General features: G+C 62.5%; 35 protein-coding genes (1 of these 35 running past the window's edge). 13 read left to right on the forward strand and 22 right to left on the reverse strand.

Going from position 1 to position 44,806, the window contains the following annotated elements; translation table 11 throughout:
- The 3 genes in view from DNK59_RS14680 to DNK59_RS14690 are tightly spaced (at most 41 nt apart) and all read left to right on the forward strand, a layout consistent with a single transcriptional unit that may run on beyond the window.
- Window positions 1-256: the end of an FAD-binding oxidoreductase gene (locus DNK59_RS14680; protein ID WP_110723636.1), read on the forward strand. Its footprint begins 920 nt before the window's first position; only the last 256 of its 1,176 coding nucleotides appear in the window; the start codon falls outside the window, past its left edge; its stop codon occupies window positions 254-256.
- On the forward strand, window positions 253-1,065 hold the full coding sequence (locus DNK59_RS14685; RefSeq protein WP_110723637.1) for an aldo/keto reductase: 813 nt from the start codon (window positions 253-255) through the stop codon (window positions 1,063-1,065). Before DNK59_RS14680 ends, DNK59_RS14685 begins: the two co-directional genes overlap by 4 nt.
- A 41-nt stretch (window positions 1,066-1,106) precedes the next feature.
- Window positions 1,107-2,078, forward strand: coding sequence for a metal ABC transporter ATPase (locus tag DNK59_RS14690; RefSeq protein WP_110723638.1), 972 nt, complete (start codon window positions 1,107-1,109; stop codon window positions 2,076-2,078).
- A 47-nt stretch (window positions 2,079-2,125) separates the two neighbouring features.
- Here DNK59_RS14690 and hldE read toward each other — a convergent pair whose 3' ends face one another.
- The 5 genes from hldE to DNK59_RS14715 form a co-directional block, all read right to left on the reverse strand.
- Window positions 2,126-3,559: a bifunctional D-glycero-beta-D-manno-heptose-7-phosphate kinase/D-glycero-beta-D-manno-heptose 1-phosphate adenylyltransferase HldE gene (hldE, locus tag DNK59_RS14695; protein ID WP_110723639.1), complete on the reverse strand. Its 1,434-nt coding sequence runs from the start codon at window positions 3,557-3,559 to the stop codon at window positions 2,126-2,128.
- Window positions 3,560-3,662: 103 nt separating this feature from the next.
- Window positions 3,663-4,283 (reverse strand): adenylyl-sulfate kinase, encoded by a 621-nt coding sequence (cysC, locus tag DNK59_RS14700; RefSeq protein WP_110723640.1) that lies wholly within the window; start codon window positions 4,281-4,283, stop codon window positions 3,663-3,665.
- Complete coding sequence (locus DNK59_RS14705; protein WP_110723641.1) at window positions 4,276-4,980, reverse strand: sulfotransferase family 2 domain-containing protein; 705 nt, start codon at window positions 4,978-4,980, stop codon at window positions 4,276-4,278. Before DNK59_RS14705 ends, cysC begins: the two co-directional genes overlap by 8 nt.
- A 152-nt stretch (window positions 4,981-5,132) precedes the next feature.
- Window positions 5,133-6,941, reverse strand: coding sequence for a lipid A export permease/ATP-binding protein MsbA (gene msbA / locus DNK59_RS14710; protein WP_110723642.1), 1,809 nt, complete (start codon window positions 6,939-6,941; stop codon window positions 5,133-5,135).
- A gap of 15 nt (window positions 6,942-6,956) precedes the next feature.
- Complete coding sequence (locus DNK59_RS14715) at window positions 6,957-8,129, reverse strand: O-antigen ligase (protein WP_110723643.1); 1,173 nt, start codon at window positions 8,127-8,129, stop codon at window positions 6,957-6,959.
- Window positions 8,130-8,275: 146 nt separating this feature from the next.
- Between DNK59_RS14715 and DNK59_RS14720 the strand changes: the two genes are divergently transcribed.
- The gene (locus DNK59_RS14720) at window positions 8,276-8,842 is read left to right on the forward strand and encodes a lipopolysaccharide kinase InaA family protein (protein ID WP_177431249.1); all 567 of its coding nucleotides are present in this window, start codon (window positions 8,276-8,278) and stop codon (window positions 8,840-8,842) included.
- Here the strand turns inward: DNK59_RS14720 and DNK59_RS14725 are convergent.
- The 14 genes from DNK59_RS14725 to glnE form a co-directional block, all read right to left on the reverse strand.
- Window positions 8,831-9,925 carry a glycosyltransferase gene (locus tag DNK59_RS14725; protein WP_110723644.1) on the reverse strand — a complete coding sequence of 365 codons (1,095 nt, stop codon included), beginning with the start codon at window positions 9,923-9,925 and terminating at the stop codon, window positions 8,831-8,833. The two genes, DNK59_RS14720 and DNK59_RS14725, sit on opposite strands and share 12 nt — an antisense overlap.
- A 138-nt stretch (window positions 9,926-10,063) precedes the next feature.
- Window positions 10,064-11,020 (reverse strand): glycosyltransferase, encoded by a 957-nt coding sequence (locus DNK59_RS14730; protein ID WP_110723645.1) that lies wholly within the window; start codon window positions 11,018-11,020, stop codon window positions 10,064-10,066.
- 84 nt (window positions 11,021-11,104) lie between these two features.
- Window positions 11,105-12,508 (reverse strand): PIG-L deacetylase family protein, encoded by a 1,404-nt coding sequence (locus DNK59_RS14735; RefSeq protein WP_110723646.1) that lies wholly within the window; start codon window positions 12,506-12,508, stop codon window positions 11,105-11,107.
- 8 nt (window positions 12,509-12,516) lie between these two features.
- Entirely contained in the window at window positions 12,517-13,413 is an 897-nt protein-coding gene (locus tag DNK59_RS14740) for an antimicrobial resistance protein Mig-14 (RefSeq protein ID WP_092319009.1), read from the reverse strand.
- On the reverse strand, window positions 13,413-14,543 hold the full coding sequence (locus DNK59_RS14745; protein ID WP_110723647.1) for a glycosyltransferase: 1,131 nt from the start codon (window positions 14,541-14,543) through the stop codon (window positions 13,413-13,415). The genes DNK59_RS14740 and DNK59_RS14745 overlap by 1 nt, the downstream gene beginning before the upstream one ends.
- Complete coding sequence (locus DNK59_RS14750) at window positions 14,527-16,284, reverse strand: carbamoyltransferase (RefSeq protein ID WP_016968301.1); 1,758 nt, start codon at window positions 16,282-16,284, stop codon at window positions 14,527-14,529. Before DNK59_RS14750 ends, DNK59_RS14745 begins: the two co-directional genes overlap by 17 nt.
- Before the next feature lie 201 nt (window positions 16,285-16,485).
- Entirely contained in the window at window positions 16,486-17,940 is a 1,455-nt protein-coding gene (locus tag DNK59_RS14755; protein ID WP_110723648.1) for a lipopolysaccharide kinase InaA family protein, read from the reverse strand.
- Window positions 17,940-18,692 carry a lipopolysaccharide kinase InaA family protein gene (locus tag DNK59_RS14760; protein ID WP_110723649.1) on the reverse strand — a complete coding sequence of 251 codons (753 nt, stop codon included), beginning with the start codon at window positions 18,690-18,692 and terminating at the stop codon, window positions 17,940-17,942. Before DNK59_RS14760 ends, DNK59_RS14755 begins: the two co-directional genes overlap by 1 nt.
- Window positions 18,689-19,423, reverse strand: coding sequence for a lipopolysaccharide kinase InaA family protein (locus DNK59_RS14765; protein ID WP_092319001.1), 735 nt, complete (start codon window positions 19,421-19,423; stop codon window positions 18,689-18,691). The genes DNK59_RS14760 and DNK59_RS14765 overlap by 4 nt, the downstream gene beginning before the upstream one ends.
- Entirely contained in the window at window positions 19,423-20,229 is an 807-nt protein-coding gene (gene rfaP, locus DNK59_RS14770) for a lipopolysaccharide core heptose(I) kinase RfaP (protein ID WP_092318999.1), read from the reverse strand. Before rfaP ends, DNK59_RS14765 begins: the two co-directional genes overlap by 1 nt.
- On the reverse strand, window positions 20,226-21,350 hold the full coding sequence (locus DNK59_RS14775) for a glycosyltransferase family 4 protein (RefSeq protein WP_110723650.1): 1,125 nt from the start codon (window positions 21,348-21,350) through the stop codon (window positions 20,226-20,228). Before DNK59_RS14775 ends, rfaP begins: the two co-directional genes overlap by 4 nt.
- Window positions 21,350-22,411 (reverse strand): lipopolysaccharide heptosyltransferase I, encoded by a 1,062-nt coding sequence (gene waaC / locus DNK59_RS14780; RefSeq protein ID WP_110723651.1) that lies wholly within the window; start codon window positions 22,409-22,411, stop codon window positions 21,350-21,352. Before waaC ends, DNK59_RS14775 begins: the two co-directional genes overlap by 1 nt.
- A gap of 1 nt (window position 22,412) precedes the next feature.
- On the reverse strand, window positions 22,413-23,447 hold the full coding sequence (gene waaF, locus DNK59_RS14785) for a lipopolysaccharide heptosyltransferase II (RefSeq protein WP_110723652.1): 1,035 nt from the start codon (window positions 23,445-23,447) through the stop codon (window positions 22,413-22,415).
- A 133-nt stretch (window positions 23,448-23,580) separates the two neighbouring features.
- Window positions 23,581-26,520: a bifunctional [glutamate--ammonia ligase]-adenylyl-L-tyrosine phosphorylase/[glutamate--ammonia-ligase] adenylyltransferase gene (gene glnE, locus DNK59_RS14790; protein ID WP_110723653.1), complete on the reverse strand. Its 2,940-nt coding sequence runs from the start codon at window positions 26,518-26,520 to the stop codon at window positions 23,581-23,583.
- Window positions 26,521-26,903: 383 nt separating this feature from the next.
- Here glnE and aceE point away from each other — a divergent pair, with 383 nt between their 5' ends.
- The 4 genes from aceE (at window position 26,904) to msrA (ending at window position 35,226) form a co-directional block, all read left to right on the forward strand.
- The gene (gene aceE, locus DNK59_RS14795; protein ID WP_092318989.1) at window positions 26,904-29,549 is read left to right on the forward strand and encodes a pyruvate dehydrogenase (acetyl-transferring), homodimeric type; all 2,646 of its coding nucleotides are present in this window, start codon (window positions 26,904-26,906) and stop codon (window positions 29,547-29,549) included.
- Window positions 29,550-29,560: 11 nt separating this feature from the next.
- Window positions 29,561-31,498 carry a dihydrolipoyllysine-residue acetyltransferase gene (aceF, locus tag DNK59_RS14800; protein ID WP_110723654.1) on the forward strand — a complete coding sequence of 646 codons (1,938 nt, stop codon included), beginning with the start codon at window positions 29,561-29,563 and terminating at the stop codon, window positions 31,496-31,498.
- 312 nt (window positions 31,499-31,810) lie between these two features.
- A complete protein-coding gene (locus DNK59_RS14805) occupies window positions 31,811-34,504 on the forward strand; it encodes a GGDEF and EAL domain-containing protein (protein WP_110723655.1) in 2,694 nt (897 codons plus the stop codon).
- A 74-nt stretch (window positions 34,505-34,578) separates the two neighbouring features.
- Window positions 34,579-35,226 (forward strand): peptide-methionine (S)-S-oxide reductase MsrA, encoded by a 648-nt coding sequence (msrA, locus tag DNK59_RS14810; RefSeq protein ID WP_110723656.1) that lies wholly within the window; start codon window positions 34,579-34,581, stop codon window positions 35,224-35,226.
- 69 nt (window positions 35,227-35,295) lie between these two features.
- On the opposite strand, the gene DNK59_RS14815 is transcribed toward msrA, so the two are convergent.
- From DNK59_RS14815 to eutH, 3 genes are all read right to left on the reverse strand, one after another.
- The gene (locus DNK59_RS14815; protein WP_110723657.1) at window positions 35,296-36,141 is read right to left on the reverse strand and encodes a 23S rRNA (adenine(2030)-N(6))-methyltransferase RlmJ; all 846 of its coding nucleotides are present in this window, start codon (window positions 36,139-36,141) and stop codon (window positions 35,296-35,298) included.
- Between the two features lie 103 nt (window positions 36,142-36,244).
- Window positions 36,245-36,601 carry a DUF1937 family protein gene (locus tag DNK59_RS14820; protein WP_110723658.1) on the reverse strand — a complete coding sequence of 119 codons (357 nt, stop codon included), beginning with the start codon at window positions 36,599-36,601 and terminating at the stop codon, window positions 36,245-36,247.
- A 37-nt stretch (window positions 36,602-36,638) separates the two neighbouring features.
- Window positions 36,639-37,874, reverse strand: a complete 1,236-nt coding sequence (gene eutH, locus DNK59_RS14825) for an ethanolamine utilization protein EutH (protein WP_110723659.1) — start codon at window positions 37,872-37,874, stop codon at window positions 36,639-36,641.
- A gap of 381 nt (window positions 37,875-38,255) precedes the next feature.
- On the opposite strand from eutH, the gene DNK59_RS14830 reads away from it, so the two are divergent.
- The 5 genes from DNK59_RS14830 (at window position 38,256) to DNK59_RS14850 (ending at window position 44,715) form a co-directional block, all read left to right on the forward strand.
- Window positions 38,256-39,020: a DeoR/GlpR family DNA-binding transcription regulator gene (locus tag DNK59_RS14830; RefSeq protein ID WP_110723660.1), complete on the forward strand. Its 765-nt coding sequence runs from the start codon at window positions 38,256-38,258 to the stop codon at window positions 39,018-39,020.
- A 151-nt stretch (window positions 39,021-39,171) separates the two neighbouring features.
- Complete coding sequence (locus DNK59_RS14835; RefSeq protein ID WP_110723661.1) at window positions 39,172-40,578, forward strand: NAD(P)/FAD-dependent oxidoreductase; 1,407 nt, start codon at window positions 39,172-39,174, stop codon at window positions 40,576-40,578.
- Window positions 40,565-41,797 carry an NAD(P)/FAD-dependent oxidoreductase gene (locus tag DNK59_RS14840; protein WP_110723662.1) on the forward strand — a complete coding sequence of 411 codons (1,233 nt, stop codon included), beginning with the start codon at window positions 40,565-40,567 and terminating at the stop codon, window positions 41,795-41,797. Before DNK59_RS14835 ends, DNK59_RS14840 begins: the two co-directional genes overlap by 14 nt.
- A gap of 28 nt (window positions 41,798-41,825) precedes the next feature.
- Window positions 41,826-43,250 (forward strand): glycerol kinase, encoded by a 1,425-nt coding sequence (locus DNK59_RS14845; protein WP_110723663.1) that lies wholly within the window; start codon window positions 41,826-41,828, stop codon window positions 43,248-43,250.
- Between the two features lie 193 nt (window positions 43,251-43,443).
- Window positions 43,444-44,715, forward strand: a complete 1,272-nt coding sequence (locus tag DNK59_RS14850) for an O-acetylhomoserine aminocarboxypropyltransferase/cysteine synthase family protein (protein ID WP_110723664.1) — start codon at window positions 43,444-43,446, stop codon at window positions 44,713-44,715.
- Window positions 44,716-44,806 lie beyond the last annotated feature (91 nt).

The following is a 44,806-nucleotide window of genomic DNA, read 5'->3' on the forward strand; positions in this document are numbered from 1 at the left end:
GCAATGGGCCACCTTGCGAGTGGAGCGGGCGGAACCGGCACAATCAGGCCTGACCCGCCCGGACAACGCCTTCCTCGCCGGACAAGACCGCCTGCTGGTGGGCTGGCCGACCAAACTGGCCCTGGCGCCGGACTTCGCCGACCGGGTCCTGAAGGCCTTGGAGCGCGATGGCATTCGCCCCGGCCCCAGCCAGGCGCTCCCCGACCTGCCCAAGCCGCCCCTGGCGCAAACCTCCTGGGAGCAACTGCTGCCATGAGCCAGCCAACCCTGCACGACCTGCATCGCCCCTTCGGCAGCACCGGGCTGATGGTTTCGCCCCTGGGCCTGGGCACGGTCAAGCTGGGCCGTGACCAGGGCGTGAAATACCCCAACGGCTTCCAGATCCCCGACGACCAGGAAGCGCGCATGCTGCTCAAGCTGACCCGCGACCTGGGCATCAACCTGATCGACACCGCTCCAGCCTACGGCCGCAGCGAAGAACGCCTGGGCCCGCTGCTACGGGGCCAGCGCCAGGAATGGGTGATCGTCAGCAAGGTCGGCGAGGAGTTTGCCGACGGTGTGTCCCGCCACGACTTCAGCGCCGCCCACACGCGTCTGTCCGTGGAACGCAGCCTGCAACGCCTGGAAACCGACTTCATCGACCTGGTGCTGGTGCATTCCGACGGCAACGACCTGGCGATCCTCGAGCAGTGCGAGGTGTACCAGACCCTGGCCCAGCTCAAGCAGGAGGGCAAGATCCGCGGCTTCGGCTTCTCCGGCAAGACCGTCGACGGCGGCTTGAAGGCATTGGAGCAAGGCGATTGCGCCATGGTTACCTACAATCTGAACGAACAGGCGGAGCGGGCGGTCATTGACTATGCTGCCGCCCAGCACAAGGGCATCCTGGTGAAAAAGGCCCTGGCCAGCGGCCACGTGTGCCTGAGCCCGGGCACCGATCCGGTGCGGGCCAGCTTCGAGTTGCTGTTTGACCGGCCCGGTGTCGCCAGTGCTATTGTCGGGACCATCAATCCGCTGCACCTGGCCCATAACGTGGCGACCGTGGCACAGGTTCTGGGCCAGAACTGATGCCGCCGACGCGGCCGACCCCGACGCAAGAAGGAGCCGAGATGTCGCGACCGCTGATTAGAAAGAACCCCAGCAATTTCAAGACCCTGCCCCTGTTCGTCGAGGCGACTCCCGAAGGCCTGTGCTACCAGAGCGTCGGCATGCCGCTGAACTTCGCCCAGACCCTGCAGCGCCGACGCCCGGTGACCGTGGCCGATACCCAGCGTTTCGCTCTGGAACTGGCCAACCTCGGGGTCTCGGTGCGCCTGACCCTGCATTGGCAGAACCGCGATTACTGGGTACTGGTGCGCCAACGCCGCCAGGATCGCGGCGACGTGGTGCTCAAGCTGATCTCCGGCTACGTGCCGGCCCATGAGCTGAACCTGCCGCTGCTGACCGCCATCCAGGAAATCGCCGAGGAGTGCCTGCTGGAAACCCCCGAAGGCTGGCTCGGCGGACGCTTCAACGACACCTGGCTACCCGCCCCCTATGCTGGCGCCCTGCACTACCGCGAAGCCCTGCCGTTTCGCCTGACGCCGCTGTCCGGCGCGGCGCGCCCGGTGCGTTGCGCCAACCTGCAATTGCTCGAGCGTCCCCAGGCCTATGTACACCTGCCCACGGCATCGCTGCAGTTGATCTACGACCTGCGCCTGGAGGTGCCCAGGGAAGCCAAGTCCCTGAGCCTGTTCCACGTCGACGAACGCCTGGAGGGCGATCAACTGGTGGCCCGCCTGGACCGCAAGCGCCCGGACCTGTACCTGATGCCCCTGGAGAATGGCGAACCTTGCGCCGAGCTCTACACCCTGAAAAAGGACCAGTTGCACCCGGCGAGCACCCGTGGCCTGTACCTGGCAGAAAGCTTCGCCCAGCAGGAAGGCTGGGTGGTGCGCGACGAGCGGATTCGCTGGAAGGACTGGCTCGGGCAACGAGGCCTGAGTGAACCTGCGAAGGACTCGAAACTCTCACGCCTGACCGGCAAGGCCCGGCAGATCCTGCGCAAGATGGTTCCGGCCAAAGCCAGACGCCAGGGCTGAGGCAAAAAAAAGGCGCCTGGAGCAGGCGCCTTTTTTCACTGCGGCCGTTACTCGGCCTTGTCGGTCTTGCGGATCTTCTCGACGATGGCGGTGGTCGAGCTGTTCTCGACCAGCCCCAGCACCTTCACCGTGCCGCCATAAGCGGTGACGATATCAGCGCCCACCACCTGATCGATGCCATAGTCCCCGCCCTTGACCAGCACATCCGGCCGTACCTGGGTCAACAGGTTTTCCGGAGTGCCTTCAGGGAAACTGATCACCCAGTCCACGGCGCCCAATCCCGCCAGCACCGCCATACGCCGGTCGACACTGTTGATCGGACGTCCAGGCCCCTTGAGGCGGCTGACCGAGGCATCGTCGTTGATCGCCACGATCAGCCGGTCACCCTGGGCCCGAGCCTGTTCCAGGTAGGTCACGTGGCCGGCGTGGAGAATGTCGAAGCAGCCGTTGGTGAACACAATCTTCTCGTTGTGCGCCCGGGCGTCATCAATCGCCAGCAGCAGTTGGTCGAGGCTCAGGACCCCACGCTCGGAACCTTCCTCGCGCTGGATCGCCCGACGCAATTCCGGTGCGCTGATCGCAGCAGTCCCCAGCTTGCCGACCACTATGCCCGCCGCCAGATTGGCCAGGCCCACGGCATGGGGCAGCTCTTCACCGGCAGCAATGGCAGCGGCCAGGGTAGAGATCACCGTATCCCCGGCACCGGTGACATCGAACACTTCACGGGCACGGGCCGGCAGATGCAGGGGCGGATGCGCCGGGCGCAACAGGGTCATGCCGTGCTCGCCACGGGTCACCAGCAGCGCTCCCAGCTCCAGGTCGTGCATCAGCTTGGCGCCCTTGCTCACCAGTTCGTGCTCATCGGCGCAGCCGCCGACGATGGTTTCGAACTCGCTGAGATTCGGCGTGATCAGGCTGGCGCCACGGTAGATGGAAAAATCCTTGCCCTTGGGATCGGCCAGCACCGGAATGCCCCGCGCCCGCGCCGCCGCGATCAGCACCTGATGGTTGCGCAGAGCGCCCTTGCCGTAGTCGGACAGCACCAGCACCTTGATCCCGTCGAGCAGGGCGTCGACCTCGGCCGCCAGGGCCAGGGCATCAGTGGCGAAGGGCTCTTCGAAATCGATACGCAGCAACTGCTGGTGACGGCTCATGACCCGCAGCTTGACGATGGTCGGCTGATGGGCAATGCGCTGAAACAGCGCCCGTACACCCGCACCCTTCAAGCTGTTGGCCAGACTGTCGGCAGCCTCATCGTCACCGGTCACCCCCACCAGGGATGCCGGAGCGCCGAGAGCGGCGATGTTCAGGGCAACGTTAGCGGCACCACCCGGGCGGTCCTCGATTTGCTCGACCTTGACCACCGGCACCGGTGCCTCAGGGGAAATCCGTGAGGTACCACCATGCCAGTAACGGTCGAGCATGACATCGCCGACCACCAAGACAGGGGCTTGATCGAATCGCGGCATGGACAACTTCATGGAGCATCCCACATACAAAATGAACAGGGGCGCGATATTAACACAGGGTTGGCGCCGTCTCGTTTGAGAGCTTTACGCGGGATGTATCACGCACATTATCTGATCATTTTTTGAACACTCGACTCAAAACAAACTGCACCGCCTCGGACAATTCGATTTCATCGGTATTGATCTCGCAATCTGCGCGCTCTGGCGCTTCGTAAGGACTGTCCAGACCGGTGAAATCCTTGATTGCTCCTTGCAGCGCAGCTTGATACAAGCCCTTGGGGTCACGTCGGGCGCACACATCAAACGGCGTGCTGACATAGACCTCGAAAAACTGCCCCGGAGCAAACAACGCCCTGGCAATCGCCCGACAAGCACTGAAGGGCGAAATAGCCGAGACGATCACAATCAATCCGGCGTCGACCATCAGGCGCGCCACCTCGCCAATACGCCGAACATTCTCTTTGCGCGCCTCGATTCCCATCCCCAGATCGCTGCATAACCCGGTGCGCAGGTTGTCACCGTCCAGCACAAATGTATGGCGGCCCTGCTCATTGAGTTTGATCTCCAACGCATTGGCCAGAGTGGACTTTCCGGCACCCGACAGCCCCGTCAGCCACAGACAACAAGGCTGCTGGTGCTTTAACGCAGAGCGGGCATCCACTGACAACGATAGGGAAAAGGGACGGATAGCGGGAGCAACCCCAGTAGAGTTCGGAAAAACTGAAGAGTCACTCATAACCCAGGACCTCATAATCACGCTGATAAGCACGCCTGACCAAGCGCCGCGTACGCAAGGAGCAGAACTCCCTGACCGGCTCGTTTCGACGCTCAAGGGAAACATTCAGATGCGGCAATAATGTGTCCACTCCAAGTCGCTCACAAAGATAGCGAAAATCTCGCTCAAAATGCTCGTGCCGGCCTAGAAAATCCATGGACAACCGCCCCATCTGATCAACAAGAAAGTCCGTCTGAGGCGCAAAGTGGAGCTGACGACGCAGGTTGTCCGGATGCAACCACTGCGCAACGAAATCGTCGAAATCTCGGTAACTGGCCACCAAGGCCTGAGCCTCCTGGTCACGTCGACTCATGTTATTGCCCCGCAAGTAAGCGTATGCCGAGTAAGCCCGCTCCAAGGGATCGCGGACGAAAGCGAACTTGAAACTGCGCGCGCAGTGTTCAGGGAACTGCTGCTGATACCAGTAATACGGTAAGTGCCCTGGCCACCGACCCTCTAGAAGCGCGGAGCACAGGCTACTGCCCCCGCATTTGGGCACGTGAATGAACACACACTTATGCGTCACAAAACTTGTTGGAAGCGTAATGATCGCAGACAGTGACTTGTTCACAGCCTGCCGATCAACCACTGACAAACGTCCCAGTAAGAAAGCCCTTTGATTCTTGGGAAGCAATTTCCACAACAGACGTTGCAACATCCGATTATCCACGCAAGAAGGTTGACCCTCTCGTTCATCATTCGAATCGAGAGGGCCAACATAACAAACGCCGGATAAGGAATTATTTAGCTTTGGTCAACCCTGTAAGGGCATTGATACAAATGCCCGGGCGCATTGCGCGCCCGGGAATATCAGACGATATCGGCCTCAGTCGGCGCGTCCAGCCCCATGGCGTGCAGCCGCGAGTAGTACCCACCCATGGCCAGTAACTCGACGTGGGTACCACGCTCGACAATTTCGCCGTGGTCCATCACCAGGATCTGGTCAGCCTTCTCGATAGTGGACAACCGATGAGCGATAACCAGGGTGGTACGCCCTTTCATGACCTTGTCCAACGCTGCCTGAATATGCCGCTCCGACTCGGTGTCCAGTGCTGACGTTGCCTCATCAAGAATCAGCAACGGCGCATTCTTCAGCAACGCCCGGGCGATAGCCAAGCGCTGACGCTGGCCACCCGAAAGAAGCACGCCGTTCTCTCCGACTTCGGTATCCAGGCCCCGGGGCAGCTCAGCGATGAAGTCCATCGCATAGGCGTCTTGGGCAGCCTTCTCGATATCCGCACGCGGCGCACCGGCCAGGTCCCCGTATGCAATGTTGTTGGCAACGGTATCGTTGAACAAGGTCACATGCTGCGTGACCTGAGCTACGTGTCGGCGCAAGTTACGCAGCCGGTAGTCTTCGACTTCCACGTCGTCGAGCAGTATTTCCCCAGTTTCATGATGGTAAAAACGCGGAATCAGGCTGGCCAATGTCGACTTACCACTACCAGAGCGCCCAACCAAGGCAATCATCTGCCCTGGCTCGGCACTGAAGCTAATGTTCTTGAGAACCTCACGCCCCGTCTCCGGATACGTGAAGCTCAAGTTGCGAACTTCAAGACGACCACTGATACGATCCCGTTCGACCGTTCCGCTATCGACTTCAGGCTCAACATCCAGCTGCTCGAAGATACTTTCGGCACCCGCAACGCCCTTTTGAATCGTTGAGCTGACTTCCGACAACTGCCGAATCGGTTTAGGCAGCAAACCCGCGGCAGTGATATAGGCCACCAGATCACCTGCCGTTGCATCGCCCCGCAAGAACAACACCAAAAACATCAGTGCGGCCATGGCGGAGTAAATCACCAGTTGCAACATGGGGGTGTATACAGCGCCAGTCTTGGTCATGCGCAGTTGCTTTTCGGTGTTGCTCTGGCTAGCCGCAGCAAAGCGCCGCTGCTCATAGCCTTCACCACCGAAACTGCGCACCACTCGGTATCCCTGGATCGCTTCCGAAGCAACATGGGTCACATCTCCCATGGCGACCTGAATCTTTTTGCTCTGCTTGCGAAATTTCTTGCTGGTACTGCCGACCATCAGTGCAATCACTGGCAGGATTGCCAACATCACCAGCGTCAGCTTCCAGTTCATCCACAACAGATAACCAAATAGAAAGACCACTGTCAGGCCTTCGCGAATGACCACTTTGATCGCGTCGGTGGCCGCCCCCGTCACCATAGTCACATTGAAAGTGATACGGGAAATCAGGTGCCCAGAACTATGAGTATCAAAATAGCGATTGGGCAGAACTAACAGCTTGTTGAACAGTTCGACACGCAGGTCGTGGACCAATCCCAAGGAAACCTTGGCCAGGTAGTAGTTGCCCAGAAAAGATCCCAAACCTTGCCACGCGGCGATCAGGACGATCAGCAGCGGAACAGCCATCAGCAACTTCAGGTCTCTCAAATACGGCACGTTGGGGAAGAACACCACATCGGGATTGCTCAAGCCATCAACGAAGTATTTGAGTATTCCCGCGAGCATCGGCTGGGTAGACGCAAAGATCACGAAGCCCACGATACTCAACAGAAACATGCCAAGGTACGGCCGTACATAGCCCAGCAGCCGGAAATAGATTTTCAGGCTGGAATCCTGTTCCGCTTTGGGCGGTGCGTCACTCATCATCGGGCTCACTGGTTAGGTAGAACGGCGAATTTTATCACAAGCCTCGGGCTTGGCCCGTGCCCAGACCAAAACGCTGGCCAATGCAATTGGAAACCAGGAGATGAACCACTCGGCACGAGGCGTACCGGTCAGGCTTGCAGCATCGAACTGCATCGCCAGAAATGAGAACACCCATATCCCGATGATGCCCTTGCCATATTGGGTATCACGCACCTTCCACGCTTGCCATAACACTCCGAACCACAGCCCACACCAAAGCAGCAGGCCCGGCAGACCGAGTTCGATGGTCACATGGGTGAACAGATTATGAGAGTGATCGAAATAGAGGTTATCGGCAAAGACCTTGTAATCGCCGCCCAATCCCAAGCCGCCCCAGGGCCGCTCGGCAATCATGTGCAAAGCCGCCATGAAAATCTGAGGACGATAGGAAACGCCACGCGACAAGACCAGAGATTCCATTGCCCAGAACACCGCCAACGCGGTGACAACCGCCGCTGCAGCAATCAACGTACTGCGCCGGTCACGACACCAGATAGGCATAGCCACGATGCTCAGAAGCAGTGCCAGAGCGGCGCCTCTACTTTGGCTCAGTACCACAAAGAGCGCGAGCAGCCCCATCGCCAACAGCCAAGCCACCTGCATCCAACGGCCGCGAGGCACCCAGTGCAGCATCCACACCGCAGCCAAACCAATGACGTAAGCACCGAGAATGGGATGAGAAAGCTGGCCTAACCCCTCAAGACGGGCGTACCAGGCATTTCCTTCAATGCCATAGAATTTGATCACTGCAATCAGCGACGACAATGCCAGTCCGAAACCTCCCCATTGCATGATTCGAATGACTCGCTCGGGTCGAGCATTGGCAAACACCGGGAAGAACAGCAGGAAGACGCCAATGTAAAGCAGACGCTTGGCCTCACGGGAAGGATCTTCTACGTTGGTCCAGAGCAAACTGACCCCGCTCCATACCGCCAATAGCAGGATCATCAGGCAGACCCAAGGTTGCGAACGCCAGACTTCCTTGAGCCGATCACGGGCAGGCCAGGCAAAAACCAGGGCCGGCAACCAGAGAAAAAGCACCAGCCCCTGCTGATAAATCTTGTTGGTCGGCGCAAATGCAATAGCCAGTAAGAACCATAACAGTCCACCGACCATCCATCCCTGCGCCCAACGACTTGCTTGCATTCCTAACTCCTCATCACGGCCTACCACCCTGCCCGGCATGGTTAAAACTCAAAACTTTCGGCATCATTACCGACCACTGTGCCCGCGACTCCGAGAAGGCTCCGACGATGCAATGTTCAAGGCTTTCCCAAGCCGCTCTAACTTCAATGACTGAAGGCGCCAGAATATTGGAAGCCGACAGCTACGGTCCTAAAGTCTACCTGCTGGCAGACGGTGACATCCTCAAACTGTTTCGCCGCAAACGCCTTTTTTCGTCAGCGTTGTTTCACCCCTACTCCAAACGCTTCATCGACAACGCAGCAGAGTTGCGCAAGCGTGGCATCCCCACCTTGACGGTACTCAAGTTCTTCGAACTAAGCGCCCCCGGCATGACCGCGGTGCTTTATCGACCATTACCCGGGCAGACACTGCGTCAAATGGCCAGCCAGAAAGACTTTGACTGGCAACAAAACCTTGAGCCGCTGGTGGCACTGATTCGTCGATTGCACGCGGCCGGCATCTACTTCCGCTCATTACACTTGGGCAATATCGTGATCACGCCCGAGAATGAAATGGGGCTGATCGATGTAGCCGATATGCGTTTCTTGCGGGCGCCGCTGCCTCCCAGGCTGATCAAGCGCAACTTGCAGCACTTTGCACGCTATATTGCGCGCGAAGAGCTGAACGAACGCTTTCCCATGCAAGCGCTGGAACAAGCGCTGTTACCGGGATGAAAACAGCCGCCGCGAGGTTTCAGTGAAATCTGTCCAGGCCCGCTCCGGCGCCAGTGCTCGAGACTGACCGTCAAGGATCACCTCGGCAGACGCTGAAAATGCGCGCTCCATGAGCTTGCTCCAGGCACCGGCATCGTCCGGCGGCGCGTACCAGCCGGCCTCAGCCAACTGCTCCCGGAATACCGCAAGCTCACTGGTGAGCACCGGAACTCCCGAGATCACCGCCTCTTGCAAGATCAGGCCCAGCCCCTCGTCCAGCGAAGGAATGGCTACCCAGTCAAACGCTCGATAAAGCGTCGCTGCCTCCGGCAAATGACCGGGGAGAGAAACTTTGCCACGCAAGCCCAAACGCTCGATGCCGGCCTCAAGGGCAAGCCGCTCGGGACCCTCGCCGACAATGACCAAGCGCGCATCGGGTCGATGTACCGACGCTGCAGCAAAGGCCTCCAGCAAACAGGCGAAGCCCTTGCCACTCACCAGGCGGCCTACCGCACCCAGCACTGGTGAGGCTTCCAACGGCACTCCCAAGCGAGCTCGAGCCTGCTCACGAGGCAGTGACGCGGCACGAAAAGCGACCGGATCGTAGGCGCTGCGCAAGACCGCTACAGGCCGGTGCGTATCAGATTCAAGGGATTGGGCGAGGGTGTTCGACACCGCAACCAGCGTCAACTCAGAGTCCGAGAAACGCTCAAACAGTTTTAGATCGCTCCCGCGCAGGCGAGTGGTGCCATGAAAAATGACCACTGCACGCACCCCTGGCACAGTCCTGAGTACTGGCAGTAACGCTCGCGCAACACCGATGCCATCCAGAAGCACCACTTCCAGGTCTTTCGGCAGGGCCTTTTTAAAACGCGCGCGCATCCAGGGAGCCAGCAACTTCCAGATGCGCCGCTCCTTGAGCTGGTCAGAAGAAAGATTCCACTCGACGACTTGGTTGCCCAGATCGCCAATACCCGCACTTCCTTGAAGCAGCCAGGTATTGATCGATGCACAGTCCTCAACGCGAGAAAGTATCTGTTGATGCACCTTCTGCACCGAAGCAAAAGCGGAGCCGCCGGCCCACATGATGTTAAGAATGCTCATTGAAAAAATGACCTTGATACGTGGTTTCGCAAGCCCGCCATGTGCAATTCAGTGATGCCAGGTTGGCCATTGATCAAAGAACTGAATCCCGACCCAAACAGTATCAAAAAGCCACTAAGCATTCCCGACAAGTTGATATCAAACACCCAGTCGCAACCGCAATCTCTCCACCAGACTCAAGGGAGCACGCGCTCTCAGGGGCGGTTGGAGCGCATCAACGATACGCCGGCCAATTTGCGCGAAACTGAACTGTTTGACTGCAAGTTTCTGTCCATTACGAGCAATATCCGCCGCCAGTAACGGATTCATGCGCAATTGGAGCAACTTCTCCTGCAACTGAGGGATGTCCTTGTAAAACACAACGTTGACCATGTCTTTGAACCCCAGGGCCTCATTCTCGGCAGCCCCTTGATCGAAGGCCAACAAAACACAGCCACAAGCCATTGCTTCAAAGTTCTTGATCATGTATTCGCCCATGCCCACATCGGCACTGACGAAAAAACGAATCCGATTAAGGGTCGCGCAGTACTCCTCACCTGACTTGGTTCGCGTGACCACCAACGGTTCAACCCGCGCCAGTTCATCCAGCAGTGCCTTGCGGCCGCTATAGGCAACGCTGTTGGTACTGCCGACAAAAGCCAGCTCGATATCACGCTCCCGCCCTTGCTCCTGTAAAAGCGCCTGATCGTAACCCTTGGGTACGAACACCGCGTCGAAACCTTCCTCGCGCAAGCGCTCGGTCACCATATGCCCTGAACTGATCACCCGCGCCCAAGGCAAGCGGCGGTAATGGGCACTGAACTTGCCCGTGTACTTGCAGGGAATGTAATTCTGATAAGCATCGTGCTCGAGAATCACCAAGTTGGGCACAGTACGAATGAACCCGACCTGGCGTATCTCCTGCTTGAAACGCAGGAAGAAGATGATGCGGTCATAACGGGAGACATCGACCTCCCGCCGGAAGTAACGACGCAAGTTGCGTTGCTCGTCGCTGCTCAGCCAGCGCACATCGCATTCACAATTCTCGGCGACGCCTTCGTACAAACGATCCAGGATGGCTCGCTGTTCTTTCTGCACCAGAAATAAAACCTTCATCATCTTCCTTTCGAAGCTGAGCAGTCCGAGAAAAAATCGACATTGCCCTGTTGTCTTGGCACAAGGCAGTTTTAAAGCAACGACTCACAAACGCCAGAACAACTCATGCCTGCGAACCGCCTTGCGGAAAAACTCATTTTCACCGTAGGTCGATCCTGAACGGCCGGCCAACCAACGCTGCAGGTATCGTCGTACACGTCGCTTGAAGGGCGCTGGTGGCTGCAAGTCATGCATCATCCCCAGCGCCATGGCCTTGTCAAACTGCTCGGCCCGGGACAGCGACAAGCACCACGGACGCAAGGCGGCCGTCGCATCGAAGAGTGGTGGCAAGGCAACGCCTGCCCCAGAATCGCCCATCGGCCAACGATCATTGTCATGCAGGTGATTGGCGTAGCCGAGCACGGTGGTCGGCTGCCAGTCCAACCCATCAAGCGCCTGCATCACCGCCGCCTGGGCGCAGATATGGTCGGGATGCGGGTCCAGTGACGGGTGCGGCAGCACTATCACTTCAGGCCGGGCCTTGAGCAACAAGGCTCGCAGATCCGCCAGCAGGTTGTCCCAGGTCGGCAGGCCGTCCCGGTCGGCAGGCAAGGGGAATGGATTGAACTGGCGGAACAGGCGGATATCGCTCAACTGCGCCTCGCGCGAGGCCACCGGCTGCTGCGGATCGGCCTGCATGGCTGGCAGTTGCAGGCAGAAATACCCCAGTTGCACGCAGTGAGTCTCGGGCACACCCGCCCAGCGAGGCACGGCAATACTGTCCCAGGCCCGCAGGCGGCCCTTGATGCGCGCCGCCTCGACTGGGCTCATGCCCATGGCCTGATAATGTTCGGCCTCGATTTCACCCGCCGTCAGGGTCACGATCCAGGCTTCGTCAGCCTGGCTGTACAAGCCGAAGGCTGCCAGTTCGGCATCATCGGCATGGGGTGCGATCACCATCACCCGCTGACGCCGGTAGTCGGGGTCGCGCCAAGCCAGCAACCGAGGCTGGGCCTGAATCCGGCAGAAGCGCCCACGCAGTTGCAGCTCGCCGCGAACCAGGGGACCGGCCAGGCCACTGAGGTTGAGATAGCGCAGGCCATTGACCCCACGCTCGAACGCCTGGCGATCGGCGCTCGGGCCACCCAGCACTTCAATGGCCGGGTCGAGAAAACGTCCGATCCAGGAGCTCTTGACCTGTACTCCGAGAATCAGGGTTTCATTCGTGCCCAACTCAGGCGCCGAATCGAGCAACAGGCGTCCCGCCTCCAGGCGCACCGCGACCTGCCGAGCTTCATGGCCGAAGTCGTAGCAGTAGTCATCCTTGGGCGAGTAGAACAGGTGATCGGCAAACCAGGCCTCATGAGCCAGCCAGCCAAGCACTGCCAACAACAGCGGCAACCACCAGGCCACCAGTACACCCACCAGCAGCAACAGGACCAGCCCCACCAACAGGACGATTCTTTTGTTGCGCCGGTGGCGCTTGAGCAATTGCTGCTTGCGACTCATGGACGGACTCACACCTGGAAAACCGGCACAGGATTGCACCAACGATCCTTGTATTCACGATCGGCGCGACCGAAGGAAAAGCGCAGCGGCTTGTCCAGGGCCCGGGCCTGCTCCCAGGCGCTCTGGGTATTGAGGAAACTCAGCACACTGCCGGGGCTGAACTCCCGGGTCTCGGGATCGACACCGCCATTGACGTACTCGACGCTGATCCACTGCGGGGCTTCGACCCGGTAGATCAACTGCACGGCAATCGGCGCATCGTTGAGAAAGATCACCGAGCCGATCAGCAGCTCGCGCAGGCGCTCCAATACCTCGGCCATGCGCTCGGCGCCAGTGGCCGGAAAGCCCCAGCGGCGCTGGAACAGATCACAGTAGATCGCCGCCAGCTCGGCACTGGTGAAGTCAGCGACTGCACGCACCACGCCGCCAGCCTCCTCCAGCAGGCGCAGTTCACGGCGCTGGTTGTAGCGAAACTTCTTCGACAGCTCTTCCGGGGTGCGGGCCATGGCCAATTGTTCGGCTTGCGGCCTGAGGGCGGTGAAGCGCCCTTCGTTGAGCGCGGAAAGGTAACGCCCGCGATGGCGCAGAACGGCCTGGGCATCCGCGGCGGCCGGCAGGATCAGCTCGGCATTGCCGATATCGAACAACCCCTTCTTGCCGGCACGCTTGAGCACGTCCTTGGACAGCGCCAGATCCCGCCCCCAAGTGGCGATGGCCGCCTGCAGCTGGCCGCCCTGTTCCCAGGCCAGATAACGCACGGGAATCTGCGCCAGGTCCGCCAGTTGCTCGACCACCAGCGGGTGAGTCGCCACGCTGCCACCAAAGCGCTGCCAGGCATCGGCATAGGTCGATGCGTCAATGACTGACCAGCCGCGTTCGCGCCAGCCTTGAAATCGATTGAGCATCAGCCCCTCGCGGCCAGATCGGCGACTTGCGGCAAACGCCAGAATACGTCGCGTACGGCACGGTCGGAGAAACGCTCACGCAGGCGATCAAGCATCAATTCGGCGCAGACCCGACGCTGATGATCATCCATCGCGGCCAGGTGCTGCAGGCCTTGCGCCATGTGCTCGACGTCACCCAGTGGAAACAGGATGCCCACGCCCTCGACCACCTCCTTCGCACCACCGCAGGCGGTGGCCAGCAGGGGCACGCCGGCGGCCATGGCTTCCAGCAGGACCATGCCAAAGGGCTCGTGATCGGAACTCAGGGCAAACACATCGAATGCGCGAAAGTAGCGCCGGGCCTGCGGCACCTGCCCGAGGAACAGCACGCGATCGGCGACACCCAGCTCCCGAGCCAGGGATTTCAGCTCCTTCTCCAGGCGGCCGGTGCCCAGGATCGCCAACTGGCTGTGCGGCGGCAGTTGCGGCACGGCGGCGGCAAACCCCCGCAGCAGAGTGGCCTGGTCCTTGTCCGGATGCAGGCGCCCGACATTACCGACAATCCAGGCTTCAGCGGACAGGCCCAGCTCGCTGCGGGCCTGGGCTGCGCTCAGTTGTTCGGCCTGCAGTGCCTCAAGGTCGATTCGGTTGTACAGGGTCTGAATACGCTGTGCCGGCCATTTCGGCAGGCAGGCACGCATATCGTCACGCACCGCATCCGACACCCCGAGCAGGCTCAGGCGTTTGCGGAACAGCTGGGCGAACAGCTTGCGGCTGCCACGCTTGTAATCGGAAAACGCATGATGGACGCCAATCACCGGCAAGCCCGTGCCCAGCAGGGCAATGTAGATCGGCTTGAAGCGATGGGCGATGCACAAGCTGAAATCGCGCGAGGCGGCAATCTTGCGCAAGTCACGGATCGCGCCCAGCTTCAGGCCACGAATGGCCTTGGAGCTGTACTCCATGAACAGCACTTCATCTGACGCACAGCCCGCAGCAACATCGGCATCGGCGGCCCCGGTCAGAAACACCGTGGTCACCCGATAGCCGCTGCCGGCGAACAGATTGGCGTATTGCCGGGCGCAGTCCAGGAACGGCCCGTCATAGCCGTGACAGAACTGCAGCACATGGCGTTCAGCCGAGCGTGTCATAAGGGTCCACGCCGTCTTTGACCACCAGAATATCTTCCATGATCAGGTACTGCAGATCGGACCCATAGAACATGTTCAAGGCGTCGGTAGGCGAGCAGATCATCGGCTCGCCGCGGCGGTTCAGCGAGGTGTTCAGCGACACGCCGTTGCCGGTCAGGACTTCCAGGGCCTTCATCATGTCGTAGTAGCGCGGGTTGTATTCGCGCTTGAGCACCTGGGCCCGGGACGTGCCGTCCTCGTGGACCACTTCCGGCACCCGGGTCTTCCACTCTTCAGCCACTTCGAAGGTGAAGGTCATGAACGGCGCCGGGTGGTCGACCTTGATCATTTGCGGACCAACGGTATCCAGCATCGACGGGCAGAAAGGCCTCCAGCGCTCGCGGAACTTGATCTGCTCGTTGATCCGATCGGCCACACCGGTGGCACTCGGGCAACCGATGATCGAGCGGCCGCCCAGGGCCCGCGGACCGAACTCCATGCGGCCCTGGAACCAGGCCACCGGGTTGCCGTCCACCATGATCTTGGCGATGCGTTCCGGGGTGTTGTCGATCTGCCGCCAGGCCGGTTTGTTGGGGTGGCGGGCACAAGCGGCAATCACGTCTTCGTTGCTGTAGGACGGGCCGAGATAGACGTGTTCCATCTTCTCCACCGGCACCCCACGGGCGTGGGAAACGTAGGCCGCGGCACCCACGGCGGTACCGGCGTCGCCGGACGCCGGCTGTACGAACAGCTCCTTGACCTCGGGACGGGCAATGATCTTCTGGTTGAGCTTGACGTTCAGCGCGCAGCCACCGGCAAAAGCCAGCTTGCCGGTTTCCTTGAGGATGTCGCCCAGGTAGTGGTCGATCATCTGCAGGGCCAGCTTCTCGAACAGCGCCTGCATGCTCGCCGCGTAGTGGATGTAAGGCTCGTCGGCGATGTCGCCTTCGCGCTTGGGACCCAGCCACTCGATGAGTTTTGGCGAGAAGTAGAAGCCCTTGCCCTTCTCTTTGTAGCGGCGCAGGCCGATGACGTTGGCGTAGTCGGTGTTGATCACCAACTCGCCGTTTTCAAAGCTGGCCAGACGCGAGAAGTCGTACTTGCTGGCATCGCCATAAGGCGCCATGCCCATGACCTTGAACTCGCCATCGAGCATCTCGAAACCGAGGAACTCGGTGATGGCGCCATAGAGGCCGCCCAGGGAGTCCGGATCGAAGAACTCCTTGATCTTGTGGATCTTGCCGTTCTCGCCGTAGCCGAAGAAGGTGGTGGCGTATTCGCCCTTGCCGTCGATCCCGAGGATCGCGGTCTTCTCCTTGAAGCCCGAGCAGTGGTAGGCACTGGAGGCGTGGGCCAGGTGATGCTCCACCGGCTCGATCTTGACCTTTTTCGGGTCAAAGCCCAGTTGCTCCAGGCACCAGACGATCTTCTTGCGGTAGCGCTTGTAACGACGGTTGCCCATCAAGATCGCGTCCAGGGCGCGGTCCGGGGCGTACCAGTAACGCTTGGCGTAGTGCCAACGGGCCTTGCCGAACAGGCTGATAGGAGCGAAGGGGATCGCTACCACGTCAACGTCGGAAGGCTTGATCCCGGCCTGTTCCAGGCAGAACTTCGCCGACTCGTAGGGCATGCGGTTCTTTGCATGCTTGTCGCGCACGAAACGCTCTTCTTCAGCAGCCGCGATCAGCTTGCCGTCGATATACAGGGCTGCTGAAGGATCATGGCTAAGGGCGCCGGACAGGCCAAGAATCGTCAATGCCACAGGGGTCTAGCCTCGTTTAGTCTGCATGCGGGCGCGATGCGCCTTGAAAATAAAGTGTGCTCGCAAGGGGCGAGAAACAACGAAAGGGCGCGATTATAACTGAAAAGCAGGGGCAAGCCTCTAGCGGCAAGCGGCAAGCCTGGGCGCCACGGCCAGCAGGGCCCGCAGCCGCTGCCGGCAACAGCGGCCATGGGTCGCAGGTCAGGCTTGGGTGGAATCGGCGGTCTTGGGCAAGCGCTGATCAATCACTTGATACAAATGGCTGCTTTCGGGCCAGTTGCGCATGAAGCGCGCGCGATCCCGGGCATAAGCCGGGGCGAAGCTGCTCAGGCTGGCGTGCTGGCACATGGAGTCAAGATCGATCAACGCCCAGCGGTCCTCGTGCCAGAACAGATTGTGGCCCTTGAAGTCGCCATGGCTGATGCGTTCCCTGATCAGCTCGGCAAACAGCCGATCCAATGCCAGCAACTCCGACTCCGGCGCTTCGCCGCTGTCCACGAACGGTGCAAAACGCTCGATGATGTCCGGCCCCGGCAGATACTCGGTGACCAGGTAGGCGCTCCGGCGCAACCAGAAAAAGCGCTGTTCCAGCAGTGCCAGGGGCTTGGGCGTGGCGATGCCGAGAAACGCCAGGCGATTGCCTTCGCGCCAGGAGTGCCAGGCCCGGCTCGGGCGCCAGAAACGCTTGAGCCAATGAGCCAAGCCCTTGATGTTGTAGCGCTTGACCACCAGGGTCCGACCCGCCACCGCGACCCGGCCGACGCTGGCCGCTCCGCCGGTCTTGTACAGATGCCCCTGGTCCAGCAAGGCATCGGCCTGCTCCAGCACCGGCAGCATCGTCGCCTCTTCTTCGCGACGGATCGCCCGCAGGGCGAACGGCCCGCGCTGCACACTGAACAGGCTGCAGTCGCGGCCGACCTTGTTGAGAAAATCCCGCAGCCGCCAGCCACGCACCTTGTTCACCTGTTTTTCCAGGGCTTCCAGGGGCAAGGCATGCTCGGCATTGCCGAGCAGGTAGTGCACCAGCAACTCTTCGGTGAAGGGCTCCAGGCTCTTGGGCAACTGGGCGAAGAACACCCCGAGGTTCTCCAGCACCCTGGACCGGGACAGAGGCTTGCCGGCCTCTTCGACGCAAATTCCTGCGCCATCGATCAAATACAACTGGCCGCCATGGCGCAGCAGATTGTCCAGATGCAGGTCCTCTTGCCACAGGCCCTTGGCGTGCAACTGGGCAATCGCCCCAAGCGCCTCGGCCAGCACAGCCGTCTGCTCATCGGCCAGCACCGGCAGGTTCTCTACCCGCTGCCAGGCCTCGCCCAGGCTCTGCGACTCTTGCAGAAACTCAAAGAGCAGCCAGCCGCCCTCGCCTTCCTGCAAGCCGTCGGCCAGCAGCAGAGGCGTGGTCAGGCCCTGTTGCGCCAACAGGCGCACGCCGTTCAACTCTCGCTGAAAATGCCGCGCGGCCTTGGGCCCCACCAGCAACTTGGCCAGCACCGGGCGGCCTCGCCAGACCCCGGCGCCCACATAGCGCTGCCCCGGTAGCACCCGCAGCAAGCTCAGCAACTGCAGTTGCGCCGGGCCGGCGGCATCCGCCAGCTCCAGGCTCAGGGGCAGGGCCGGGCTGCGCCCGCTGTTCTTCAGCTCGGACAAACGCATCAGCGAGATTCCTTATGACTGCTGCGAGCACTGAGACGAGCCAGCCAGGCCTGTACCAGGGAACTGTCTGGAGACTGATCCAGGTACGCCGCCAGCAGCGCACGCACGTCGTCGACGCTCCACACCGAGGCCCGGCGCAGCAAAGGCTCAAGATCCTTGACCCGATCACGCTGCCCGAACAATAGAGGCCGGGTTTTCTCCAGGTCGATCAACTGCGCCTGATAGCCGTCGCCGTGGCTGCGCAGAAAAATATGCTTGGGATAGAAACAGCCATGCACCTGACGCAGGCTGTGCAGCTGCCGGGCCAGCTGCCCGCAAGCCTTGAGCACCGCCTGACGCTGCAGTTCGCCGAGCTCGGCCCAACGCAGCAGCAGCCCATCCAGGTCGTCCCAGCCATCCAGGGCCCGGGTCAGGAGAATTGCCCGGGACTCGCCCGCCACTTTGCGCATGCCAAAGAACACCGCCTGCAGGGCCGGAATGCCCATCAGCTGATAGCGTCGGATATTGCGAAACTCCCGAGCGAAACTCGGCTCGCCGAAAGGCCGGTGCAGGGTGCGGGTCAGGTAGTTGGTCTGACGCTTGAGATAGAACCCCTGCCCTTCCACATCCAGGCGAAAGACACTGCTGCTGCCGCCGCGGCTGGTATTGGGCTCATCCACCGCAGCCAATTGCACGGCCCACAACTGGTCAAAAGTGCCGAGGCCGTTACGCTCCAACAGCGCACGCTCCTCGGGCGCCAGGAAATCAGTCATTCACGCCCCTCAAAAAATCTCACCACGTGGCGAATGCGCTCCTTGTCGGAGGCACTCAGCCGGTTGCGCTCGCGGTACTGCAGATAGAAACGCAGGCGCTGAGTGGCCGACAGATGATATTTGGCCACCTTGTCCAGGCAGGCCAGATCCTTGGTGATCCGGTACTTGAGCCAGAATCCACGCCAGAAATCGCCGTTCGGACAGTCGATCAGGTACAGGCGACCCTGATCGTCGACCAGCAAGTTGCGCCATTTCAAATCGTTGTGGGTAAAGCGATGGTCGTGCATGACCCGGGTATGAGTTGCCAGCTGCTGGCTGACGCCATCGACCCAACGCCGGTCCTTGAGCCGTGGATCATTGCGCTCGGCCAGCACCGAAAGATCCTCGGTACGCGGCAACTCGCGGGTGATCATCGCGCCTCGGGAATAGGCCAGGCAGCGCCGCTCCAGGCCCCAGGCCACCACATCCGCCGTGGGAATGCCCCACTTGGCGAAGCGCTTGAGGTTCTGCCACTCGAACTTGACCCGGGGCTTGCCCAGGTAGCGCCGCAGGTTCTTGCCGGCGCCGGTGTAGCGCTTGACGTAATAGTGAATGCCACCCCGTTCGACGCGAATCACTTCGGACAGCGGATCACGGGTCAGGTGCTCGCCCTGCAGGGCGAATACCGCTTCCAGACTGCCGAAATCCTGCGTCAACTCCTGATAGGCGGGGTCCAGATTCCAACTCGCCATCAGAGTGCGTCTCCGTAACGTTGCTTGCGGGCGTAGAGTTTTTCCGCCTTGCCTTCGAGCCAGGACAGCAGCGCCGCTTCCTCGGCCAGAATCTGCCGCAGCGGCTGCTGGAAATAACCCTTGAGGAAGCGCAGCTTGTCGCGGCGCGTCAGACCGATGTCCAGGGCCGAGAAATACAGGGCCGCCAGGTCCTTGTTGCGCCAGCGCAAGGTGATCTTCGGCCGGGTCTGGGCCCGATGCAGATCGATCACCGAGAGCTTGAGGGTTTCTGGGGTGATGGGCCGATCAGTGTGCAGCAGGAAATGACAGATGTAGCAGTCACGATGGTTGACCCCGGCGCGGTGCATCATGCCGGTCATGCGCGCCACCTCGGCGATCAGCGCCCGCTTGAGGGCCGGCGCCGGAGGCTGCTTGACCCAGTCGATGCTGAAATCTTCCAGGCTGACGGTCGGCGCCAGCTCTTCGGTGACGATGAACGAGTGCTGCTCCGCCGGATTGCTGCCGCGCTCGCCGTAGGCCACCGCGGTCATGGTTGGCACGCCAACCTGATGCAGACGCTCCAGGGCCCGCCACTCCTGACCGGCGCCCAGCACCGGCAACTTGGCGGTGACCAGGTTCTTGACGATCTCGCCCCAACCGATACCACGATGGATCTTCACAAAATAACCGCGGCCAGCGACCTCCGTACGCAAGGTACGGCGCGCTTCCAGCTCACGGTAGACCTGGCCCTCCAGGCCCTCGACAGCATCGAACGCATCGCGTCCGGCCCACAGGCTCTTGAAGGGTTCGGCAAGCATCAACTTCATCGGTGTTGCTCCGCCAGAATCACATCCGCAGCATGCTGCGGCATGCTGTAAAGGTCGGCCGTCTCGGCGAACGCCAGGCCATTACGGCTCCAGGTCGCGCGTGCTGCGTCGTCGGTCAACAGGGTATTGAGGTATTGATTGAGCTGGCTCTGCTCGAACGGCTCATCCAGCACCAGGCCGCTTTCAGCCTCGGCGATGTAATGGGCGTAGCCGCAGACCGCGCTCACCAGCACCGGCAGGCCAGCCACCAGGGCCTCAAGCAGTACGGTGCCGGTGTTTTCGTTGTAGGCCGGATGAATCAGCACATCGGCGCCCAGCAGGAACCGCGGGATATCGCTGCGCCCCTTCATGAACTGCACCTGATCGCTCAAACCCAGCGCCGCACTTTGCACCTGGAATACCTTGGGGTCGTCCTGGCCGATTACAAACAGTCGGGTGCGTTTTTTCAGCGCCGACGGCAATGCCGCCAGCGCCTTGAGACTGCGGTCCACCCCCTTGGTCTTGAACCCGGAGCCGATCTGCACCAGCAGCAACTCGTCATCCCGCAAGGCGAACTCGCGACGGAACTCGGCGCGGATCTCGGCGGCGTTGGGCGGGGCCCGGCGGTCCTGGGCAATGCCCGGCGGCAGCAGGTGGAAGCGCTCCAGCGGGGTGTCGTAGTGCTTGATGAACAGCGGCTGCTGGACCTCGGAGATCATCAGGATCTCGGTCTTGGCATCCCGGGCAAATACCGCCCGCTCGTACTCGGCGAAATGCCGATAGCGACCCCAGCGACGGTACAGGGAATGGCGCAGGTTCTGCGCCTTGTCCTCGAAACAGCCGTCGGCGGCGTAGTACACGTCCAACCCCGGCATCTTGTTGAAACCGATCAGTCGATCCACCGGACGCTTGGCCAGGTCGGCGGCCATCCAGGCACTGAGCTTTTCGTTGCGACGATGGTTGAACAAAGCCTTGACCGGCACCACCAGCACTTCGAAGCCGGGGGGCACATCGCCCTCCCAGATCAGGGTGTAGACGCGAATCTGGTGCCCGCGCCGCTGACACTCCAGGGCAATGCGCATGAAGTCGCGCTGCAGGCCGCCAAAGGGAAAATACTTATAAAGGACAAAAGCCAATTGCATCAGAGCGGCTCCTCAGCCAGTAACAAGGCGCTCAGTCGGCTGGCGACACGCTCGGGGTTCAGGCGAGTGAAGCACAGTGGCCACTCGCGCTTGATGTCATAGCGCTGCTGGTCCACAGCGGAGGGCTGGTAGGTGCATTTTTTCTGCAGGCACGGCGCGCAGGGAAAGTTGCTGCCCAAGTGGATCTGGACCTTGCCGTAAGCGCCGGTCAGGCCCGGATTGGTCGGGCCGAACAACGAGATGGTCGGCACATCCAGGGCCGCGGCAAGGTGGCCCAACCCGGTGTCCACGGCCACACAGGCCTGGGCATCGGCCAGCACCTTGGCGACTCCGGCCAGGTTCAGCTTGGGCAGCACCGTGGCATTTTTCAGGCCGTTGGCGATGCGCTCGGCCCGGGCTTTCTCGGCGGCGTTGCCCCAGGGCAGCTTGACCTCGACGCCAAGCATGCCCATGCGCTCGGTCAACTCGCGCCAATAGGCTTCGGGCCAATGCTTGGTGTCCCAGGTGGTGCCGTGCAGGAACAGCACGAAGGGATTCTTGCGCGGCAGCTCCACCAGCTTTTCGACATTCAGACCGTAGTCGCCCAGGCCCTGCGGCAGGTCGTAGCCCAAGGCCACGGCGAACAGCTGGCGCACCCGTTCCACCGCGTGCTGCCCACGAGCCACGGCCAGGCGCCGCGAATAGAAACGCGACGCCAGGGGCTCACGGGCCGAGTTCTTGTCCAGCCCGGCCACCGGGGCACGCACGTAGCGAGTCAGCCAGGCGCTTTTCAGCAGACCCTGGGCATCGATCACCAGGTCGTACTTGGTCGAGCGCACGCTCTGCTTGAAGCGGCGCCACTCGCCGCTCTTGATGGTCTGCCAGATGTTCTTGCGCCAGCGACGGATCGCCACCGGAATCACTTTGCCGACCGCCGGATGCCAGGTGGGAATCTCGGCAAAGCCTTCTTCCACCACCCAGTCGAACTTGATCCCGGGGATGACTCGCGCGGCATCGGTCAGCGCCGGCAATGCGTGAATCACATCCCCCAGGGACGAGGTCTTGATCAACAGTACCCGCAACTTATTGAACCTCGACCGGGGAGCCCTGCAAGCGCTGCAAGGCTTCATTCACCGGCTGCGGCAACAACTGACGCAGGCAGTTGTAATGGCCGAAGCGACAAGTGCGGTCGAAACACGGGCTGCACTCGATGCCCAGGCGCACCACTTCGACCTGATCCGCCAGGGGCGGAGTGAAGCCCGGCGAGGTGGAACCATACACCGCCACCAGCGGGCGATTCAGCGCCGCCGCGACGTGCATCAACCCGGAGTCGTTGGACACCACCGAGTCGGCACAGGACAACAGGTCGATGGCCTCGGCCAGGGAGGTTTCGCCGCTGAGATTGGTCGACTCTTCGCGCAGCCCGGGAATCAGTCGCCCGCGAATCTCTTCACCCACGGCATGATCGTTCTTCGAACCGAACAGCCAGACCTGCCAACCCTCGCGGATCTTCGCCTCGGCCACCTGGGCGTAATGCTCGGATGGCCAGCGCTTGGCCTCGCCGAACTCCGCTCCTGGGCACAGCGCCAGCACCGGACGATCGAGCACCAGACCGAACTTGGCCAGGGCCGCCTCGCGGCTTTGCGGGTCGATCTGCAGGCTCGGACGCGGATAAGGCCGGGGCAGTTCGGCGCCCGGCTCATGGGCCAAGGCCATGAAGCGCTCGATCATCAGCGGGTAGCGTTCTTTGTCGAGCTTGCGCACATCGTTGAGCAGGCCGTAGCGGAACTCGCCGCGCCAGCCGGTGCGCTTGGGGATACCGGCAAAGAACGGCACCAGGGCCGACTTCAGCGAATTGGGCAGCAGGATCGCCTGGTCGTACTGGCCGGCCAGGGACTTGCCGATCCGCCGGCGGGTAGCCAGTTCCAGGGCGCCGTGGCCCAGGGGAAAGCTCAAGGCCCGACGCACCTGGGGCATACGCTCCAGGATCGGCCGGCTCCACTCGGGGGCCAGCACGTCGATCTCGCATTGTGGATGACGCTGTTTCAGGCACTCGAAGAGTGTCTGCGCCATCACCATGTCACCGACCCAACTGGGCCCAACGATCAGAATATTCATGTGGTTTCCATAAACGAGCCGGGGAGGCATACGCCTCCCCGCCTCGAGAATCCAGCACCGCGGCCTTCACCGCCGGTTCAGTTTGGGCGAGCCCACAAGGCTCGCCGAAATAGGAGTGACCCTGTCAGGCCGCTTAGCTTAGCCCCAGCTCGCGCCAAATCCGTAACACTTCCCGTCGTTCGGTCACGAATTGATCACCGGCAATGATTCCGGCCTCATTCTGCAATGCCTGTCGGTGAGCCGCGGAACGATAGGCCTTGTAGACCTCGCGCAGCAGACTGGCATCGCTCGCCGGCATCAGGCCGACCTGCTCCAGACCTTCCAGAATGCGGATGTTATCGGTGTAGCGCAGCAATGACGGGTGCTCTTCGGACCACGCCAGGGCCGCGTATTGCACCATAAATTCGATATCGACGATACCTCCGGCGTCCTGCTTGAGGTCGAACGGCGCCGTGGCTTCGAAGGCGTTGGCCGCCGTTCCGGCGGCGGTCAGGCGACTGCCCAGGTTGTCGCGCATCTTGGCCCGCATCTCGCTGACTTCCTGGCGCAAGGTCGGCAGGTCGCGCTTTTTGCCCAGCACCACGGCCCGGACCTGTTCAAAGGCCTGCCCCACATCCTGGCTGCCCACCAGCACCCGGGCCCGGACCAGCGCCTGATGTTCCCAAGTCCAGGCTTCGTTTTCCTGATAGCGGGCAAAGGCTCCCAGGGAGCTGACCAGCAGCCCCGACGCGCCGGACGGCCGCAGGCGCATATCCACTTCGTACAGCTGGCCGGAGTTGGTCTGGGTGGTCAGCAGATGGATGATGCGCTGCCCCAGCCGGGTGAAGAACTGTGCGCCATCGATGGGTTTGGGTCCGTCGGTTTCCGCCTGGGGGTCGCCATCATGGATGAACACCAGGTCCAGGTCGGAGCCATGGCCCAGCTCGATGCCGCCGACCTTGCCGTAGCCGACGATGATGAAACCCGGGTCACACAAGGTGCCATCGCTGCGCTGTGGCGCACCGTACTTGGCCACGGTCTGGCGCCAGGCCAGGGCCAGCACCTGCTCCAGAATCGCCTCGGCGAGCCAGGTCAGGTAATCGCTGACCTTCATTAAAGGCAGGCTGCCGGCGATCTCCGAGGCGGCCACCCGCAGTCGGTGGGCCAGCTTGAAGTGGCGCAGAGCCTCCATCTGCTGTTCCAGGTCGTCCTCGGGAATCCGCGTCAGGCGCTCGCGCAGCTCGGCCGCCAGTTCCGGCGCCAGGGGCGGCTTGAACAGGCGCCCTTCATTGAGCAATTCATCCAGCAGCAGCGGAAAGCGGGTGATCTGCTCGGCAATCCAGGGGCTCGCCGCACACAAGGTCAGCAGGCGACGCAGAGCGCCCGGGTTTTCGGTGAGCAGCACCAGATAGGCCGAACGCCGGGCTACCGCCTCGACCAATGGCAGCACCCGCTCCAGCACCAGATCCGGATTAGCGTGCTCCACGGCCTGGGCCAGCAAGCGTGGAATAAAGGCATCCAGGCGTTCGCGCCCAAGGCGCTGCATGGCGCGCAATTGCGGGCTGCCGCGCAAACTGGCCAGGGCCCGCAGGGCCTTGGGCGCATCGACAAAGCCGCCCTCCTGCAACTGCCGGCAGGCGGCCTCTTCGTCCTGGGCCTCCTCCCACAGCGGCAGCCACTCGCCGCCCACCACCACTTCGCTTTCCGCGCCGTCATCTTCATCGGGGTCGGCAATCACCTGGCGGAAGTGCCATTCCACCCGCCCGCGCCAGTACATCAACTGCTCATGGAAGGCGCTCCAGTCGGCAAAGCCGAGCATGAAGGCGATTCGCGCCTGGTCCTGGGGATTGTCCGGAAGCATCTGCGTCTGGCGATCGGCAATGGCCTGGATCGCGTGCTCGGTGTAACGCAGGAACTCGTAGCCCTCGCGCAGCTCGCTGATCACCGCCGCCGGCAAATAGCCCTGCCCCTCCAGCGTGCCCAGCACCTTTAATAAAGGACGCTGCTGCAGGCTCAGGTCGCGACCGCCATGAATAAGCTGGAAGGCCTGGGCAATGAACTCGACTTCACGAATGCCTCCCGAACCCAGCTTGATGTTGTCGGCCATGCCCTTGCGCCGCACCTCCTGCTGGATCAGCTGCTTCATGGTGCGCAGCGCCTCGATGGCGGAGAAGTCCAGGTAACGGCGATAGACGAAGGGCCGCAGCATCTCCAGCAATTGCGCCCCGGCCACCTGATCCCCCGCGACCACCCGGGCCTTGATCATGGCGTAGCGCTCCCAGTCGCGCCCCTGATCCTGGTAGTACTGCTCCAGGGCATTGAAGCTCAGCACCAGGGCCCCGGCGGAACCGTAGGGCCGCAGGCGCATGTCGACGCGGAACACGAAACCGTCGACGGTCATCGGGTCCAGGGCCTTGATCAGGCGCTGGCCCAGGCGAATGAAGAACTCCTGGTTATCCAGGGCACGCTTGACCCCCACCGTCTCGCCGCCTTCGGGGTAGGCGAAGATCAGGTCGATGTCCGACGACAGGTTGAGTTCCACCGCCCCCAGCTTGCCCATGCCAAGAATGACCATCTGCTGCGGCTCGCCGCTGCGCCCGCCGGTGGGCACGCCGAATTGCTGGGTATGACGCAGGTACAACCATTGATAAGCCTGGTCGATGCAGGCGTCGGCCAGGTCGGAAAGGTCGCGGCAGGTCTGCACCAGATCCGCCCGGCGGGTCAGATCGCGCCAGATGATCCGCACCTGCTGCCGGGTACGCTGGCGCCGCAGCACACGCCCAAGCTGATCGTCGTTCTCGGCGGTGTGCACGGCTGCGGCAATCTGCGCGCACAGTTCTCCGGGCGCGAAACCTCGATCGAGTTCGCCGCTGCGCACCAGCTCCAGCAACATCAAAGGGTCACGCAGACTCTGTTCAATGACGAAGTCGCTGGCGGCACCGACCCGGGCAAACTCGGCCCAGCGCTCGGCAGTCCAATCCGCGACTCCGGGACTGTCTTCCAGGGCCGCCACCGCAGCGCGGAACGACTGCTCTGCACGGCTGACCAATGGCAGAAGAATCGCGGGAACGGGGGCAAGCTCGGGCAGACTCATGGGCTATCCTTGATCGGCGTGGAAACGGCAGGCGGAGAGGGATATCGAGGGCAAGCAGCCTGATGGACTGTCGAACAAAAGTTAGAAATAGCTGAAAATAGGTTTTTTTTGGCAGCCGGCATTAATTTTTTACCTATTCCCGTTAGTCACCGACCAACAGTAACGATTATTCTCACAACGCAGCAGGAGGCCATAAGCCGCTCTTCTGTAGTTTTACTACTCGTATATACATTCGAAAGGCTGAAATGGCCGACGATTTGTAGTAAAACTACACGCCGCCGGATCAACCTCCGGCAATCCAAGAATTTATAATCGTCTGCCCACAAGGCCAGTCGCAAACTCAGGCAACCGATTCTGGAAGCCTTTCCGCCCTGGAGCAAGCCATGCAAGACCTCGATCCCGTCGAAACCCAGGAATGGCTGGACGCCCTGGAATCGGTTCTCGACAAAGAAGGCGAAGACCGTGCTCACTATCTGATGACCCGTATGGGCGAACTCGCGACCCGCAGCGGCTCGCAACTGCCCTACGCCATCACCACGCCGTACCGCAACACGATTCCCGTCACCCACGAAGCACGCATGCCTGGCGACCTGTTCATGGAACGCCGCATTCGCTCGCTGGTACGTTGGAACGCGTTGGCCATGGTCATGCGTACGAACCTGAAAGATTCTGACCTGGGCGGTCACATCTCCAGCTTCGCCTCCAGCGCCACCCTGTATGACATCGGCTTCAACTACTTCTTCCAGGCCCCGACCGACGAACACGGCGGCGACCTGATCTACTTCCAGGGTCACGCATCGCCAGGCGTCTACGCCCGTGCGTTCATGGAAGGCCGCATCACCGAAGAGCAAATGAACAACTTCCGCCAGGAAGTGGATGGCAACGGCCTGTCGTCCTATCCACACCCTTGGCTGATGCCTGATTTCTGGCAGTTCCCCACCGTTTCCATGGGTCTGGGTCCGATCCAGGCGATCTACCAGGCGCGCTTCATGAAGTACCTGGAAGCCCGCGGCTTCATCCCGGCCGGCAAGCAGAAAGTCTGGTGCTTCATGGGCGACGGCGAGTGCGACGAGCCGGAATCCCTGGGCGCGATCTCCCTGGCCGGCCGCGAGAAGCTGGACAACCTGATCTTCGTCATCAACTGCAACCTGCAGCGCCTCGACGGCCCGGTTCGCGGCAACGGCAAGATCATCCAGGAACTCGAAGGCGTGTTCCGTGGTGCCCAGTGGAACGTCAACAAGGTGGTCTGGGGCCGTTTCTGGGACCCACTGCTGGCCAAGGACGTCGACGGCATCCTGCAACGCCGCATGGACGAAGTCATCGACGGCGAGTACCAGAACTACAAGGCCAAGGACGGCGCGTTCGTCCGCGAGCACTTCTTCAACACCCCTGAACTCAAGGCGATGGTTGCCGATCTGTCCGACGACGAGATCTGGAAACTCAACCGTGGCGGTCACGACCCGTACAAGGTCTATGCGGCCTACCACGAGGCGGTCAACCACAAAGAGCAGCCGACCGTCATCCTGGCCAAGACCATCAAGGGTTATGGCACCGGCGCCGGCGAAGCGAAGAACACCGCGCACAACACCAAGAAAGTCGACGTTGAAAGCCTGCGGCTGTTCCGCGACCGCTTCGACATTCCGGTGAAAGACGACGACATCGAAAACCTGCCGTTCTTCAAGCCTGAAGAAGGCAGCGCCGAAGCCCGCTACCTGAGCGAGCGTCGTGCTGCGCTGGGCGGTTTCGTGCCTCAGCGTCGCGCCAAGAGCTTCAGCATCCCGACGCCGCCACTGGATACCCTCAAGGCCATCCTCGACGGTTCCGGCGATCGCGAAATCTCCACCACCATGGCCTTCGTGCGGATCCTCGCGCAGTTGGTCAAGGACAAGGAAATCGGCCAGCGCATCGTGCCGATCATCCCGGACGAAGCCCGTACCTTCGGCATGGAAGGCATGTTCCGTCAGTTGGGCATCTACTCCTCCGTCGGCCAGCTCTACGAGCCAGTCGATAAAGACCAGGTGATGTTCTACCGCGAAGACAAGAAGGGCCAGATCCTCGAGGAAGGCATCAACGAAGCGGGCGCCATGAGCTCCTTCATCGCCGCCGGTACTTCGTACTCCAGCCACAACCAGCCGATGCTGCCGTTCTACATCTTCTACTCGATGTTCGGCTTCCAGCGCATTGGCGACCTGGCCTGGGCTGCCGGCGACAGCCGTACCCGCGGCTTCCTGATCGGCGGCACCGCCGGCCGTACCACCCTCAACGGTGAAGGCCTGCAGCACGAAGACGGTCACAGCCACATGCTGGCCGGGACCATCCCGAACTGCCGCACCTATGATCCGACCTACGGCTACGAGCTGGCGGTGATCATCCAGGACGGCATGAAGAAGATGACCGAAGAGCAACAGGACGTCTTCTACTACATCACCGTGATGAACGAGTCCTACCAGCAGCCAGCCATGCCGGCCGGTGTCGAGGAAGGCATCATCAAGGGCATGTACCTGCTGGAAGAAGACACCCGCGAAGCCGCGCACCACGTGCAACTGATGGGCTCCGGCACCATCCTGCGCGAAGTCCGCGAAGCCGCGAAGATCCTGCGTGACGAGTTCAACGTCGCTGCCGACGTGTGGAGCGTGACCAGCTTCAACGAACTGCGTCGCGATGGCCTGGCCGTAGAGCGCAGCAACCGTCTGCACCCTGGCCAGAAGCCCAAGCTGAGCTACGTCGAAGAGTGCCTGAACGGCCGCAAGGGTCCGGTCATTGCCTCTACCGACTACATGAAGCTGTTCGCCGAACAGATCCGCCAGTGGGTCCCATCCAAGGAATTCAAAGTCCTGGGCACCGACGGTTTCGGCCGCAGCGACAGCCGCAAGAAACTGCGTCACTTCTTCGAAGTAGACCGTCATTTCGTGGTGTTGGCAGCCCTGGAAGCCTTGGCTGACCGTGGTGACATCGAACCCAAGGTCGTGGCTGAAGCCATCACCAAGTTCGGTATCAACCCGGAAAAACGCAACCCACTGGACTGCTGAGGAGACTTTCTGTGAGCGAACTCATTCGCGTACCTGACATCGGCAGCGGTGAAGGTGAAGTAATCGAACTGATGGTCAAGGTCGGCGATCGCATCGAAGCCGACCAGAGCATCCTGACCCTGGAGTCGGACAAGGCCAGCATGGAAATCCCTGCACCCAAGTCCGGCGTGGTCAAAAGCCTGAAAGTGAAGCTGGGCGACCGTCTGAAAGAAGGCGACGAACTGCTGGAACTGGAAGTCGAGGGTGCCGCCGCTGCGGCCCCTGCACCTGCCGCCGCTGCACCAGCCCCCGCACAAGCAGCGGCAGCACCCGCTGCCGCCGCTCCGGCTGCCGCGCCTGCCGCTGCCTCGGTGCAGCAGGTTCACGTGCCGGACATCGGTTCGTCGGGCAAGGCCCAGATCATCGAGATCCAGGTCAAGGTCGGCGACACCGTCGAGGCTGATCAATCGCTGATCACCCTGGAATCCGACAAGGCCAGCATGGAAATCCCATCGCCGGCTGCCGGCGTGGTCGAGAGCATCAGCGTCAAGCTCAACGACGAAGTCGGCACGGGCGACCTGATCCTGGCCCTGAAAGTGGCGGGTGCCTCGGCGCCTGCCGCTGCCGCCCCGGCCCAGGCCGCAGCTCCGGCCGCCGCACCTGCGCCAGCCGCTGCACCCGCCGCCCCGGTGGCCGACAGCGTGCAGGACATCCACGTTCCGGATATCGGCTCGGCCGGCAAGGCCAAGATCATCGAAGTGCTGGTCAAGGCCGGCGACAGCGTGGTTGCCGACCAATCACTGATCACCCTCGAATCCGACAAGGCCAGCATGGAAATCCCATCGCCAGCCGCCGGCATCGTGGAAAGCGTATCGATCAAGCTGGACGACGAAGTCGGCACCGGCGACCTGATCCTCAAGCTCAAGGTCAAGGGCGCCGCCCCGGCAGCCGCTCCGGCACCAGCCGCCGCCCCTGCCCCGGCGAAAGCTGAAGCTGCTCCTGCCGCCGCTGCGCCTGCCGCTGCAGCTGCGGTTGCCGCGCCAGCCAAGCCAGGCGCCAAAGTTCACGCCGGCCCGGCTGTACGCCAACTGGCCCGTGAATTCGGCGTCGAGCTGAACGCCGTGAGCCCAAGCGGCCCACACGGTCGCATCCTCAAGGAAGACGTCCAGGTCTACGTCAAGGCCATGATGCAGAAGGCCAAGGAAGCACCGGCTGCCGGCGCAACCGGTGGCGCGGGCATTCCGCCGATCCCGGTCGTGGACTTCAGCCGCTTCGGTGAAATCGAAGAAGTGCCGATGACCCGCCTGATGCAAGCCGGTGCCGCCAACCTGCACCGCAGCTGGCTGAACGTGCCGCACGTGACGCAGTTCGACTCGGCGGATATCACCGAGCTGGAAGCCTTCCGCGTTGCCCAGAAGGCCGTGGCGGAGAAGGCCGGCGTCAAGCTGACCATCCTGCCGTTGCTGCTCAAGTCCTGCGCGCACCTGCTCAAGGAACTGCCGGACTTCAACAGCTCCCTGGCTCCAAGTGGCAAGGCGATCATCCGCAAGAAGTACGTGAACATCGGCTTTGCCGTGGACACCCCGGATGGCCTGCTGGTGCCGGTGATCAAGAACGTCGACCAGAAGAGCCTGCTGCAACTGGCCGCCGAGGCTGCTTCCCTGGCCGAAAAAGCCCGGACCAAGAAGCTCTCCGCGGACGAGATGCAAGGCGCCTGCTTCACCATCTCCAGCCTCGGGCACATTGGCGGCACCGGCTTCACGCCGATCGTCAACGCACCGGAAGTGGCGATCCTCGGCGTTTCCAAGGCCACCATCCAGCCGGTCTGGGACGGTAAGGCCTTCCAGCCGAAGCTGATGCTGCCGCTGTCCCTGTCCTACGATCACCGGGTGATCAACGGCGCGGCCGCCGCACGCTTCACCAAGCGTCTGAGCGACCTGCTGGCGGACATCCGCACCATTCTGCTGTAACCCGCGAACCGGCCCCCCCGACATGGGTGGGCCGGCAGCGCACGCTTTCCGAGCGCCACGCTCGTACCTCAACCCCGTCAACTTGGCGGGGCTTTTTTTTGCCGGAAAAACGTCGCCAATCGCCCGTCATTTCATGAGGCAAAGCCCCAGAAAAGTAACTTTGCAGAAATCCTTCAGCCTGCCGATACAGGTTTATAGCACTTAGCCTTCATCTTACTTGTCAGTCGATGCGCCATGATGCAACCTTGCCGCAGGCAGCAGTAAAGAGGGCGCGAGCCCGGCGCGATCAGCAATTTCGAAGCGAGTTTCCCCATGAAAAGCCAACCCGATGCCGCCAGCCGTATGGCGGCCGAGGTAGTGACGCAGTTGCCTGTGCCCTCGCGGCTCGGCATGTTGCGTTTCGAACGGCTGAATGAAGCAAGCTGGGCGCTGCTATTTCTCGATCCCAATTGCGAACGCCAGTTCGGCCTGCCTGCCGTCGAACTCTGCGCCCTGGTGGGTTCGCCCTACGCCAGCCTGATGGAGCCCGAAGCGCGCTATCAGTTGCACGACACCATCCAGGAACAGCTGAGCAGCAGCCCCCATTACCTGATCCGCTACACCCTGCACACCGGCCAGGGCCCCTTGAGCATCCTGGAGCTGGGGGAAGCCTACAAACAGCACAACCGGCACCTGCTGCGCGGCTACCTGCTGGTCGTCGATGGCCTGTTCAGCGGCTCCGCGCCCATGCCGACCCAGGACCTGGAAACCCAGAACACCCGCCTGCAGATCGCCCTGGAACTTAACCAGCGGGCCCAGCAGGAACAGCTACAGCATCTGGAACGGGTGCGCGCCCAGCAGGACCTGATTCTGCTGCTGACCCGCCAGCGCTACAGCAGCGGCAACTCCCTGAAGGAAGCAGCCGAACTGATCACCCGCTGCGCCTGCGATATCTACCAGATCGACTGTGCCAGCATCTGGAACCTGGAAGACCAACAACTGGTGCCGATTGCCGCCTATCACCGCGGCCCCCAGGAATACCGCATGCCGGAGTCCATCGACGCCAGCAGCTTTCCCGATTACCTGGAAGCCCTGCACAGCTGCCGCGCCATCGACGCCCAGAATGCCATGCGCGACCCGCGCACCCGGGAGATGGCCGAAAGCCTGCGGCCACGGGATGTGAATGCCATGCTCGACGCCAGTATCCGCATCGACGGCCAGGTAGTCGGCGTCCTCTGCCTGGAACAGACCGGCATGACCCGCGCCTGGCAATCCGACGAGATCGCCTTCGCCGGCGAACTGGCGGACCAGTTCGCCCAGGTCATCAACAATCACAACCGACGCGCCGCCACCAGCGCCCTGCATCTATTCCAGCGTGCCGTGGAACAGAGCGCCAACGCCTTCCTGCTGGTCAACTGCGACGGCGTGGTGGAGTACGTCAACCCGAGCTTCACCGCCATCACCCAGTACAGCACCGAAGAGGTCCACGGCCATCGCCTGTCCGAACTTCCGGCCCTGGAAAACCTCAGCGAACTGCTGTTCGATGCCCCCTCCAGCCTGGCCAAGAGCAACAGCTGGCAAGGCGAGTTCAAGAGCCGACGCAAGAACCTCGAGCCCTACTGGGGCCAGCTGTCGATCTCCAAGGTCTACGGCGACAATCGTGAGCTGACCCACTACATCGGCATCTACGAAGACATCACCCAGACCAAGCTCGCCCAGCAGCGCATCGAGCGCCTGGCCTACACCGACAACCTGACCAACCTGGGCAACCGCCCCGCGTTCATCCGCAACCTGGATGAGCGTTTCGCCCGAGACAGCGATACCCCGATCAGCCTGCTGCTGGTGGACATCGACAACTTCAAGCGGATCAACGACAGCCTCGGCCACCAGACCGGCGACAAACTGCTGATCAGCCTGGCCCGGCGCCTGCGCAACAGCCTGAGCCCCAGCGGCAGCCTGGCGCGTTTTGCCAGCAACGAGTTCGCGGTGCTGCTGGACAACACCGACCTGGAATCCGGCCAACAGATCGCCAGCCAACTGCTGATGACCCTGGACAAGCCGATGTTCGTCGACAACCAGCTGATCAGCGTCACCGGCTCGGTGGGGCTGGCCAGTGCGCCGCTGCACGGCCGCGATCCCCAGACCCTGATGCGCAACGCCGGCCTGGCCCTGCACAAGGCCAAGGCCAACGGCAAGCACCAGGTGCAGGTCTTCACCGAGGCGCTCAACGCCGAAGCCAGCTACAAACTGTTCGTCGAGAACAACCTGCGTCGCGCCCTGACCCAGAACGAGCTGGACGTGTTCTACCAGCCCAAGCTGTGCCTGCGCAGCGGCCGCCTGCTGGGCATGGAAGCGCTGTTGCGCTGGAATCACCCGGAAAAGGGCATGATCCGTCCCGACCAGTTCATCAGCGTGGCGGAAGAAACCGGCCTGATCATCCCCATCGGCAAGTGGATCGCCCGTCAGGCCTGCCGCATGAGCAAACAGCTGACCGCCGCCGGCCTGGGCAACCTGCACGTGGCCATCAACCTGTCGCCCAAGCAGTTCTCCGATCCGGATCTGGTGGCCTCCATCGCCAGCATCCTCAGGGAAGAACAACTGCCGTCGTCACTGCTGGAGCTTGAGTTGACAGAGGGCCTGTTGCTGGAAGCCACCGAGGACACCCACCAGCAGCTCGAACAACTGAAAAAGCTCGGCCTGACCCTGGCCATGGACGACTTCGGCACCGGCTATTCGTCCCTGAGCTACCTGAAGAAATTCCCCATCGACATCATCAAGATCGATCGCAGCTTCATCCATGAGATCCCGGACAACCAGGACGACATGGAAATCACCTCGGCGGTGATCGCCATGGCCCACAACCTGAAGATCAAGGTGGTCGCCGAAGGCATCGAAACCGCCGAGCAACTGGCGTTCCTGCGTCGCCATCGGTGCGACGTCGGCCAGGGCTACCTGTTTGACCGACCGATTCCGGGCACCGAGCTGATTGCCAAGCTCAAGCGCTATCCGCGCGGCCCAATTGCCTGACAGCGCTGTAACACTCGGGCAAACTGCGTGTCTATCTTCCTACTGACTCCCCAACCTGACTGGAGGACTGCCCCATGGTCTTGCGCTCGGAAATTCTGGTGAACAAAAACGTGCTTCCAACCAAAGAACAAGCTCTGCCCGGCCGCGAAACGCCCATGACCGTGCCCGAAGAACACTACGTCAACGGCAACCCGCTGCTGGGTCCGTTTCCGGGCAATGTGGAATTCGCCATCTTCGGCCTGGGCTGTTTCTGGGGCGCGGAGCGGCGCTTCTGGCAGCGCGAGGGCGTGTTCAGCACGTCCGTGGGGTATGCCGGCGGCTTCACCCCGAACCCGACCTACGAAGAAGTCTGCTCGGGCCTGACCGGGCATACCGAAGTGGTGCTGGTGGTGTATGAACCGGAGAAGGTCAGCTACCAGGAACTGCTGGCCATGTTCTGGGAACTGCACAACCCGACCCAGGGCATGCGCCAGGGCAACGACGTCGGCACCCAGTACCGCTCGGTGATCTACACCACCACCCCGATCCAGCTGGAGCAGGCACTGCACAGCAAGGACGTGTTCCAGGCGGAACTGACCAAGGCCGGCCTTGGCACCATCACCACTGAAATCGCAGAAGCGCCCACCGTCTACTTCGCCGAGGCCTATCACCAGCAGTATCTGGCGAAGAACCCGGAAGGCTACTGCGGCATCGGCGGCACCGGCGTGACCTGCCCGATCTAAAGCAGCTACAAGCGGCAAGCCTCAAGCTGCAAGTGGTAGCGCTTCAGCTTGCCGCTTGCAGCTTGCAACTTACCGCTGCTCTTCGGCTATCAACCAGTCCATCTGCCAGCCGCCCTGGGTCTGACCGAGCTTCTTCGACAGCCAGGGCAGCAGCTCACGCAACTCCTCCTCCAGGCCCCACGGCGGGTTGGCGATCGCCAGGCCCGAGCCGTTCAGGCTGTTGGGGGTATCCAGCGGATGCACCAGCAATTCCACCCGCAGCAGTTTCGGCGCGCCGCTGCCGGCCAGGTCCTGGTAGAAGCGCCGCAGGGCGCGCTGGTCCTTGACCGGGTACCAGATGGCCGCCACGGTCTGGCGCATGCGGCCAATGGCTTCCTTGAGCGATGCGGCGCAGCGCTGCATTTCGTCCAGTTGCTCGAAGGGCGGGTCGATCAGCATCACCGCGCGCTTCTCCGCCACCGGCAGCAAGGCCCGGGCCACATGCCAGCCTTCACCGAGGTGCACCGCCACCCGGCGATCGCCCTTCATGTTGTCCTTGAGCAGCAGGCCGTCTTCCGGGTGTTTCTCGTTGAGCAGCACCCGATCCTGGGAGCGGGTCAGGCGCCGCGCCAGCTCCGGCGAGCCTGGGTAGTAACGCAGCTCGCCATCGGGGTTCATCTTGTGCAGCACCCGCATGTAATCGGCGGTCAGCGCCGGCAGATCCTGCTCGCCCCACAAGCGGGCGATGCCTTCCAGGTACTCGCCGGTCCGGCTCGCCTGGTCGCCCTTGAGGTCATACAGACCGATGCCGGCGTGGCTGTCGAGGTAGGCGAACGGCTGCTCCTTGCGCGACATCAGGGCGATGAGGCGGGTCAGGGTCAGGTGTTTGAAGACGTCGGCGTGATTGCCGGCGTGGAAGGCGTGACGATAGTTCATGGTTGCTCCTGCGCAGGAGCGCAAGTTTACCTTGTGTGCAGCCTGTCGTCAGTTCACCGCAGGCCCGTACCCGGCGCAGTCGACGACGGGTACGGGGAGTCGCTCAGACGAACTCGTGGCTGACCTCGGACCACAGGCTGACCCGACGTCCCGAGGATTCGAAGACCTCGATCTCGCGCTTGATCCCGCCGCTGTCCTTCCAGCCCGGCAGGTCGAGCACGATCAGTTCCTCCATCATCGCCATGTACAACGCATCCACCGGAGCCCAGAGCTTGCCGATGGCCGCGTTGTCCTTGCCCGCAAGACACAGGTTGATGGGGTGGGACATGCTCACTTGGCTGAACACCGCATGCCCGGCCTCGAGTATCCGCGCCGCCACCTGGTTGCACTGGAGAAAACGCTCGTTGACGACGGCCGGCTCGGAATGACTGTAGGGGCAGGCCAGGAAAATCTTGCGCATCGTTACCTCGAAATCATCGGTAGGTGAAGCGGGCCGTTCAGGCCCGCGCGGGTTGCAGGGCGAAAGCCGCGGCCTGCTCCTGCTCTTGCTGCTCATAACGCTGGGCGGCCGGCACCGAGATGCGGATGGCGATCGCCACCGCCAGCAAGCCGCCAAACAGTTTGCCGATGAGGATGGGCAGGATCAGGCTCGGCTGAAAGTTTGCGGTGAACGCCAGGTGATCACCGATCAGCGCCTGGGCACAGACACCCAGGGCCACGCACAGCACCTTGTCGCGAGCGGTCATGTGCTTGAACAGGTGATAGGTGGCGATGATGTTGGCGAACACCATGATGAAACCCGCGGCACCGGTGCTCGACAGGTTCAGTTGGCGCCCCAGCAGCTCCATGGGCTTCTTGCAGTAGCGCTGGAACAGGTAGCAGATCGGGAAGGTGCCGGCGAGCATGATGCCGATGTAGCCGGCAATCTCGATGGCCCGGAACAGCTCCTTCTCATCGGCGAACATCGGGTCGAAACCCCAGCCGCCAAAGTTGATGCTGAAGAACTTGGTGAAGTGCTCGACGATGCTCAGGGCCAGGATCAGCTTGATCGCCGCATCCATGATCTTGCCGAACACCAGAAAGCCCCTGACCATCATCTGCGGCCGGTAGCGCAGCCCCGCCGCCAGCAGGAAGCAGAACACGAACAATGGCGCCAGCAGCTTGAGCATGTCGACAAAGCTCAGGGACAGGTAGTACAGCGCCTCGGAGTTGGTAGAGACGATATCCCGCACCGGCAACTGGGTCGCGGTGATGATCAGCAGCGACATCAAGACCGCGAAGGGAATGCTGATCAGCCCGGCCATGGCGCCCAGGGCCAGGTACTTGTGATCCTTGCGCTCGAGCATGGTCAGCCCCACCGGGATCAGATAGACGATGGTCGCCCCCGAGGTGTAGCCCACCAGCATGGCGGTAATCCACAGGTCGCGATTGGCGGTCAGGGCATTGGCCAGCTGGTAGCCGCCCATGTCCACGGCGATGATCGACAGCGCCGCAATGGAGACGTCCGAACCCAGGGCGTTGAAGAACGGCCCCAGAGCGTGGGAAATACCCTGCGACAGATAGGGAATCGCCACCATGATCCCGGCCTGAGCCAGGAACACCGGGCCGATGGAGTGGATGCCGTTGACGAATTCCCGACCCAGGCCACTCTCGGGCTTGATGATCGACGACAAGGCGCCGAGCACGGCGCCGAGCATGATCAGGTAAATGACGTAGTTTCCAAATTCAGCCATGTGGGTTCATCTCTCTGAGCGTCATTTATAGGGTTCCCCCACCGGGGAAGTTCTTGTTGAGGCCAGCACTGGTTACCCATCGCCAAGGCGGACGATGGAGCAAGTGAGGAAACACAGGGCATATCCCGTGCCACAGTGTGTATTAGTTGTGGCTTTTACAATCAAACAATCAAATATCGGTCAATAAAATCTTGCAGCTAAGAGCTGGCAGGCCGAAAATCCAAGGGAAAGTTCATGACTGCTTAGCGTTGTGAAACGTGCAAGTAAATGCTTAACTTTCCCATCGAACTTGACCGAATACGCACACTTTTGCGTCATGAGTGTGTTTAAGTAACAAAAAATGCCCATTTGTGTGGCGAAGTACCACTAACGGAAAACACCATGCGCCCCAACGAACGACGACAGCACATTCTCGAACTCCTGCGCCAGCGGGAGCGGATTTCCGTGGAGGAGCTGGCGCGCATCACCGCCACGTCCCAGGAAACCATCCGCCGCGATCTCAGCGAACTGGCGGAAAGCGGCCTGGTCACCAAGTTCCACGGCGGCGCGGCGCTGCCTCCGACCGGCGAGCACGAGAACACCTTCCAGACCCGCATGAACGAACACGCCCAGGAGAAGCGCGCCATCGCCCGCTACGCCGCCGGCCTGTTCTGCGCCGGCGACAGCATCTTCATCGACACCGGTACCACCACCCTGTTCTTTGCCCGGGAACTGGCGCAGCACACGCGCCTGACCGTGATCACCAACTCCCTGCCGATTGCCGGCTGCATAGGCGAATCGGGCAACCGGGTGTTCATGATCGGCGGCGAATACCGCCCCGACTCGACCCAGAATGTCGGCACCCTGGCCCTGGAGCAGATCACTCGCTTCAACGCCGAACACGCGGTGATCACCATCGGCGCCCTGAATGAAGACGGCGCCATGGACTTCTCCATCGAAGAAGCCGAAGTGGCCCGCGCCATGATTGCCCAGGCCCGCCAGCTGACGGTGATCGCCGACTCCTCGAAACTCGAGCGGCGCGGCCTGTTCAAGGTCTTCCCCCTGGAACGCATCGACCGTCTGGTGATCGATCGCCAGCCCGGCCCGGAGCTGCTGGCGGCACTGGAAAAGGCCAAGGTGCAGGTACACCTGGTGCCGCAGGCCTGAGTCGCAGCGCCGAAAACATCAGCAGTCGAAAAAGCCACACCCAAATGACCGATATATGACCGAATAACAAATAAAAACAACAATTCTGGCCCGTATTGTGCTTTGCTTGCAGCACCGCTCTTGGGTGTTACTGCAGGAAACAGGCATTTATATGACCGAACTCTATCCGAACAATGTGACTTTCGACGTGGCCATAGTCGGTGGCGGCGTCGTCGGTTGCGCCATGGCCCGGCGCTTCGCTCTGGAAGGCGCGCGGGTGGTGCTGCTGGAAAAGGGCAGCGACATTCTCTCCGGGGCCAGCAAGGCCAACAGCGCCATCCTGCATACCGGCTTCGATGCCCCCAGTGGCAGCCTGGAACTGCAATGCATGCAGGCCGGGTACCAGGAGTACCTGGACATCCACCCGAAGATGAACCTGCCCCTGCTCAAGAGCGGCGCCCTGGTCGTGGCCTGGAATACCGAGGATCAGGCCAAACTTCCCGGCATCCTCGCCCAGGCCCGGGCCAATGGCGTGAACAACGCACGCCTGCTGGAACGGGGCGAGATCCTGGCCCTGGAGCCCCATCTGGCCAATCACGCCTGCGGCGCGGTACTGGTGCCCGACGAGCACCTGATCGACCCCTGGTCAGCACCGCTTGGCTATCTGCAACAGGCCATGGCCCATGGCACCCGGGTGCAGTTGTGCTGCGAGGTGGAGCAAGGCCAGTTCGACGGTGAACGCTGGACCCTCTACACCAACCAGGGCAGCCTGCACGCCGCCCAGGTGATCAACTGCGCCGGGCTGTTCGGTGACACCCTGGAACACAATCTGCTGGGCCACAGCGAATTTCGCATCATGCCGCGCAAGGGCCAGTTCGTGGTCTTCGACAAGGCGGCGGCCAAGCTCCTGCAGCGCATTGTCCTGCCGGTGCCCAACGAGCGCACCAAAGGCATCGTCCTGACCCGCACGGTCTACGGCAACCTGCTGGTCGGCCCCACCGCCGAAGAGCAGGACGACCGGATTCACGCCGGGCTCGACGGTGCCACCCTGCAAAGCCTGATCGATGCCGCCGTGGAGCGCATCCCGGCCCTGGCCGGCGTCCCGGTGACCGCCACCTACGCCGGGCTGCGCCCCGCCAGCGAAAAGAAGGAGTACCGGATCCACGCCGATCATGCCCGACACTGGATCACCGTCGGCGGCATCCGCTCCACTGGGCTCACCGCGGCCCTGGGCATTGCCCGGCATGTCTACCAGCTGTACAGCCAGCGCTGCCAGCATTCGCCGGTGGCGCAACCGAGCTGGCCGCGGATGCCCAATCTCGCCGAGCACCTGCCCCGCGACTGGCAACAACCCGGCTACGGCGAAATCGTCTGCCATTGCGAACTGGTGACCCGCCGCGAGATCGAGAACGCCCTGAACAGCCCCCTGCCCCCCGGCGATATCGGCGGGCTCAAGCGCCGTACCCGAGCCTGCATGGGCCGGTGCCAGGGCTTCTATTGCTCGGCCCAGGTCGCCGAACTCAGTGCCAGCCAGCTGGCCATCCCTCTTGCCACAGGTCGTTGCCATGCACAGCACTGAACAGCTTCAGGCCGAAGCGGCCATCATCGGCAGCGGGCCGGCCGGCCTTGCCGCCGCCATCGAACTGCGCCGCCAGGGCATCGGCCCGGTGATTGTCATCGAGCGGGAAAACGAAGCCGGCGGCATTCCCCGGCACTGCGCCCATCCGCCTTTCGGCATGGGCGAGTACCAGCGCATTCTCTGCGGCCCGGCCTATGCCCGGCGTAATGTCGAGGCGGCGCTCAAAGCCGGGGTCGTGTTGCTGCTGCGGCACACCGTACTCAGCCTCGAACCCGGCGGCCTGCTGCATCTGGCCAGTCCCGACGGGCCGCGGCTGGTGCGGGCGCGCAAGGTGCTGATCGCCACCGGCGCCCGGGAAACCCCGCGCTCGGCTCGCCTGCTGTCCGGGGACCGGCCAGTGGGGGTGATCAACACCGGGGCCCTGCAGAACTTCCTCTATGTGCGGCAGCTCAAGCCCTTCGAACGACCGCTGATCATCGGCACCGAACTGGTCAGCCTGTCCGCCGTGCTCAGCTGCCGGCGGGCCGGCATCCACCCGGTGGCGGTGCTGGAGGCCAACCAGCGCGCCACCGCCCGCTGGCCGTTGACCCTGTTTCCGCGCCTGCTGGGCATCCCCATGCACTTGGGCGCGCAGTTGCTGGCGATCAATGGCAACGGGCGCGTGGAGTCGGCAAAGGTACGCCTGGCCGACGGGCAGATCCGCGAGATCCCCTGCGACGGCGTGCTGCTCACCGGCCAGTTCACTCCGGAATCGAGCCTGGTGCGCCAGAGCCACCTGCAACTGGACAGCGGCAGCAACGGGCCGAAGATCGACCAGTACGGGCGCTGCTCGGACCCGGCCTACTTCGCCGCCGGCAACCTGCTGCGGCCAATCGAGACGGCCGGCTGGTCCTATCGCGAGGGGCGGCGGATCGGCGCCCTGATGGCCCTGGCGCTCAACGGTCAATTACCCGACAGCCAGGACGTCCTGACCCTCAAGTACGCCGCCCCGATCAAGCTCGGCGTGCCGGCGCAGCTGGTGCGCAGCGAGCTGCCCGGCCTGCGGCACATCCAGCTGCGAGTCACCCAGGCCGTCAGCGGCACCTTGCGGGTCCGCGCCCACGGCAAGGACCTCTGGAGCCGACCGGTATCGGCCCTGCCGGAACGCCGCCTGCTGATCCCCCTCAAGGAATTGACGCTGCCCGGACACATCGACCAACTGGATATCTGCATCGACTAGCCCGGCCCACCCAACAAGAGAGAACACCATGCGAATAGCCGCACTTGATCAGGGCACCACCAGCACCCGCGTACTGGTGGTGGACATGCAAGGCCGGGCCGACATCCAACTGGCCCTGCGTCATCAGCAGCATCATCCGCGTCCGGGCTGGGTCGAGCAGGACCCGCTGGAACTGCTGGCCAACCTGCAACGCTGTCTGGAAGCCACCGGCCGGGTCGACGCCATCGGCCTGGCCAACCAGGGCGAAAGCTGCCTGGCCTGGGACGCCATCACTGGCGCGCCGCTGTCGCCGGTGATCGTCTGGCAGGACAACCGCACGGCCGCCCATATCGAGGAACTGCGGGCCGACGGGGCCGAGGCCCTGACCCTGGAACGGGCCGGCCTGCCCCTGGATGCCTACTTTTCCGCCAGCAAGCTGGCCTGGATCGTCCGCCATCTGCCCGAGGCACAAGCCGCCCTGAACGCCGGCCGCCTGCGCCTGGGCACCACCGACGCCTACTTCCTCGACCGCCTGACCGGGGTCTATGCCACCGACATCACCACCGCCTCGCGTACCTCGCTGATGAACCTCGCCAGCGGCCAGTGGGACCCGCAACTCTGCGCCCTGTTTGGCGTGCCCTTGCAGGCCCTGCCGCAAATCCGCGCCACGGTCGGCGACTTCGGGCGCATCGGCCAGACCCCCATCAGCGCTTCGGTGGTCGACCAGCAGGCCTCGCTCTACGGCCACGGCTGCCGCAAACCGGGGGACGCCAAGATCACCTTCGGCACCGGCGCCTTTGCCCTGACCGTCACCGGCGAGCAGATCATCCGCGCCCCGGAAAAAGGCCTGCTGGCCACCGTGGCCTGGCAGGCCGACGGCCAGCCGGTGTACGCCATGGACGGTGGCGTCTATGACGCCAGCGCCGCAGTGGAGTGGGCCGGGCGCCTGGGCCTGTTCAGCGATTTCTCGGAACTGGCGGCCTTCGACCAGCCCCCGGCGATTTCCCGCGACCTGGCCTTCGTTCCAGCCCTGTCCGGGCTTGCCTGCCCGCATTGGGACCGCAGCGCCGGAGCGGTGTGGATCGGCATGAACGCCGCCACCAGCCGCCAGGACCTGTGCCAGGCGGTACTGGAGGGCGTGGCCCTGCGCAGCGCCGAAGTGATCAGCGCCATGGACGCCCACCTCAATGTCACCGACCAGCTGTCGATCGACGGCGGGCTGGCCCGCAGCCCGTATTTCGCCCAGTTCCTGGCCGACATCCTGCAGCGCAGCATCGTCACCCAGCGCTTCGACGAACTCACCGCCCTGGGCTGCGCCGCCCTCGCCGCCCGTGGCCTGGGCCTGGAGTTGCCGGCCCTGGACAACACCAGTACCTACTATCGGCCGCGCATCGACCCGGCCACCGCAACAGCCTGGCGCCACACCTTCAGCGGCGCGGTGAGCCGCGCCCAGGGCTGGTCGCAACCACGCTGAAACGCTCCAGCGGCCAAGGACGGCCGCGACTGCGCCAGCACGCCCGCGCTCCCCTTGCCGATCCACCACGCCTATTGGACACTGACCCGCCCGCCACCGAGCGGCGGATACAGCAAGCGGTTGCTGGCGACTCAGACACACGGGACCACTGACTGCTGCACTCAATAATGGATGAATGCTGAGTCGAGGATTTATGAAAGACGCAACGATTGCGCTGCACCATGGATTCAAGTCGGACCCGACCACCAAGGCCGTGGCCGTGCCCATCTATCAGAACGTCGCCTTCGAGTTCGACAACGCCCAGCACGGTGCCGACCTGTTCAACCTGGATGTGCCCGGCAACATCTACACCCGCATCATGAACCCCACCAACGATGTGCTGGAACAGCGCATGGCCGCCCTGGAAGGCGGGATCGCCGGGCTAGCGGTGGCCGCTGGCAGCGCCGCGATCCACTACGCGATCCAGACCCTGACCCAGGCCGGCGACAACGTTGTTTCCACCCCGCAACTGTACGGCGGCACCTACACCCTGTTCGCCCACTTGCTGCCGAGCTTCGGCGTCGAAGTGCGCTTCGCCCGGGACGATTCCCCTGCCGCCATCGCCGAGCTGATCGACGACAAGACCAAGCTGGTGTACTGCGAAAGCATCGGCAACCCGGCGGGCAACATCGTCGACATCGAGGGCCTGGCCCAGGCAGCCCACGCCCGCAACGTGCCGCTGATGGTGGACAACACCGTGGCCACGCCGATCCTGTGCAAGCCGATCCAGTTCGGCGCCGACATCGTGGTGCACTCGGTGACCAAGTACGTCGGCGGCCACGGCAACTCCCTGGGCGGGGTGATCGTCGACAGCGGCAACTTCCCCTGGGCCGAGCATCCGCAGAAGTTCGCCAGCCTCAATACCCCGGAGCCGGCCTACCACGGCGTGGTCTACACCGAGAAGTTCGGCCCGGCGGCCTTTATCGCCCGGGCCCGCACCGTACCGTTGCGCAACACCGGCGCGGCGCTGGCGCCGATGAACGCCTTCCTCCTGCTGCAAGGCCTGGAAACCCTGGCCCTGCGCATGGAGCGCCATACCGATAACGCCATCAAGGTCGCGCAGTTCCTCAAGAACCACCCGCTGGTGGCCTGGGTCAGCTACGCCGGCCTGCCCGATCACCCGCACCATGAACTGGCGCGCAAGTACATGCAGGGCAAGCCGTCGGCGATCCTCTCCTTCGGCCTCAAGGGCGGCTACGCCGCGGGCGTGCGCTTCTATGACGCCCTGCAGATCTTCAAGCGCCTGGTGAACATCGGCGACGCCAAGTCCCTGGCCTGCCACCCGGCCTCCACCACCCACCGGCAGATGAACGAAGAAGAGCAGGCCAAGGCCGGGGTCAAGCCGGAGATGATCCGGCTCTCGGTGGGCATCGAAGCCATCGAAGACCTGCTCGAAGACCTCGATCAGGCGCTGCGCCAGGCCTGAGCCCTGGGCCCGCCGCCTGAGGCTGGCGGGGCCCGGGCCCGGTCTCACTATGGTTGTTCTCGTCTACTCCGCTTGCGCCGCCGACGAAACA

Origin of the sequence: Pseudomonas sp. TKO26 (genome assembly GCF_003225665.1) — a bacterium.
Taxonomy (GTDB): domain Bacteria; phylum Pseudomonadota; class Gammaproteobacteria; order Pseudomonadales; family Pseudomonadaceae; genus Aquipseudomonas; species Aquipseudomonas saponiphila.

What these genes read in the sequence shown, in the direction of transcription:
- DNK59_RS14735 (WP_110723646.1), bottom strand. Translation starts at nt 12,508, where the DNA reads ATGAGTCGCAAGCAGCAATTGCTCAAGCGCCACCGGCGCAACAAAAGA.
- DNK59_RS14730 (WP_110723645.1), bottom strand. Translation starts at nt 11,020, where the DNA reads ATGAAGGTTTTATTTCTGGTGCAGAAAGAACAGCGAGCCATCCTGGAT.
- DNK59_RS14815 (WP_110723657.1), bottom strand. Translation starts at nt 36,141, where the DNA reads ATGAACTATCGTCACGCCTTCCACGCCGGCAATCACGCCGACGTCTTC.
- DNK59_RS14705 (WP_110723641.1), bottom strand. Translation starts at nt 4,980, where the DNA reads ATGTTGCAACGTCTGTTGTGGAAATTGCTTCCCAAGAATCAAAGGGCT.
- DNK59_RS14775 (WP_110723650.1), bottom strand. Translation starts at nt 21,350, where the DNA reads ATGCAATTGGCTTTTGTCCTTTATAAGTATTTTCCCTTTGGCGGCCTG.
- msrA (WP_110723656.1), top strand. Translation starts at nt 34,579, where the DNA reads ATGGTCTTGCGCTCGGAAATTCTGGTGAACAAAAACGTGCTTCCAACC.
- aceE (WP_092318989.1), top strand. Translation starts at nt 26,904, where the DNA reads ATGCAAGACCTCGATCCCGTCGAAACCCAGGAATGGCTGGACGCCCTG.
- DNK59_RS14720 (WP_177431249.1), top strand. Translation starts at nt 8,276, where the DNA reads ATGACTGAAGGCGCCAGAATATTGGAAGCCGACAGCTACGGTCCTAAA.
- DNK59_RS14765 (WP_092319001.1), bottom strand. Translation starts at nt 19,423, where the DNA reads ATGGCGAGTTGGAATCTGGACCCCGCCTATCAGGAGTTGACGCAGGAT.
- DNK59_RS14715 (WP_110723643.1), bottom strand. Translation starts at nt 8,129, where the DNA reads ATGCAAGCAAGTCGTTGGGCGCAGGGATGGATGGTCGGTGGACTGTTA.
- DNK59_RS14850 (WP_110723664.1), top strand. Translation starts at nt 43,444, where the DNA reads ATGAAAGACGCAACGATTGCGCTGCACCATGGATTCAAGTCGGACCCG.
- DNK59_RS14760 (WP_110723649.1), bottom strand. Translation starts at nt 18,692, where the DNA reads ATGACTGATTTCCTGGCGCCCGAGGAGCGTGCGCTGTTGGAGCGTAAC.
- DNK59_RS14740 (WP_092319009.1), bottom strand. Translation starts at nt 13,413, where the DNA reads ATGCTCAATCGATTTCAAGGCTGGCGCGAACGCGGCTGGTCAGTCATT.
- DNK59_RS14835 (WP_110723661.1), top strand. Translation starts at nt 39,172, where the DNA reads ATGACCGAACTCTATCCGAACAATGTGACTTTCGACGTGGCCATAGTC.
- hldE (WP_110723639.1), bottom strand. Translation starts at nt 3,559, where the DNA reads ATGAAGTTGTCCATGCCGCGATTCGATCAAGCCCCTGTCTTGGTGGTC.
- DNK59_RS14685 (WP_110723637.1), top strand. Translation starts at nt 253, where the DNA reads ATGAGCCAGCCAACCCTGCACGACCTGCATCGCCCCTTCGGCAGCACC.
- DNK59_RS14830 (WP_110723660.1), top strand. Translation starts at nt 38,256, where the DNA reads ATGCGCCCCAACGAACGACGACAGCACATTCTCGAACTCCTGCGCCAG.
- DNK59_RS14805 (WP_110723655.1), top strand. Translation starts at nt 31,811, where the DNA reads ATGAAAAGCCAACCCGATGCCGCCAGCCGTATGGCGGCCGAGGTAGTG.
- DNK59_RS14745 (WP_110723647.1), bottom strand. Translation starts at nt 14,543, where the DNA reads ATGACACGCTCGGCTGAACGCCATGTGCTGCAGTTCTGTCACGGCTAT.
- cysC (WP_110723640.1), bottom strand. Translation starts at nt 4,283, where the DNA reads ATGAGTGACTCTTCAGTTTTTCCGAACTCTACTGGGGTTGCTCCCGCT.
- DNK59_RS14755 (WP_110723648.1), bottom strand. Translation starts at nt 17,940, where the DNA reads ATGCGTTTGTCCGAGCTGAAGAACAGCGGGCGCAGCCCGGCCCTGCCC.
- DNK59_RS14840 (WP_110723662.1), top strand. Translation starts at nt 40,565, where the DNA reads ATGCACAGCACTGAACAGCTTCAGGCCGAAGCGGCCATCATCGGCAGC.
- waaF (WP_110723652.1), bottom strand. Translation starts at nt 23,447, where the DNA reads ATGAATATTCTGATCGTTGGGCCCAGTTGGGTCGGTGACATGGTGATG.
- rfaP (WP_092318999.1), bottom strand. Translation starts at nt 20,229, where the DNA reads ATGAAGTTGATGCTTGCCGAACCCTTCAAGAGCCTGTGGGCCGGACGC.
- glnE (WP_110723653.1), bottom strand. Translation starts at nt 26,520, where the DNA reads ATGAGTCTGCCCGAGCTTGCCCCCGTTCCCGCGATTCTTCTGCCATTG.
- eutH (WP_110723659.1), bottom strand. Translation starts at nt 37,874, where the DNA reads ATGGCTGAATTTGGAAACTACGTCATTTACCTGATCATGCTCGGCGCC.
- DNK59_RS14845 (WP_110723663.1), top strand. Translation starts at nt 41,826, where the DNA reads ATGCGAATAGCCGCACTTGATCAGGGCACCACCAGCACCCGCGTACTG.
- DNK59_RS14725 (WP_110723644.1), bottom strand. Translation starts at nt 9,925, where the DNA reads ATGAGCATTCTTAACATCATGTGGGCCGGCGGCTCCGCTTTTGCTTCG.
- DNK59_RS14690 (WP_110723638.1), top strand. Translation starts at nt 1,107, where the DNA reads ATGTCGCGACCGCTGATTAGAAAGAACCCCAGCAATTTCAAGACCCTG.
- msbA (WP_110723642.1), bottom strand. Translation starts at nt 6,941, where the DNA reads ATGAGTGACGCACCGCCCAAAGCGGAACAGGATTCCAGCCTGAAAATC.
- DNK59_RS14820 (WP_110723658.1), bottom strand. Translation starts at nt 36,601, where the DNA reads ATGCGCAAGATTTTCCTGGCCTGCCCCTACAGTCATTCCGAGCCGGCC.